This is a genomic window from Legionella quateirensis, from assembly GCF_001467955.1.
GTDB lineage: Bacteria > Pseudomonadota > Gammaproteobacteria > Legionellales > Legionellaceae > Legionella > Legionella quateirensis.
This window is the reverse complement of record NZ_LNYR01000001.1, coordinates 115,344-173,014: the sequence shown is the minus strand read 5'-3', so window position 1 is coordinate 173,014 and position 57,671 is coordinate 115,344. Positions and strand designations below refer to the sequence as shown.

Below are 57,671 nucleotides of genomic sequence, written 5' to 3'. Positions count from 1 at the left end.
TGCTCTTCAGTTTTTTATTCTTATCTCCACTTCATGCACAAGTTAATGATTATTTTACCAAGATTCAAACAGATCCAAATGCACTCTATGCCTTCTTTAAAAATATGCCCAAAGGTGGCGAGTTACACTATCATCTTGCTGGAGGCCCTTATCCAGAAACCATGCTATCAATCGCGTCAAATGGCAAATACTGTATTGATTTATCGACTTTTTCAATAAATAAAACACCTCTTCATTGTGATGGGATCCACATAAAGGACCTGGTTAATAAACCAGAACTCTACTCCTCTATTATCCGTGACTGGTCATTAAAAGACTTTATTCCTGGAAAGGAAACCGCGCATGATCATTTTTTCAATGGTTTCATGAAGTATATGCCCATTGTCTTTGATTACAGGCCGCAATTAATCGCTGATGTCATTCGAAGGGCTGCCCAACAACAGGAACAGTATCTGGAAATAATGGATATTACTGATAATGCCAATTCTTTGCGTTTTGGAGAATTAATCAAAAACACGGATGGTTTCGATCAAAAGAAAAAAATCCTGTTAGAAAATAAAGAATTTAAAAATAATATAGAACAAACCATTTTTGAAAGTGACCGAATGCTGAATGAAGCCTATAGTGAACTGGGTTGTAAAAGCAATCCGAATGCAGAAGTTTGTAATGTTAAAATCAAAGTCCTGTACTACGTACTTCGTGAACAACCTATAGAGAATGTATTTGCCCAGGCATTAAATGCCTTTGAAGCAGTCAGTCATTCTAAAGGAAATTTGGTAGGGGTTAATCTAGTGCAGCCAGAAGATGGCATTATTTCTTTGCGTGACTACAACAAACATATGCAAATCTTTAACTATCTGCATACCCAATACCCTAATGTCAACATTGCCTTGCATGCAGGGGAACTGGCTCCAGAAGCAGTTCCTCCTGAAGATTTAAGGTTCCATATTTATGATGCCCTGAATACTGGACGTGCTCAAAGGATTGGTCACGGCGTAGATATTGGATATGAAAATAATGCGGAAGAAACCGTAAAATACATGGCAGAACATCATGTACCTGTTGAAATTAATCTTATCAGCAATCAGAAATTACTTAATGTTTCAGGCCGTAATCATCCGCTTAATTATTATCTGAACCACCACGTTCCAGTGGTGTTATCAACTGATGATGAAGGAGTTTTAAGAACTGATTTAACACGACAATATGTAGAAGCGGTTCTTGGTCATGGCCTTGATTATCAAACTCTAAAACAAATTAATCGAAATACTCTGACTTACGCATTTCTTCCAGGAAAGAGCATCTGGATTAATGCGGATACATCTGAACCTGTAGCCGAATGCCAGGATTTAAACAGTCAGAGCTGCCACAATTTTATTGATCACAATGAAAAAGCAAAATTACAATGGAATTTGGAGCAAAAATTAATGGCATTTGAGAAGAGTTATTAATATTCCTACACGGTATGCTCAGCAAACCCGTATTGAAGACTGAATTTATACGGGTTTCAACTTCTCCAACTATCGAACAAGTTCCAATAATGATTCAAGTAGTAAGTTTCCAAGTTAACAGCATATGATATGCATTTCATCAAATCATTCACATAATAACGAATCATTGTTACTCTTACAGGAAGTATAAAGTTACTTCAGGATCCCAATTAACATGTTAATGAGTTCAATAGATAAGTTTTTACAATCCAGTGCTTTTGCAGTCATTGGGGCATCTTCAAATCGTGCCAAGTATGGTAATAAAGTGTTACGCTGTTATCTTCAACATGGGAAAACGGTATATCCGGTAAATCCGCATGAACAACAGATTGAAGGATTGACTGTACTACCTGATTTAAGTGATCTGCCTGATGATGTGATGAGTATTTCCATAATTACACCACCCAAGATTACAGAATTGATTGTTGATGAGGCCATTAAAAAAGGAATAAAAAATATTTGGATGCAACCGGGAGCTGAGAGTGAACTGGCTATTCGTGCCTGTGAAGTGAATAACATTAATGTTATCGCTAAAGGTCCCTGTATTTTAGTGTTGCTGGGATATAATGAATAACTTTGTCCACACGTCGGATATTAGTTAACAATTTAGCCTGAAATCAACAAGATCATCCAGGCTAGAAACACCTGCTAAACAGAAAATGGATCGCGTAAAGTGATGGTTGAATCTCTTTCGGGACCTGTAGATAGCATATCGATTGGAACCCCTAATAGCTCTTCTATTCTCTTTAAATAGGCTATGGCATTAGGAGGAAGGTCACTCATTACAGTAACATCAGCTGTTGTTTCCTGCCATCCGGGCATTTCCTCATACACCGGAACCAGCCCTTCAAAATCATCAGCAGCTTGTGGTGGACGAGATAATAAATTGCCTTTACTGTCTTTATAATTCACTGCAATTCGAAGAACTTCCAAACCATCGAGAACATCCAATTTCGTAATACACAATCCGGTAATGCTGTTTAATTCGATTGAACGTCTTAGTAACACCGCATCAAACCAGCCGCATCGTCTTGGTCTTCCGGTCACTGCTCCAAATTCCTGACCACGCTCAGCAATTCGCTTCCCTATGTCATCAACAAGCTCTGTTGGAAAAGGACCTCCACCCACACGAGTAGTGTACGCCTTGGTAATACCTAATACGTAATCGAGATATCTGGGGCCAAATCCGGCGCCATTAATGACCGAACCAACACAGGTATTTGAGGAAGTAACAAAAGGATAAGTCCCATGATCGATATCAAGATATACTCCCTGGGCTCCTTCGAATAAAATATTATCACCCTGTTCTCTATGTTCATGCAGACAGGCTGACACATCACAGACCATTGAACGCAGTTCTTCAGCCCATTGCATGGCGTCATCCAATATGGGCTTTAACTCAACTGCGGGTTGTTTAAAATATTCCGTTAAAACAAAATTATGATAGTCCAGCAAGTTCGTTAACTTTTGCGTCAATCGCTCGGGATGAAATAAATCACTGACTTTAATGGCGCGACGGGCTATTTTATCTTCATAAGCTGGGCCTATGCCGCGACCTGTAGTACCGATTGCTGAATTTCCCATGTGTATTTCACGGGCTTTATCCAAAGCAACATGGCAAGGAAGAATCAATGGACAGGCCATACTGATACGCAAGCGATCTCGTACCTTAACGCCTTTCTGTTCGAGTTCATTAATTTCCGTTAGTAAAGCCTGCGGAGAAAGCACTACCCCATTGGCAATATAACAGGTTACATGAGGCCTGAGCATGCCGGAAGGTATTAAACGGAGTACCGTTTTCACCCCATTAATTTTCAAAGTATGACCAGCATTGTGGCCGCCTTGATAACGGACAACCACTTGTGCATCCTGTGTCAACAAATCGACAATTTTACCTTTGCCTTCATCGCCCCACTGTGTACCTAAAACAACAACATTCTTACCCATGATCCACTCTTAGTCTGCAAAAGCTGATTGATCTTGAACCCGATTTCAGCAAAATCGGACATTATAATTAATTTTTGGCAGCTACACCATCATTTTTTGGCATGGCGTGCTTAAAGTAATCAAAAAACGAGCTACTTTGATCCAGAACCAAAATATCTTTTTTATTGTTAAAACTGCCTTCATAGGCAATTAAACTTCGATATAACGCAAAAAACTCTTTATTTTGGCCATAAGCCTTGGCATATATGGTTGCTGCTTCCGCTTGACCAATTGCTCGGGTCCGTTGAGCATTACTTTTGGTTTTAGCAAGTAAGACCATTACATTGGCATCTGCTTTAGCCTGTATTTCCTCGGCGGCAGCTTGCCCGTCGGCTCTATGTCTATTGGCAATTTTCTGCATGTCAGCACGCATACGTTGATAAATGGCATTGCTGGTGTTGGCAGGAAGCTCTATGCCTTTAATACGGACATCTACAACATTGATACCCAATTCACCCGCTTGTTTCTCAGCTGCGTTACGCAGTAATTCCATGACGTCGTCCCGACCACCAGAAACTGCATCAGAAATAGTGCGTTTACCAAATTGAGCCCGTAATAAGGTATTCAATTGTTGTTCCAACAACGTTTCGGCTTTAAATTCATTACCCCCTGTGGATTTAAAATATTGTGCTAAATCAGCGATCCGCCATTTAACATAATAATCAACCATCACATCCTTTTTTTCTTTAGTCACTATTCGAGTAGATTTGATGTCCATAGTTTGTATACGAGTATCAAAAATCCGAACGCTTTCGATAAAAGGGGTTTTAAAATGAAGACCCGGATTCAGGACTTTGACTTTATCTGTCTGATTATCCTTTACCAACCGGCCTAATCGCAGAATGATCCCCTGCTGACCCTGAGTCACAGTAAACACGCTGGTTAACAATAACACTAATATTAAAAAGATTAAGATACCAAAGGTTGTCTTGGTAGCATTCATGATTAATCCCTCCCTTGACTGTAAGTAGGTCTGGTGAGATCTCGTCCAGCGAGTATTAGACTGTCTTCATCACTACCACTGTTCGCAGAACTGATTTTGTTCTTCATAGTATTGGATTGGGCAATATTTTGATTGCCGATGATTTTATCTAAAGGCAAATAAAGTAAATTACCCGATTTACTGTCGACAATGATTTTAGTGCTTTTATTCAATACTTTTTGCATGGTCTCAAGATACATGCGCTCCGACATTATTTGAGGTGAAGTAACGTATTGAGGAAGTAAGGCTAAAAACTCAGCCACCTCACCCTGCGCACGTAGAACGACTTGTTTTGAATAGGCTTGAGCTTCCTGTTCAATACGACTGGCATTACCTTCTGCTATAGGAATTACTTTTGCAGCATAAGCATAAGCCTGTTCTTTAAATCGCTTTTCATCTTCTTGTGCTTTAATTGCATCATCAAAAGCATCCTGAACACTTTCTGGCGCGCGGGCTGGTTGAGGGGATACGTTAACAATTGAAATACCTGGCTTATATATATCCAGCGTTTTCACCAGAGTATCCTGCACGCTATTTCCCCAAATTTCACGACCTTCTGTGATAATCTGATCAAGAGTAGTTGTACCAACCACCTGTCTTAAAGCACTGGATGTGGCTTGTTGCAAACTTTCTTCAGGATTTGCAACATTAAACAAATACTGCTGTAAATCGCTAATGCGGTACTGTACAGCCAAAGATACTGCTACCAGATTTTCATCACTGGTCAACATCTGAGCTGAGTAAGAATAATCGAGGACTCGGTCAACATTCATGACAATTTTGGATGATATAATTCTTGGAATCCAATGAGGTCCTGGCCCAACAGTCTCAACATACTTACCAAATCGTAAAATGACCGCTTGTTCCGCTGGATCAACAATAAATATTCCAGAAAGAACCCATAGAATAAAAGCAATCAGAACGACTATCATCGCCAATAAACCACCACTTGACCCACCTGATGATTGATTTTCTGATTGACCATTACCCCCAAAAAAGGTTTTCTTCAATTTTTCGTGAATACGTTTTAAAGCCTCATCAAGATCAGGAGGCTGATTTTTACCCTTCCATGGATCCTTGCCCTTTTCTGGCTCATTCCACCCCATGTACTACTCCTAGCATTTTCAAAGAAAGCTAGAATTCTATGGGGTATATCAAGTTTAAGCAAGTAGATACTGTTTCAAGACTGATTATTTAAGTTCTACTGCAGGTTACGCCATGCAGGGAGCATGGCATGACGACACCAATCAAGTTAATTTAGGTGAGGACTGTTCCTGCGTGAAACTATCTATATCCTCATGCGCTTCAAATTTTGGAAACATTTCATTATAGATGATTCCAGTCCTGCTTTTAGGATAGGTTTTGGCATAACGTTCAACTGTTCCCCAATCACTACGTCCCTCAGCTATCATCCATCGCATAGTACTCCAACAGTTAGGTACAAGTTGATTTTCATAGGCTTGTTTATATCGTCTCACAAACTCGGCATATAATTTAAGCGGATCGTGTTCTAACGACAAATTGGCATTTGCCGCAGTTTGCAATGGTTCATGAGATCCTTGAGCGACTAAGGTGTTACTGTATTTTCTAATGACCAGATCTTCAACCAAAAAGGCTGCTGAACAAGGGCTACCCAAAAGATGACGAATCGAACTTCCCCAGGAATGATCAGCGTAAATAATATAATGTAAGGCACTTTCTGTAAGGTGACAGCGATTTACGAAAGGATCGACAAGGTCGGGTTTGTTCTCCAGATAACTGTGAACAGCCTTTAATAAGGTAACACGATTATTACGTAATAGCGTACGCATGGTTTCATTGCGAGGAGGTTCAGCACCGTGGCATAATAAAACGGCCACGCCCCGTATAGCATCTGCCCTCCCTTCATTGTTAGCAATACGTAGGCATAACTCTTCAATAGCAGTATGGCCTGTTTTTTTGTCTCCAAAATAATGATTATTTTCGGCGTTAAGATTAAGTTTCTCAACTGGAAACTCCATAAGAGCTTCCAATGCATTGATTTTACCCAAACGTGAAGCCAACAGGACTGGAGTGTCTTTCATCACGCCCATGGGGTTTGCAAGATTTGCTCCTTCCTGGGCTAATAAACGAACGCCATCGGCATAATCCAGAACGACGGCCTGGTGAAGTGGTTGAAATTTCACATGAGCATTTGACCTGTTTGTTACCGAATGAATATTAGGTTCCTTGATCAGAATATTCATAAGCAACTCGGGATTTTTGGTATCTATTGCCAATGAAAGCAAAGTACGTCCTTCACTATCCCGTTTATTGATATCAAAAAAGTATGATTTAAACTGAGAGGCAAATTCTTTTGTTTTTTCTCTCAGAGCATTTAGTGCACTGATTACATTAACAGTAATATAATCCACTAGTGAATAATTGATTTTATCGGCTTGTAATAAATGGAGTGCTAATTGAATTTTTCCCGATGCAATTGCCTGATGTAAAGGCTCACCAACATTCACATTGCTGGATAACTCCAAAACCACATCCATTTTATCCATCAGATTTGTTGAAGGCTCATCCAGTTCAGAGTCTTTTACAGTTTCCTGATGCTGTTCAATCAAATAATTTAAAACGGTCATTTGTGAACCATTGGGTAACCAAAAGAGTCGGTCTAGATAATCCTTATCATGTTGTAATTTACGATTGACAAAGGCTCTGAAATCATCCAGTTTCAAGCCGGCGGCTTTATTCATTTCGTCTATAAAATCCATATTGTACATCCCTCTCTAGATTGCTTCTTATGATTCACACTGCGGATACCAATATTACACAATGGACAAATGAAGTTCAAACAGGACTTGCGATAAAATCTCAATCATCTCGTTAAAAGAACTTTTTACCTCAAACCTGATGTATTTCTAAAGTCCTGCCACCAATATCAACTCGTTTTAATTTTGTCTAAAACATCCTGATTTAAATGCTCTGCGATTAATGTCATCAACTTCACCGCATTATCATAATCTCTTTTATCAAACACGCCAGCGTGTTGATGTGCGTAACGAATAGGAATTCCTATATTTACAGTAGGAACACCAGTACCCGAAGCCTGTATTTTTGCACCATCTTCGCCGTATCCAGGCTCTACTTCAAGCTGTAAGGGAATGTTATTCTTATTGGCAAGCTCAATAACCCATTCGAGCAATTCCTGATTAGGTATCATTGAATGATCGTAGACAAATACACTGGGGCCTTTTCCTAAAAATATACGACTTTTACGATCTGCAAGCAGAGCAGGATAATCATCAGCGATACCTACCTCAATGTTAATGGCCACATCAGGATGCGTTGCTTTATAAACAGTACTGGCACCACGAAGTCCAATTTCTTCCTGCACCGTTGCCGCAACATATAATTGGTTAGGCTGTTGCTTCTGTTTCATTAATTCCAGCACATCGCTGATTGAAGCAAGTCCGATGCGATCATCCAGCGCTTTAGCCAAAAATCGATTGCTGCTTAATTGACTGAACTCACTGACAGGAGTTACTTCAAGACCCGGACGTATTCCAAATTCTTTTTGCGCCTGCTCCTGGCTCTCCGCTCCTATATCCAAAAACAAAAAGTTCATATCGGGTGAACCAAGCATTTTCTTATCACCTAACAGATGAGGTGAGTCCATGCCTGAATAAGCTAAAACAGGACCTTTCGCAGTGGTTACTGTCCAGCGTTGTGCGTAAATAACTGAGTTGGCGATACCACCTAATGGAACCACCTTTAAAAATCCCTCTGGAGTAATGGATTCGATCATAAAGCCGGTTTCATCCAGGTGAGCCATAAATAATAATTTAGGCCCTTGTTGGTTGTTTTTACGCCCTATTAAATTACCCATCCCATCAACCTTTAAATCAGTTAATAAAGGTTGCCAGTTCTTTTGCATCACCTGTCGTATCGGTTTTTCAAAACCTGAAGCGCCAGCCATTTCAGTAAGACTGGCCAATAATGGCATTTCAGACGCGGCATTTACTGTCAATGAAGCAATCATTCCAGTGATTACTAATATTTTTCCAAGCATTTTTACATCCCTATAGTTTATTAAAGATCAAATCCCATACTCCATGCCCCAACCGCTCACCTCGTAATTCAAATTTCGTAAGTGGTCGAGACTCAGGTTTTGGTGAATATCCCCCTGTGACTTGCTGATTTATTAATGTGGGTTCCGCAGATAAAACTTCTAACATATGTTCGGCATACTCCATCCAGTCTGTGGCACAGTGTATGAACCCGCCTTTCCTGATTTTTTTGGCCAGTAACTGAATAAACTCCGGTTGAATCAAACGTCGTTTATGATGGCGTTTTTTATGCCAGGGATCTGGAAAAAAAATTTGTACTCCTGCTAAAGAATCATCATTTAACTGAGTCTGAAATACTTCTACGGCATCATGGGCCATAATCCGGACATTAGACAGTTGATGATCATGCAAATCAGCTACCAGACTGCCTACACCTGCTTTATGAACTTCGATACCCAGATAATTTATCTGAGGATTATTTTTTGCCATGGTTAATAAAGAAGTACCCATGCCAAAACCAATTTCGACAACTGTATCCGCAATTCGATGAAATTGTTGTGCTAAATCCAAAGTATCGTTGCCCATAGGTAACTCATAATCTTTAAGCCATAAATCCAATCCTTGCTGCTGGCGATTACTCACGCGTCCTGCACGCAGGACATAACTTTTAATCTTACGATGCATCTCTAAAACTCAATTTAAAAGCCCGAATTATACTGATTTTGTTTAAAACTTCTACCAAGCTTCCTCATTCAACGTTTTTTTGATAAATTAGAGCAAGCGATTGCTCCTTTCACTATAAAAGTTCGCTATGATCTTTTTTAGTAAAAATAAAAGAATCGTTTTTAAGAACCAGGCAAACCTTACTGATTGCCTTGAAGATCGAGTTTAATTAGCATAGTGAAGCAAAAATTATTGCAATATTGGAGTTTTTTTGTTATAAAACCGCTCTTGTATTTCACATCCGGCTATTTTGTTTAACGAAAGCCCCGAATTTTACAAAGACGATCACAATATAGAACCTATTTGGAGTAACAGAATGTCTAGAGTATGTCAGGTAACTGGCAAGCGACCCATGACTGGTAACAAAGTGTCGCACGCTAACAATAAAACTAAAAGACGCTTTCTGCCCAACATTCAGAACCACAAGTTCTGGGTTGAAGAAGAAAATCGATTTGTCTCATTAAGACTGAGTACTAAAGGTATGCGTATCATTGACAAATTAGGTATTAAAGCAGTTCTGGATAAAATCAGAGCTGAAGGCCAGAAAGTATAACTCAAGGGGATAAGCCATGGCAGCTGTTACTGTAAAAGTCAAAATGGAATCCACAGCAGGAACTGGATACTATAAAACAACAACTAAGAACCCACGTAACCATCCTGAAAAGATGGAACTTATGATGTACGATCCAAAAGTACGTAAGCACGTGCTCTTTAAAGAGAAAAAAGTAAAATAATTGCTTTAGCCCCATATTTTTTGGGGCATGCTTCCTTTGTAATCAATTAAAATAAATCCAATCTGTATCATTTAATAATTAACCTGTTCATTTAGTTAATAAAATTAAACCATTAATCTTCTTATCTTCAAATTAAGCCCGGCAAATACTGGATAATCCTTACGGATCGTTTAAACTGATAGTTAATAGCAGTGAAAACAAAGAGGATTTGCATGAAACCGTCATTGCAACTTAGTATCGGTCAACATCTCACGCTAACACCACAGCTACAGCAAGCAATAAGACTGTTACAACTATCAACAATAGACTTACAACAGGAAATTCAACTGGTTGTTGAATCAAATCCTATGTTGGAAGCAACCCCAGTTGAAGAAAAGGAAGAACCGCGCCAGGATGCTTCTGAACAACAAAATAGTGATGAATTTGCTGATTTTCAATGGTCCCAACTTTATAACAATTTAAATAAACGTAATAATTTTGATGACAACGATTATAATTTTGATAACTTGCATTGCACTACAACCAATTTACAGGATCATTTGCGCTGGCAACTCGATCTTTCTCCCATGAGTGATATCGACAGAGTCATAGCAACAACAATTATTGATGCGATTAATGACGATGGATTCCTCACTATGTCCATTAACGATATTTATGCCAGCTTGAATAGTGACGATTGCCCTCTTGATTTAGATGAAATTGAAGCTGTGAGGCACAGAATTAAACTGTTTGATCCTGTTGGTTGTGCTACAACCGGTTTATCAGAAACACTATTAGTTCAACTGGAACAATTGCCTTTAGATACAGGCTACTTAACTATAGCGAAAAAAATTCTGGTAGATGACATCGATTTGCTTGCACAGCATAATTACAGACAATTGATGAAGAAATATCAAATAAATGAAAAAATTGTAGATGAGATTCTGCAGATTATTCACCGATTGAATCCCAAACCCGGTAATTTGATTCATCAGGACATCACTGAATATATTATCCCCGACCTAATTGTTAAAAAAATTGACAATCAGTGGAAAGTCATTCTCAATCAAACGGTTTTGCCGCATTTAAGTATTAACAATCAATATGCCGCATTAATTCAAAGAGCGGATAACAGTGTTGATAACCAATATTTAAAAAATAATTTACAAGAAGCCCGCTGGTTTTTAAAAAGCATTCAAAGCCGTCAGGAAACGTTACTGAAAGTCGCTACCTGTATCGTGGAGTACCAAAAGGGTTTTCTTGAGTTTGGCGACGAAGCCATGAAACCATTAATTTTAAATGATGTGGCGGCTGCTCTGGATATGCATGAATCGACAATATCACGAGTTACAACTCAAAAATTCATGCACACCCCTCGAGGTGTGTTCGAACTCAAATACTTTTTCTCCAGTCATGTAAGCACAGATGCTGGAGGAGAATGTTCCTCAACAGCGATACGGGCCATTATTAAAAAATTAATTTTAGCAGAGAATAGGAAAAAGCCCTTAAGTGATAGTAAAATTGCTGAGTTAATTGCTGAGCAAGGTATTCAAGTCGCACGACGTACTGTTGCAAAATATCGCGAAGCCATGGGGATAGCCCCATCCAATGAACGAAAAGTTATTCGTAGTTAATTAATTATTCAACTGAAGGAGAGCCTTATGCAAATCAACATCACTGGACATCGATTGGATGTTACTCCTGCACTCAGAGCATTCACCGAAGAAAAATTCGAACGGCTTGAGCGTCATTTTGAGCACATCACGGCTATCAATGTGGTATTTGATGTCGAGAAGCTAAGACAAATTGCTGAAGCAACTATTTTAGTAACTAAAGGTGAAGTACATGCAAGTTCTGAATCTGAAGACATGTATGCTGCTATTGATACACTTGTTGATAAACTGAATCGACAACTTGTAAAACACAAAGAGAAAATACTGGGTCTAAGAGATCACAGAGAGTAAATGTTACCTTCCAACCTGGATATCATCGCTGTTTCGTGCGGCGATGATGTCCAAATGGCACTTCAATTACACCAATATCATCGTTTTAGTCCTGAGAAGCGTGATTTTAGCCCGTCTAATCTATACCTGACGCCTGAGTCATGATACATTGTACCCGCTATGATAAAGACTAAAATTACTATAATTAACAGATTAGGTTTACATGCCAGAGCTTCGGCGAAATTTGTCTCAACTGCGGCAAGATTCCAAAGCCATATCGATGTAACCAAAGATTCGCAGACCGTTAATGGAAAAAGCATTATGGGTGTGATGATGCTCGCCGCCAATAAAGGGAGCGAGTTGACGCTTGAAATAGATGGACCTGATGAGTCCGCCATGAATGATGCTTTAGTCCAGTTAATTAATAACTATTTTGGTGAAGGCGAATAACTGGACTACTGAAGACCAGTTATTTATTACCAGCGCGTCTTTGCTTCCTCATTTTTTGTACGTATATTAAAGTCAAAACAGGCCCTGATAAGGCATAAATACTAAATCCGGCAAACAATACAATAGACGGATTCAAGGCTATAGCTACAAAGAGTATGATCAAAACCAACACATATAAAAAGGGAACTTTACCCTTAAAATCCACCTCTTTAAAACTATAATAACGTAAGTTACTCACCATGAGTACTGAAGCAAATAGTGCGAAAACCGCAGTTAAAACCGATATAAATAAATTATGCCATTCATTTTGATAACAAATCCAGGCAAAAGAAGCCATCACCGCAGCAGCAGGAGGACAGGGAAGCCCCTGAAAATAGCGCTTATCTGCAGTTTCCAGCTGGGTATTAAAACGTGCCAGACGTAATGCAACAGCAGCAGTGTAAACAAAGGCTACAAGCCACCCAAACTTGCCAAGTTGACTTAAAGTTAAATTATAAAGCATCAATGAAGGCGCCACGCCAAAAGTCACCATATCGGATAAACTGTCATATTGAGCGCCGAACTCAGTTTGCGTATTGGTTAAACGAGCGATGCGTCCATCAAGTCCATCGGCTATCATTCCAATAAACATTGCAATAACCGCGGCTTCATATTGCCCCTTCATTGAGGAGACTAAGGAGTAAAATGCTGCAAATAAGCTGGCAGTGGTTAATATATTTGGCAACAAATAAATCCCAGAATGACTTTCTTTTTTCATTCGCACTCAAACCTCATTAATATCAAAATCATGGACATGCTATCATAAAAGGGACAAAAACTACTATTGAAAACCTTTTTTAAACCTTTAATGAAAATAAAATGCGACAAAATAGATAAATATCCACACGGCTACACCACGATGATGTTATACTTAACATACTGTATTTATAATGCATAGATTTATGACCGAGCGAAAAAAGAAAACAATCATTATCGAAGGAGTAACTCCCCAAGGCAAAACTTTTCGTCCTCGAGACTGGGCTGAACGTATGAGTGGGTCTCTGGCGAGCTTTAAAAACAGCCGAATCTATTATTCACCGCTGTTACAACCCAGTGTAAACAGTGAAGGGTACCACTGTGTATTGCTTGATCCCAAACTAAAGGAATCAAGTCCTCAGGTATATCAATCCATCATGGATTTTGCTAAAGCAAATAATCTTAAGATTTGTGGCGAAGAAGAGTAATCATCAAATTTCTGTACTTAGCGTTTAGTGAAGATGGGATGTATCGGGTTGTATGATGCACAGAAGTGACTTTGCTCTAAAATCCCTGACTGGCTTTCACGGCTAAAGTCCAGGTAAGAAATTTCCCCAAAATATAATTTATCATGGCAATCGTATTATCAAAATTCATCGCAAAAATTCCTGCAATAATAAAAACCAATCCTTTAGGTCCTTCCTGAGTTCCTGGTTCGCTTGCATGAGCTACCAGTACACATCCTCTTACAAACCATAACACCCCTGCGGTACGTATAATGACACCCATTGAACTATAGATGTTGGGAGTGGGAGGTGGGCTGTACGTTAATACATTACCTACTCCAAAAGCAGTATTAGCCATAGTCTGCATGACTGTAGGTATGTAGATTAAAGCGGCTCCAAAAGCCAGATACATCATGGGGGTATACATTTTTTCCTGCGACGAAGATTGAGCTCTGTGGTCGCCAATTTTTTTTAATTTTCCAATCGCCTTCATTATGAATAAAATGCCCAATAGATAAGAGCCTCCCGTGATTAATCGCTGCACGGGATAGAGAGATTGGCTTAAATTGCCTAATATTGTAACTAAATCTAATGTGCTCATATGTTAATTATATGTTCTTAGCTCTTGCAATGCATAATTTTTCCCCTATATTAAGCACTTTATATTAAAAGTTGATGCACGTCATGCAAGTAAATACATTTCCTATTACCCTGGAAGAATCTTTTATGATTTCTCCTAAAGTAAAACATTTTATTTTTAAATGCGAATTAACCCCACCCTTCACCTATTTACCAGGACAATTTATTACAATTCATTTTGAACGCGATGGTAAAAGCTTAAAGCGTAGTTACAGTATTGCAAACGCTCCAGGGCAGGATAATCGTATCGAATTTGCGGCCGGATATTTTGAAGGCGGCCCAGGTACTGAGTTATTATTCAATTTAAAAAATGGAGAAACTATAAATATTAATGGTCCATTTGGACGACTTATATTTAAAGACGAACTTCCTGGTCGATATATTTTAGTAGCAACCAGTACCGGGACTACTCCATACAGAGCCATGCTTAAAGAGTTAAGTCAGCGTTTGGAGAGGAACCCGAATCTGCAAGTCGTTATCCTTCAAGGGGTCCAGCGAAGAGAAGAAATCCTCTATGCCGATGAATTTAGAGATTTTGCCAAATCCTACCCTCAAGCAACTTTTAGACCTTATTTAAGTCGCGTAGAGCACCATGATTTACAAGAGAATGAATTTAAAGGTTATGTGCAACATGCATTTCCCGAACTTAATTTAAATCCAGCCCATGATGTTGTTTATTTATGTGGAAATCCAGGTATGATCGATGATGCTTTTAATTATTTAAAAGATCATGGTTTTGCAATGCAGCAAATTGTACGTGAGAAATACATCTCACGTTAAACCTAAATTGCTATGTCTTACTAACGTTGTCAATCAGACAAAATGGCAACTTTCCGTAATTGAGGAGAATTATACATTATGAATTATGAAGAACTATCAAATACGATGGAGCAAATGCTACAGGATGGTAAAGGTATCTTAGCTGCTGATGAGAGTAACAGCACCATCGGGAAACGATTTGCATCGATTAACACAGAGAATACAGAGCAAAACCGCAGAGATTATCGTTTGTTGTTGGCTACTACTCCTGATTTGGAGCAATACATCAATGGAGTAATCCTGTTTGAAGAAACCTTTCATCAAAAAGATGATAATGGTACTCCTATAGCAGAAATATTTGCTCAAAAAGGAATTATTCCTGGTATTAAAGTGGATAAAGGATTGGTTGATTTACCGAACACTGAAAATGAGAAAGTAACACAAGGTCTGGATGGTTTAACTGAGCGTTTAGTAGAATTCAAAGCTTTGGGAGCCAAATTTGCCAAGTGGCGAAATGTTTATTCCATTTCCGAATTTACACCCAGTTTAACCGCTATAAAATCCGGTGCTGAAAATCTGGCTCGTTATGCAGCTGCCTGTCAATCTGCAGGTATTGTTCCAATAGTTGAACCCGAAGTATTAATGGATGGAAATCACAGTATCGAACAATGTGCAGAAGTATGCGAGATGGTGTTACATGAATTATTCCATGCATTATTCATCCATCAGGTTGAATTGGAACTTATTATTTTAAAACCCAGTATGGTTACTTGTGGGAAAGAAATTAAGCCCTTCAGTGAACCCGATGAAGTAGCCGATTTTACAATTAATGTATTCCGTAATAATGTGCCCGCATCTGTACCTACCATTAATTTTCTATCCGGCGGTCAAACACCACAGCAGGCAACAGCTAACTTAAACGCAATGAATATTATTGGTCATCAACCCTGGTTGTTAAGCTTCTCTTTTGGTAGAGCCTTACAGGAAGATTGTTTGAAAGTTTGGGAAGGGAAAAAAGAAAATACTGCCAGTGCTCAGGAAGCATTACTTAAAAGAGCTCGCTTGAACAGTATGGCTTGTCTGGGTGAGTATCAGGGTACTATGGAGTAACTTCACGCCCTTACCCCTCAAGATAAAGAATTTCTGTATTTAAAGTAGCCCGGATGAAGTGCGAAGCACGTAATCCGGGAAGTCCCGCGAAGCGGGAACCAACTAACAAGGTACCATGCTGCGCATGGACTTCCCGGATTGCGCTTTGCTCCATCCAGGCTACATTTGATTACCTCTTTAGCTTCGCGGCTAGGGGTAAAACGCCCGACCAACATTTTAGTTCAAAACAAAAATCTTATTACGATTTCGAAAGCAATTCAAAACGCGCATATAGAGGAAGATGGTCAGACAACATCCGCCACGGCTTACCTTGCAGGCAGGCAACCTCTTTTACTCTCATGCCTCTAAAATACACGCGATCAACACATAAAGCAGGTTTAATTGCCGGAAATGAACGTGCATGTTGTCCTTCAACGGTAACAAAAGCCTCTTCTATGCCTAAATCTTCAGCCAGGGTTTTAGAAATAATCGTGCGCCAGTCATTAAAGTCGCCAGCCATCAATAGCGGCTCATCGTGTGGAACCATATCTTTAATACGTTGCATCAAGGCTTTACATTGCTCTGCACGCTCCGCTTTAAATAGCCCTAAATGGATACACAACAAATGTATTGTCGCATTTCCGATGTTCAATTGAGTATGCAGTATCCCTCGTGAGGCTCTATTGATGGTTGAAAGATTAATACTCTCAAAACGCTCAAATGGATATTTACTTAAAATGGCGTTTCCATGATGACCTGATTGATACACTGCATTTTTTGCATAAATATAATGTGGCCATATATTTTCAGCGATGTATTCAAATTGTGGTGTGTCAGGCCAAGAATTAATTCGTTTCTCGCGTTTTCTGTGTTTTCCCTGAACCTCTTGCAAAAAAACAAAGTCTGGATTTAAGCCGGTAATCGCTTCTCGCATTTCTGGAAGCAAAAAACGGACAGCACCTACTCCAAAACCCTTATGAATATTGTAAGTTATTAGCGAAATGTTGGTTTCACCTTGTTGCATTTTAGTTATACCCTTTCCAGGTTTATAATCCAAGCATACCATCAACATGACAATAAAAATAACAAGTTCCTATAATTATAGCTCTCAGTATGAAGTATTAGTAAAAAATACTATAAAGAAATCACTGGATTTACATCACTACCCATGAGGTAATATGCTATGAATAGGACAAAAATTTAAGATGACACATGAAAACACTTGAACTGAGTATCCCTGGCTTAACCATAGCCTGTAAAGCATGGGGAAACCCTGAAAATCCACCTCTACTCGCACTTCATGGTTGGTTGGATAACGCCAATAGCTTCGATAATCTGGCACAATATCTTTGTAATGATTATTATTTTATTGCAGTAGATCTCCCTGGTCATGGACACTCTTCACACCTTCCGTTAAGCAGCAATTATCATTTTATTGATGGAATATTCACTATAGTCCAGATCATAGACGCATTAAAATTCCAAAAAGTTCATTTGTTAGGTCACTCTATGGGGGCTTGCCTTGGAAGTCTCTTAGCAGGCGTAGCTCCTGACCGTTTTTTATCTTTAAGCTTGATCGAAGGATTAGGTCCTTTCTCTTCTCCAGAAGAATCAGCATGCAAACAATTATCTAAATATCTGGAATCGCTTACTCAAACTCCAACAAAAAAAGTAAAAGGGTATCCTAAATTTGATAGCGCAGCGCTTGCTCGTGCCCTAAAAGGCTACGTGTCTTTAGATATAGCCAAGTCTCTATGTGAACGCGGCGTAAAAGAAGATAATGGTGTGTATTATTGGCGGCATGACCGACGATTATTGGATCCATCTCCTTTGCGAATGACTGAAGAGCAAATTCTTTCCTGCCTCAAAAACATTAAGGTAAATACCTGCTTAATTTGGGCTAGCAAAGGATTTTCATTTGATTCGGAACAGATGCAGAAACGAATTAAGGTAATTAAGCATTTAAAAATTGAACATTTGGAAGGTGGACATCATATTCATATGGAGAAGCCAGAAGCTGTTGGAACGCTTCTGGCTAATTTTTATAGAATGCAGTAATTAATTAACTTCTGTAAAACAGGATTGATAGTTAATTGTAACTTCACTCAATGACTTTTTAACATCGTCTAAATTGTAACCAAGATCTTTGGCTGCGCTTAACATACCACAACCACCTTCATCAAATGTTGAGTAAGGTGTCCAATAATCCTGATTCGCTTTCACCATAACATCAAAGGCTTTACGAATATTCCACTCAGGTTGATTGGCCAGTATATAGAACAGATGATTAAACACACCACTGGAGTAATGTACATCCAAACCACCATAATAATCATCAGCAACATCAATAGACATACCATCACGGCTTGGTTTGTCCATATAACGTAATGCGTCATAACCACTATCTTCTTTCATGATTTCAGGGCCAATTTGCCAGCTGCTCTTGCCTGCAGAATAATATTCCGCTGCTTGAGCCGCCATATCAGAAAATGCTTCATTCATACCACCTGATTGACCGAAATACTCCAGTCCAGAATGTTGTTCAGTGAAACCATGGCTGATTTCATGCGCGCCTACGCCTAGTGAAACTAATGGATACATCATGGTATCACCATCACCAAACGTCATTTGTTTTCCATCCCAGTACGCATTTTCATAACCAAAACCATAATGAACTCGCATAACCAATTGCATTGGAGATCCATCAGACTTGGTTAATGCTTCAAGACCATACCAATCATGATACATATGCTTGATTACATATCCGGCATATAAAGCATCATTTGTTGGTGATGAAGCGCCATTATCTCTATCGTACCCATCTGCTGAATATCCAGTAAAATAGGTATTGGATTGGTTGGTTGGATCTGTTTTACAGGAAAACTGCATCGGTTTGTTGTTTGAATAATATTTATGACCCATATCAACTACTTTAACATTGGTATTTTCCATAAAACACATTTCAGTGGAGTTATCACGGCTCAACTCTAATAAAGGCAAATCTTTACCAAACTGATATTCGCCAATTTTACGATTGCCGCCAAAACCAATTCCGTTTGCAGCGGATAATCCAGTTTTCACATCATCCCATTGAACAAAAGGCTTATTCGTTTCTGCATCAAGAATTGCTGTTGGACGCTCAGGAATTCTATCGTCATGACTTACAAACACACTCACTTTATAAGCCCAGTGTGCATTATTTTTGTCATCAATATAAACCATAGGTGTAACTTGCTCTTCACTGACTCGCTTATTAGCGTATTTATTTTTAAATTGTTGTAATGCTATCGTAGCATTTTTAACAAAAGAAACCTTTGGTTGACCTAGTTCAGCTTGAAGGCCTTGATAAACTACACCATTCATCTGAACATCAGCTTTGGCATTAGCTAACAACTTGGCTGAATGCATACTGTGCATAATGGCATAACCACCAAAAACAGGGAAACCAGCATATTGTTGTTGCATGCGAACGTGAGTAACTTTATTGTTATCTGTATGTTGTCTGATAAATTGTAAACTATCAGTAGCAACTGCAGCGCCTTTTAAAGCACCGGGAGTGGATAATTGAAATTTTTGCTTTAGTTCAGCAATAGAAGACTTCTGCAGAGGCATAGGCTCCGCTGCTTTTACCGGTGAAGCAATACCTAAAGCTAAAGCAACAGCCAGAGGTGACAGATAATAATTTGGGTGCATTGATTCTAACTCCTTAAACTTAATTCGCATGTGACAACTCTTCCTGGAGCGCCCATGTTGTTATATAACCCTATAATTTTTTAGTCAGATCGCCAAAGTACCAATTAACTAAAATACCTTGGTAGCATGTGCTATTTTCAAACTTCAAAATCAAGGATGATCCAAACTTGGCTTATACTGAATGAATTATATGGCTCATTCAACACATAGCTGTTTCAATTAACTTATTGAAATAATGACCAATATTTTAATTACAACAGACAGTTAACCAACTTAGTTTTTTTCAAAATGTAAAAACATTTTTCCAAACTTTTCAAAGCTAGCATAGTTTTATCATTTTTGAAATTAATATTTATAGCGTGACAAAAATCTCCAAAATAAATACATGTATAACTATTTGTATACAATTCAGAGAAGAACGGTATAGATTTTACATGAAATATGCTGCATTAACAAAGATAGGTCAATTTCTATACATCAAGATATCCTGCATTATTTCATTCTTATAAGAACCTGATCAGGGGTCACTTTATCTCCTTTTTGACAAAACACATCCAAAATCACCCCATCCCGAGTGGCTTGTATTTCGGTTTCCATCTTCATTGCTTCAAGAACCAGAACTGGTTGACCGCGTTTCACCTGATCGCCGGCACGAACATGCACCGCTATAATAGTACCGGGGATGGCTACTGTGATGTCGCCGGGGCCTAATCGAGATTTAACAGATGGATTTGCTATATCCTCAAGCTCTGCGCGTTGCACCACTACTTCTTCTGGAACTCCATCAACCCATAAAAAGCACGATTGTTGCCCCTGTTCTGCCGTTCCAAACCCTGCAACCTTTACGTGGTAACTCTCACCATGGAAAGCGATATCAAACTCTGATAATGCTTTTTTGTCGGTAGAACCTGATTCTGGCAACAAAAGCTCCGGAACCAATTTATCATTGTTACGTTGCTCCAAAAATTGACGACCTATTTCCGGGAACATGGCATAGATCAGTACGTCTTCATCACACAGCGCCAGCTCATCAACTTCCTTTCGTAATTGATCTAATTCATTAGGTAACAAGTCAGCAGGTCTTACATCAATTACATCAGTATTCCCAATCGCTTTTTTGCATAAGGCGGAGCTGATTTTACCTGGAGCCATTCCGTATTTACCCTGACAATACAATTTCACTTCATTTGTGATCGTTTTATAGCGTTCCCCAGTAAGTACATTAATGACAGCCTGTGTTCCAACAACCTGCGAAGTTGGTGTAACCAAAGGCGGATAACCTAAATCCTTACGTACTTTTGGAATTTCCAAGTGAACAGCATCGATTTTATCCAAAGCGTTTTGTTCTTTAAGCTGACTGTATAGATTGGATATCATGCCACCTGGAACTTGGTACAGTTGAACGCGCGGATCAATGTCTCTCGCCTCACTTTCAAACTGGGCGTATTTTTTACGAACCTTTTTAAAATAATCATCAATTTCCAATAAAAGACCCAGATCGAGCCCAGTGTCGTAATCAGTGCCTGCAAATGCGGCGACCAATGCTTCTGTGGGTGGATGAGATGCTCCGCCGGAAAACGACGAAATTGCTGTATCAATATGCTGGCAACCTGCTAATACCGCTTCATAATGACATGTGGTCGCCAAACCAGAAGTTGCATGACTGTGCAGATGTACCGGCAAATGAGTCGCTTCAGATAATCCGCGAAAGAGTTCTACGGTAGCGAATGGAGTTAACAAACCAGCCATATCCTTTATGGCAATACTGTCGCATCCCATTTCTGCCAGCGACTTACCGAGATCTAAAAAATTATCGAGGGTATGAACGGGGCTGGTAGTGTAACAAATGGTGCCTTGAGCATGTTTTTTATGTAACTTAACTTCATCAATGGCAACCTTTAAATTACGTGGATCATTTAAAGCATCAAAAATACGAAATACATCAACGCCGTTATGTGCTGCAGATTTAATAAACGCCTTAACCACATCATCAGCATAATGCCGATAACCTAGTAAATTCTGTCCTCTCAATAACATGGATAATTGTGTATTGGGCAATGCTTGACGCAATAATCGCAACCGAACCCAAGGATCTTCCTTTAAAAAACGCAAACATGAATCAAAAGTTGCGCCGCCCCATACTTCCATGGCCCAATAGCCAACCTGATCCATTTTACTGCAAACAGGTAACATATCCTCAGTCCGCATACGGGTAGCGATCAAACATTGATGTGCATCACGCAGTGTAACGTCTGTTATATAAGTTTTAACCATGAAACAGTCTCTATATAAGTCTATGAAAAAACAATAACATAAACGAAACAGCAGAGCACCTCGTAAATGCCCGATAAATTCAAATCATATCAATGAGATGTTTCATTTTCGCTCCTTGCTCTACTTCAAATAATGAAGCTAACATGCGGAGATCTTGCCGATATCCTCGAAGATATATAGACAAATTCTCAAAGATAGGGCAAAATCTGCCAAAATCAGACTACACTTAAGTCTAATGAAAAAAATTCTTGTTCTACATGGCCCCAATCTGAACCTTTTAGGTACTCGAGAACCATCAGTTTATGGCGCTACTTCATTGAGTCAGATAAATGCTGACTTACTCAGTGAGGCGAAGAGTGCAGGCATACAGTTAACCTGCTACCAAAGCAATACTGAAGGAGCATTAATTGATGCCGTTCACCAGGCAAAAAGTGACAAAATTGATTACATTATTATCAATCCTGCGGCATTTACCCACACCAGCGTGGCCTTACGCGATGCGCTGAGTGCCGTTGCAATACCATTTATAGAAGTTCACATCAGCAATATTTATACCCGTGAAACCTTTCGTCATCATTCCTATTTTTCTGATATAGCTGTAGGTATTATCAGTGGTCTTGGTGCGCAAGGTTATTTATTAGCATTAAAAGCAATTATTGAAGAATTAAAGTAGAGAGATAAAATAATGGATATTCGTAAAATCAGAAAACTAATCGAATTGCTGGAAGAAACTGGCATTTCTGAAATTGAAATTAAAGAAGGTGAAGAATCGCTACGACTTAGTCGTCATAGCAGTGTTACCATGGAGTCCCCTCAGGTTCGCTATGTTGCTCCTCCAGCGCAGCAACAACATATACCTGGATCAGCTCCAACGGCCCCATCAACGCATCATCCTGAAAGCAAACCAGCCACAGCTGTTTCATCAGGACATAAAATTCGTTCACCGATGGTGGGAACCATGTATACTTCTCCGTCACCAGAAACTCCTCCTTTTGTAACTCTGGGCCAATCCGTCAAAGTCGGTGATACCTTATGCATTGTTGAAGCCATGAAAATGTTCAATGAAATTGAAGCGGATCGCGCCGGTAAAATCGTAGAAATATTAGTGAACAACGGGGAACCAGTTGAATACGATCAGGCATTGTTTATTATAGAATAGTGAGAAGTGTCTATGCTCAGTAAAATAGTTATTGCGAATAGAGGTGAAATTGCACTTCGTATATTACGTGCTTGTAAAGAGCTTGGCATTCAAACTGTTGCGGTACATTCAGATGTCGATAAAGATTTGTTGCATGTCCGCCTTGCTGATGAAACCGTTTGTATCGGGCCTGCTCCTGCACAAAAAAGTTATCTGAACATCCCTGCTATAATATCCGCAGCAGAAATTACTGATGCTGTAGCGATTCATCCGGGATATGGATTTTTATCAGAAAACGCTGATTTTGCCGATATAGTAGAACAAAGCGGTTTTCGATTTATTGGACCAAGAGGCGATACTATTCGCTTAATGGGCGATAAAGTATCCGCAATTGCTGCCATGAAAAAAGCTGGCGTACCCTGTGTTCCTGGTTCTGATGGTCCGTTAAGCGATGACGATAATCGCAATCTGGAAATTGGTCGTACCATTGGCTATCCAGTAATTATTAAAGCTGCTGGCGGTGGCGGTGGTCGCGGGATGCGTGTTGTGCACAGCGAATCTAATTTATTAAGTGCTATAGCCCTTACCCGAAGTGAAGCTAAAGCCGCTTTTAACAATCCCATCGTCTACATGGAAAAATTTCTTGAAAATCCAAGGCACGTAGAGTTTCAGGTTCTCGGAGACGGTAAGGGTCATGCCATTCACCTGGGTGAACGTGATTGCTCCATGCAAAGACGGCATCAAAAGGTTATTGAAGAGGCTCCTGCTCCAGGCATTACAGCAGAATTACGGAAAAAAGTAGGTGATTCGGTTATCAAGGCCTGTAAAGATCTTCAATACCGTGGCGCAGGCACTTTTGAGTTTTTATATCAGGACGGTTGTTTCTATTTTATAGAAATGAATACACGTATTCAGGTGGAACATCCTGTCACCGAAATGATTACCGGAATCGATTTAATCAAGGAACAAATCAAGATTGCCAGTGATATTCCTCTTTCCCTGACTCAGGAAGATATTAAATTCCGCGGACATGCTATTGAATGCAGAATTAACGCGGAAGACCCGAAAACCTTTATGCCATCACCTGGAACCATAAAGTTACTTCATCAGCCTGGTGGTCCAGGAATACGTTTTGACTCACACATCTACAGCAGTTATACCGTACCCCCTAATTATGACTCCATGATAGGTAAACTCATCAGTTATGGTGAATCGCGATCAGAGGCTATAGGCAGAATGCGGAATGCTCTGGATGAAATAATCATTGATGGGATTAAAACCAATATTGAATTACATCAGCGTATTCTACATGACAAATCTTTTATAGATGGTGGAACAAATATCCACTATTTGGAAAAAATGCTGAAGGATTAATATGGTGTGGTATCAATTAAAAATAGAACATTGTCCAAGTGAAGAAATCGAACAAATCAGCGAGGAGCTTGAAGAGTCAGGAGCGTTATCCATTATGCTCACTGATAAAAACGACAATCCCGTGTTAGAACCTGAACCAGGCACTACTCCATTATGGCCGGAAGTTATTATTCAAGCACTCTATGCTCAGGCAGAACATGCTCAGGAAGCTAAAAATACGCTAACCTTGAATCGACCTCCTCTGGAGTGCAGTATTGAAGTGCTGGCTGATAAAGACTGGGAAAGAGCCTGGATGGATGATTTTAAGCCACAACAATTTGGTACCCGCTTATGGATTTGCCCCACCTGGATGACTCCACCCGAACCAGAAGCAGTCAATTTAATGCTGGATCCCGGATTAGCCTTTGGAACAGGAACACATCCAACCACCGCGCTCTGTTTAACCTGGTTGGAGCAGGCTGATCTTAACAATAAAACACTAATCGATTATGGATGTGGTTCTGGAATCCTTTCATTGGCGGCGGTAAAGCTTGGGGCTCAACATGTGGTTGCTGTAGATATAGACAATCAAGCGTTGCAAGCCACCCAAAATAATGCCTTGACGAATGACATTACAGATCAGCAACTATCTATTAGCTTTCCTGAAGCGCTGCAGGATCCAGTAGATTTGATCATCGCGAATATACTATTAGCACCACTAATTTCCCTGAGCGATCGTTTTTATCAACTGCTGAATCATGGAGCAGAATTGGTAGTATCAGGAATTTTGACAGAGCAAGCCGACTCACTTATAGAAGCATATAGAGATGTGTTCACCCATGTCAAAACTCATCATCTGGATGGATGGTCTTTATTGGTTTTTACACGCAAGTAATTCAGGTTCAATAAGGGTAAATTATAATGACCAAACAACAGGTTCTTACACCATTTCAGCCCAAAAGAGCATTGATCAGTGTTTCTGATAAAAAAGGAATCATAGAACTTGCCCAAGTGTTACATCAGCAAAAGATCGAAATAATCGCTACAGGAAATACAGCAGCGGTGCTTCGAGAACATGGACTACCGATTACGGAAGTCAGTGAATGTACCGGTTTCCCTGAAATAATGGATGGCCGGGTAAAAACCCTGCACCCCGCTATTCATGCTGGCTTACTTGCCCGAGGTGAACAGGATAAAAAAGTTCTGGCACAACTCAATATTCAACCTATTGATTTGCTGATAGTCAACTTATATCCTTTTGAACAAATCATCAGTCGGCCGGACTGTGATTTTAATAAAGCAATTGAGCATATTGATATCGGTGGACCTACTATGGTTCGAGCTGCAGCTAAAAATCACGCTCATACCTATGTTATTGTTGCTCCTGATGATTACTCTGAACTGATCCACTACCTGGAAGCAAAAAAGGCACCCTCACATTGGGGATTCACTTTAGCGAAAAAAGCATTTGCCCATACAGCTGCATACGATGCTGCAATTACGAACTATTTAACTACTTTAGATGAACAATGTACACCAAGCGGATTTCCTGACGTCCTTACCTGTCAATTTAATAAAGTAAGTGAACTTCGTTATGGGGAAAATCCACATCAGCAGGCAATATTTTATGCTGATAGAAACGTTACATCAGGATCTTTAGGCTCTGCAACCCTGGTTCAGGGTAAGCAATTGTCCTATAACAATATTCTGGATGCCGATGCAGCCCTTGATTGTGTTAAATCCTTTCCAATGGACAAGCCGATTTGCGTTATAGTCAAACATGCAAATCCATGTGGGATTGCACTAAGTGATATCTCTCTAAATGCCTACCTGAGAGCATTTCAATGTGATCCTTTATCAGCTTATGGCGGCATTATCGCGTTTAATCGAATGCTGGATGCAGATACAGCCAAAGCCATTATTGAAAAACAGTTTGTAGAAGTGATCATCGCTCCTGAAGTGAGTAATGACGCAAAGAAAATACTCTCTACCAAGGAAAACATCCGCATTCTTGCGACGGGATCCTGGCGAGTTGACAATGAATTCAGACTGAATATGAAAAAAGTGGATGGGGGTTTGCTTGTTCAGGAACATGATTCTATATCAATGGTCCATTGTGAACTTAAAACAGTAACCGCCAATAAAACAACAGAACAACAAATGAACGATTTATTGTTTGCCTGGCTGGCAGCAAAACACGTCAAATCAAATGCCATAGTTTATGCTAAAGACGAAGCGACTATAGGCATAGGTGGAGGACAAACAAGCCGGGTAATGAGTGCGCGAATCGGAATATGGCAGGCAGAGCAAATGGGGTTTAGTACAAAAGGCAGTGTTATGGCTTCAGATGCATTTATACCCTTTACAGATACTGTTGAGATTGCTGCCCAAGCCGGAGTTTCCGCGATCATCCAACCCGGGGGATCCATCAGAGATGAGCAAATCATAGCGTGCGCAGAAGAACACGGTATCACCATGGTATTTACCGGTACTCGCCACTTTAAACACTAGATCTCCCTCATCACCCTGGATAAACAGTGTTCAACTGATTTATTAAGCCCGGCTGCAGCAATATCTGAAAAGTGGGCTTGACTAACTTGAACAAATAGCAGTATATAACGTATCATCTTATTTTTAACTGAAGCTTTTGCGATTGCAGCGATGAATTTCTTGTAAACGGTCTTCGAGGGTAGTTGGGAGATCTTAATGTCTGCAAAAAGAACGGTACGTGCTGTACCTAAAGCTTTTTCTGACATTGTTATGTGACTTCGTCCTTTAACAGACAGTTTCACAGGAAGTCAAATGCATGGTCAAAACTCTTTTGGAGCAAACTCATGACAGCTGAGCATTATCCGGCCTCACTTGTCAGTCGTCTTGCAATTTCGGGACCCGCACTTGTTCCGCAGGGATACTATCGTTCCAAACTTTTTATAGCGCCTTTTTCCAGCAATTCGTTGGTTGCTGCCGCAGGACCGTTATTGTCCTTACTCGAACGACTATGTTTAAGTCCCAGCCTACCACCAATTGAAAATATAAGAGACAATATAGAGCATGAATTACGTGCTTTTCACAGCAAACTGGACGCGTCCAAGTATCCACTGGATCTCATCAGCATCGCGCAATATCTAGTATCAGCTACTATTGATGAAATTTTGGGTAAGAGTTACTTGAGAATTTATAACCAGGCAGCTGAATTTAAATCATTTACTCCCTTAACAAGTGATGGAGCTCAGCCGCAGCAACGTTTTTTTGAAATACTGAATTACATCAAAGAAAGACCGAACCAATTTCTTGATTTAATAGAGCTGGTTTATTTTTGTCTGATTGCCGGATTTGAAGGTGAATATCATTTAAGAGCTGATGGCCGTCAAGTATTGGATAACACGATTGAAGATTTGTATCAAATCATTCAACAATACCGATTCAATAAACCCCATCGCCTGTTTAATGAAAATCCCCTACCAAAAACCATTAAGAAAAACTATAAAGCTTCAGTGATTACCGCTATTATCGCGGTAAGTTTTGTAGCGCTTGCATTCTTAACCAGCCACATAGTGTTAGAAAACAAAGCGAAAACCCTATTATTTGGACACACCCAACTTGCAATGCTGGATGACTAATGGATAATTCTTTACGCGCATTATGTGATGCTATAAAAAAAATACTTGCTCAATTAAAACCTCAAAGCAATCAACTTTCCTTCATTCTTATTACAGGAAACAACGAACAGGGAAAATCGGCGCTCTTAAAACAAAGTGCTATGGAAGTAATGCCTGTATTCAGCGAACAGAATGCAAAAATTTACTTTAATCAACAAGGAATTATTGTTGAACTTGGTGAAAGTTGGCTTACAAACAGCAAAACACTATTACAAAATACCCTAAAACAGTTAAATCGATGCAATCGTCACCTCAGAATTACAGGATTAATTTTATGTGTTGACGTCAATGATTTATTAATTGCTGAACCAACCGCTTTTACGGAAAAAAGAAAATCACATTTACATTTATTAGAACGGCTGGGCACTAATCTGGGCTATCAAGTTGAGCTCGCGTTAATATTCACAAAAATGGATACCCTGGCAGGATTCACTGAATTTTATCAAATGGATCATGCAACTGAATTATCAAAACCTTTAGGTTTTTCTCTGGATTGTATTAATCAGACACGTAAAAAAATTGAAATGTACTCACAACAATTCAATCATTTAATTGAACAGCTCAGTCATCAGGTCATTTCCAAGATGCACCCAGTACGTTCAACGATAAAACGAAGTTTAATTCGTGAGTTTCCACTTCAATTATCCAGCTTGGGTGCGCCAATACAAGCCTTGATTCAAGGAGTATCGCCCAAACTGTTCCATCTGCACTCTCTTTATTTCACGAGCGCGGAACAAGGTGGAGTCAGTATCGATCGATTAAATAAAAAAATTCAACATGAATATGCCCTGATTGTTCAGGATACCTTTCCACAAGCTACCAATTACAGAGCCTATTTTGTTGAGGGAGCATTGAAATCCATCCAGGAGCAATGCAGTCAGGTTCCCCAAATCAGAACAGTTTCTCAAAAACCAATAATTGCTATCGCTTCAAGTATCGCTGTTTTCAGTTTACTATTACTCAGTTACAACCATTACAAAACAGCTCATTTATTGGATGAAACCAGTAAAGAATTATTGGCTTATGATACATTAAAGAGTCAAGGACATAATGGGGCTCAGGCTTTATACCACCTGTCGAAAGCTGCGGACAGTATGGAGCATATCTCCGCGAACTCAGTATCGCTCCCTACTGTCCATCAATTAAAATTGAATTTACATAATAACGCAAAGCATAAACTTGAAGGTGAATTTCTTCCCTCATTAACTAATGAACTGGAACAAGTCATCACCAGCCCGAGCAATACTCCGATAACTCGCTATAAAGCATTAAAAATCTACTTGATGCTTGGACAATCAGAGCATTTTTCAGAAATTGAAGTTTATAATTGGTTTAAACAGCAATGGCAAAAAGCTCCGGATTCAAATAAAAATCAATTAATATTATTAAAAAATACGTTAAGCAAACCACTGAGTAATGTACAGATAAGGCCGCAGGTTATCAGTGACGCACGAAATTACCTGAATGCACTTCCTACAAGCTATTTATATTACTCCATCGCGAAAGAATCATTCCCTGTAGCAAAACAAAAAATCGCCGTTGAAGGATTTAATTTATCGACAAATGAGTTACCGGTATATTTCACTAAAACCGGTTTTGCGACAGTAATTAAAGATATTCCCAATATTAGTAGTAAACTTCAAGCGGAAAATTGGGTTCTAGCCCGACAGGATTTGGCACAACTCAATAATTTATTAATTCAGGCCTATTGTTTTGATTATGTGACCTGGTGGCAAATGTTTATAAAAAAATCGCAACCTTTGCATTATCAGGATTATCAACAAGGTCGCCAGATTGTAAAATCGCTACAACAATCAGATGCGATTGCCAAACTGATTGCTCTGGTTCAACAAGAAACAAAACCTGATTTGTCAGATAACGGCACGTCTAATTTCAATCAATTTGTAGCACATAAATTTACTGATTTAAATTTAACGAGCAGTACCAGCATTAAAGAGTTAGGTTTACGAATCAATGAACTGGAACATTTTATCTCCACATTATCGGTTGTAACAGATGGTGGTAAAACAGCATTTTCATTAACAAAATCCAGATTTATTAATGAAAACTCCACGGATCCTGTAAGCGCTCTCTTTATGCAATCCCGTCAGTTACCTGAGCCACTCAGTTCATGGGCAAAACAGTTGGCCGGTGACACTTGGGTTATTCTCATCAAAGACACCAGGCAATACATCAATCAACAATGGCAACAGACCGTTTATAGAGAATTTCAAAATACGATAGCCCAGCGTTATCCTTTTGATTCCCGACAAAATCAGGAAATTCAAATAAAAGATTTTAATCATTTCTTTTCAACTCATGGTGTATTAAACACATTTTCTGAGCAATATATTAAGCCCTTTCTGGATGTATCCAGCGCTGAATGGAAAACGAAATCAGTGAATGATTTTGTAATGCCTATTTCCAATGATGCAATAGATGAAATCATCCGCGCCAATATTATTACTAATATGTTTTTCCCTGCTCATAGCGACGAAAGTAAAATTGAATTCAGTTTACAGAAGATTAGTCTTGATCCTGTAGTTGCCAGTTTGAACCTTGAAATCGGCAGCATTAAATTAACAGATACTCAAAACAGCGAATCGTTTATTCAATTTACCTGGCCGCAAAATAATGCCAAATTAGCATTAGATTCTATTGAAGGAAATCACTATGAACTTGCTGAACAAGGTACTTGGGCGATATTTAAATTATTAGAAAAAGTTAATGTCCTGGTTGATGAACAGGACAGTTCAAGTCTACAAATTCTTTTTGAAGTGAACAGTAATTCAGGCCGGTATTTGCTAAAAACAAATAACCAGGTGAATCCTTTCACTCCAGGAATTTTAAACGGTTTTTCACTAAATGAAGCCATTGTCTAAATCATTTATTTGACTTATCTGTTAATAGCAATACATATTATGAAATTCATTTTCAGTTACTAAATTGAATATTCAAGGGAGCACAAGGATGCGTTTTCCGATAGTGGCGTCGTTATGTATTTTGGTCATTAACCTGGTTGGATGTGAACAGGTTGCATTAATGTCAACACCCCCCAAACAAGCTAAAGCATCAAAGGATAAACTGGCCATTCAGGCAAAGCACCTCTTCTGGAATTCATTACATCATGGTCGTTATCAGGATATTCCCAAAGTAAGCTATTTATTAACCGCAGCCTATCTTGAAAATCCTGATGATTCTCAATTAGCAGCCTATTTAGGCTTCACTCATATATGGAACATTACCGAACGCTCTCGAGTCAACGATCAATCGCCATTAATTACCAATGAAATTGTGTTATCGAAAAAGTATTTTCTTGATGCCTTGGAGCTTGATCCACACAACCCTATTTATCAAGGATTTTATGGTGATACCCAACTGATTGAAGGTCAAATTTATCAAGATAAACAAGAAGAAGTGAGAGGATATTTTACCCTAAAAAAAGCGATTCACGAATGGCCTCAATTTAATTATTTTACTGCAGGATATCCTATGAGTAGTCTTCCAGCAGATTCTGATCATTTTAAAGAAGGATTAACCTGGCAATGGAAGACACTGGATTTATGTACTGGAACCAAAATCAATAGAAAAAACCCCGACTATCATTCTTTTATGAATAAGGAAATTCATACCGGTCAACAAAGAGCCTGTTGGAACTCAAGTATTGCCCCACATAATTTTGAAGGCTTTTTCATGAATATGGGGGATATGCTCATTAAATCGGGGGATGTAGAAACCGGTATAATAATATACAAGAACGCGAAACTCTCTAAAACCTACAGTCTCTGGCCATATAAAAAGATGTTGGAACAACGCATTTTACATGCACGGGAAAATGCAGTTACTTTTAATAAGATATCACCCCCTCCCGGCAAAGATATCTTGTTTAAATCGGGTTATGGCTGCGTTATATGCCATCAAAAATAAGAACAATACAATTTCTACTGCATAAAAACAGGCTACTCTGAATACAACTTATAATCTGAATAAGAACGCATACTATGAATCAAAAAGAAAGATACAGTATTATTGCAGGTTTGTATGGTAATACCTTGGAGTGGTATGATTTCATCCTCTACGCCTGTTTTGCCCCGGTTTTTGCGGAACTTTTTTTTCCGTCTGAAATTCATTTTATTTCTCTACTCGCTACATTCAGTCTTTTTGCTATAGGATTTATTATGCGCCCAGTTGGCGGCGTACTTATAGGGCACTATGCCGATTACTTTGGAAGACGAAAAGCTCTGATTCTCTCTATGTCGATCATGACGCTGACAACCACTTTAATTGCTTTTGTGCCGGATTATAACTCCCTGGGACTGGCAGCCCCCATCATATTCTCTATGTTAAGGCTTATTCAAGGGCTGGCTGTAGGAGGCGAACTTCCAGGTTCTACTACCTATCTGATTGAACATATGTTTGAACACAAACGTGGGTTTGCAGGAAGTCTGGTTTTAAGCAGCGCTTTTTTAGGAATATTTCTAGGCGCATTGATTGCTTCAATAGTCAGTTCCTTTTACTCAGGTAACTCTCTAGTGCAGTCAGGATGGAGATATACTTATTTACTAGGTGGAATTCTAGGAATTATTGGTATTTTTTTACGATTGAAAAGCAGCGAATCACCTACTTTTCAACAAAAAGCCCATGCACAAGATATCCCAATAAAAATTATTTTCACTCAATATAAAAAACAGCTTTTTAAAGCGGTTATGATTACCAGCATCCTGGCCATGTCAAATTATCTACTGATAGCCTATGTCACCACCTATTTAGTGAAATATCAAGGGTTTCTATTACATGATGCCTTATTAATCAATCTATTGGCTCTTTTGGCATTAACGATATTTATTCCAATTATGGGTTATATATCCGATGTTGTTGGAAGAAAGCCGGTCTATTTATGCGGTTTAATCACACTATTACTGTTCATCTTTCCATTTTTCTTATTATTACTCAGTAAAAACTGGTGGCATGTGCTGTATTGTGAACTGTTATTGGCACTGATTCTGGCGCCTATAAACGCAACTGTTCCAACCATGTTGGCTGAGATGTTTCCAACCAGTATTCGAGCCAGTGGGATCTCAACTGGCTACAATATAGGTCAAGCCCTCTTTGGGGGTACTATGCCTCTGGTTGCTTTCTCATTAATTGAACTGTCTGATAACCAATTAGCACCGGCCTGGTATCTGTGCTTTTGGGCAATAATCGTCCTGGGCACAACCTGTTACGTTCGTGAAACCTATAAAAAGAATCTGAATTAGAAGTGTGCGTTGTCAACATACCCAATTCGTTCAAAGGAGAATAAACAGTACTAGTGCAACGTTGTACTAGGTTCCAAAACCATTCCGCTTATGTCGCTGGGTAAATTCATTGATTAATCCCATAATTATGGATTTCTTAACGGGCCAACCTTGCAGAACTGTTGCATTCATTTTTACACAATGTTCACTGAACCATGGACTTAGCTGAAATAGAATTATGGGCATTTTAGCCATTGTACACTGAGCAAACTCCTCTTGGACTTTTTTGGAGCACAAATTTCCTTGAGTGTAGCATTGCATCAAATCATCCAGCACCATTCGCCAGTTAGAGGGGGGCTCAACACCCAAAAATGATTTATTCATAATTTGCGGGAAAGCAGAATTCTTGATCCAATCCAAATGCTGACCATTAATTTCATGAGTACAGAAATCCTGATCTATGGAATGACTTAACTCCGTAGCTAAGGACATGAGTTTCTGAATATCAGGGCACTCGACAGCATATAAAATACTTGCTGATAACGAGGTTACAATAGATAAAAAGATAGTGTGCAGAAGCTTCATTTCACTATACTCTGCACCATTTCTTATCCAATTTTAACGGGTAGCGATTTAATATTGGGATCTTTTGCATACGCTTCCAATATATCGGTTACCAGTTGATCAATAGCTCCATCCCGCTCATCATCTTCAATTAAACCGACTTGTTCTTTCATTGTTGCCAATCGCGCTTCTAATTCCTTAGCAATAGAACCATTAGGAAACAGCGCAGCAAGCAATCTTCTGGCCTCAGAAGGCCCTAAATGACGGTATAAATGGTTTCTAACTGTCGCATCTTCAGCAGTCGTACTAAATGCCCATAGCTCTACAGGCCCGAGTGTTAAAGTCAGTAATTGGACATTCACTCCTGATTTGGTAGCAAATTGCGCAAGGAAGGTAGCCCCACCTAGGCGAGGCCCATGCACTCTATTTCGTAAAGCTACTTTTGCAGTTTCAGAAAGTCCAAAGATTTCAGTGGTTTTCTCAATTGCTTGCGATGGACCAGCGTCCATAATATATATAGCTGTCGCGAAATCAATCATTACCGGATCAAAGTCGTCTACAGATTGTGATAGTAAAGATATCTGGACTTTCCACTTTCGCCCTTCCCGCATGTCGATAATGACCTGTTCGCGGACTGCAGCGGATTTAGAGGTTCGATGGAACTCATCATAAACGATACGTTTATGATCCTCTCTTATCTCCAGAACTCGTTGTTTATGATACTCCTTATATTGTTCCGGTATATTATTCAAACTTTCCTCAGTTAAATAATAATGCCGCGCCAATACGTACCGCGCCAGCATATACATCACAGCGGTCTGTCGGTCTGCTGCGTCACCACCACTCTTCGCGACTTCATCAAGATCCAGAGATACTACACGAGCATCTCCAATATCAAAGCTGCTTACACGTGACAAGATTGGGTACTCACGTACTGCAGATGAGATCATTCTAGAAAATGCGTTAATTAGTGATTCACCAGTAGGCGCAGTTACTTTTTCATACAAGTCCTCAATCGAAGAGGATCTACAAATCGATGCAGCATCTGCTAACAAAGGCATAGCATAGCGTTGTGCCAACATCGCCTCATGAACAAATCCTGCTGAATACAGAGAGTCTGTAACTTCCCACCAGGTAGATTTCGAATCACGTACGAATCCGATTTCTTCTAATATACTGTCGATAAATTCCTCAACACCCGGTGCATAAGGTGTCGGATTAAATTCATCGGCCATACTTTTATAAAGTTCATCTACCACCATACCAGCCAAATCTGGCATACCGTCATAAGGTTTTATCGCACCTAATGGCGTGGTCAGCAAGGTAATAAAATTCACTAAAAAGGACCGTTCCAATGCTGTTGGATAACGACATCCCAATTGAGTATCAAATGGGTTTATAGAATATTCAGGGGTCATTCGCAAACGATGATAAGCGACCAAATGACGTTTGGATGCCGGTAACGCTTCCTTCAATAATGAAATCAATCCACTACTTGATGGCCCTATATCAATAATGGCAATTCGAGGTAAGCGGGTTAATCCACCAGATAAGCAAAGAGCCAAATTGAGGGCATTGGATAACACTGATTTTCCTGAACCAGGACGAGCATATACCAAATCAATCCATGTTGTCTGTTCTGTTGATCCTGGCTGGAAAGGCCAAGGTTTACCATCAGGCGATCTAAATAGTAAAGCACCAGTTTTCCAAGGTGATGCGGGGCGAGTAATAGGCAACATAGAGATCACGCTTGATAATGGCGCAACAGTAGGCACTGCTGCACTATTCATTGTTGTTGCGAGCATTGTTGAGACAAACCCAGCGAATGGATCGCCGCAAATTTCAGATACGTCCGTTGAACCCCAGCCTTGTATTGCTTTGACTAATTCTGAACTTCTTCGTCTGAGCAAAGGTTCGTTTCCTTCATATGCCCAGGTAGTTGCAACTACTCTTAAGCGAACTATAGCTTCGTCGGTATTGAGCTGTAGATATTTTAACAAGTTTACCGAATCACTGATTAGTCGATTTTGCGCTGAACTAAAACTCAATATGGCTGATAAAAGACCTTTGAGTTTAATTGTACTTAAACCCTCGCTTTCAATTAAGAACGCAATTCTCCAGGGAACATGGGATGGAAGTATCCGTGAAAATAGCGTGATAAAGGGCCTTACATCTTTTGGAAACAAATCAATATAGGTAGACGCATAGATTTTATCACCTACTCGAACTGTTCTTAAATCAATGACTTCTGCATCTCTGGGGATAACCTGTTTGGCTAAAGAGGGCCATAGCAAATCTGAAGGGTCTCCCTCAAAACTGTTCACTTCACGAACAGGTAACTTATCCCCCGGTAAAGTTGCGCGCCAGTTATCAGCAGTATAATCAGGATCAGCTGTCATACGAATAGCATGAATTGCTTCATGCACGTCTAAAAGTTTGGCAAAAACACGTAATGCATCCAGATCATTCATGATGGATCGTACATAAGCATCATGGGTATCTCGTAATTCAGGTACTGCAGCAAAAATGGTCTGAGAATTTTTGAATGGAGGTATTTTATTGTCTTTAATAAATTTCCCTTTAGCTTTAGCAGATATCTTCAATTGATCATTAGAAAGATTAAATGGGCGAGTAATTAACACAAAATACACTCGCTCTTCAGCGCAATATTGTGCTAAATAATCAACACGCTCATCAAACAAATCGCCTAAGTTAAGATCAAGCCGTTTTGCTGTGGCTTCTGCTGGGCTATAGATATCCTCGATAACTTTTTTAATATTTTGTTTGTCATGACTGAAATATACTTGCAGAGCATGGCCTGGTCTACCCATAGCAGCCTGAAACGCGTTATTTAACCCTCCAACCAAACGTTCGAATTCTTCTGTTCCTGCCAGTGCAGTAACCCCTTCAATTTTAATAATTGAAAGTAATGAACCATCATGGTTTACCAGTACAGTAGGACTGTCTGCAGTTTCCAAATCAACATACGACTCTGTCGTCTGTTTAAGAGAAGTGCTTAACCAGGCAAAGAAGGTATCTATACCCTCAAAAAACGATTCTGACCATTTCGCCATCCCTTATCCCCAATTTGTATTTATTTGACGACTGACGCAGTGCTTTTGCAACCAACATCAGCTGTCTGATTCAATAGTATTTATTCAGCAATTTCTTCTAATGCGCTGGCAGCCCATTTTTCTATTTGTTTTCTAAATTTAGCTCGTGATGGTAATAAGCACACGTTTTTCAAAAGCTGACTGCCAATCTCTTTATTAGTAACACCAGAGTCAATCATTAATTGCCCAAATATTGCAGGATCACTTGTTCCCTCACCAAATTTTTCTTCTACAATTTGGGAGCGAAATTTAAAACTTCTATAAATATTTTGTGCGCTTGATTTATAGCCAGTATCGTTAGTGATAGCGCAAAACAGAACATGGCATAAGCTATTTAATTCAGATTGACTCAATTCAGGAAGGTAAATAAGTGTACCGCCTCCATAGCCACCAACCCCGACTGATTCAATAAAAAAACATTGAGCGCAAAAACAACATGCGGTCACCAGATTCGATAATCTGTTGTTGGTGTAATCATTATCAAGGTTTACAATTTCTTGAAACAAACGGGCTTGAAATCCGCAAAACTGGCAGGTATAGCGATCTCTGGTAAAAATTTTTTGCTCATACGACTTAAATCGCTCATCAATTTTTCTGGCTGAATACAAGCGCCAGGAACCTGGTGTAGCAATTAATTTTAATTCGCAGCGTTGTTGATTACCCGCCATATTCTCGGCTCACATTAAGCTGAATTTAAGAACTCTAGTGTCTTTACCATCCATAAAGTATGAACAATATCAATTTACAAAATTTTAGACACCTATAGGTAAATATAAGTCACAAATCACTTAAAACCCATTTCATCTGGATAAATAAATTGGGTAAGGAGTACTCCTCTACCCAATTTAAATCGAAACATACAACAGGCATGTTCCTTACTTAAATACTGTACCAGTAGGACCTGCAGTTGTTCCAGCACTTCCAAACATAGTTTGTCCTGTCACTCCTAAAATGGAAGGAAGGAATAATAATGCAGCGGCGATAAATACCAGTGCTATAGGAGTTCCAATTGGGATTTGAGTAGGATTATCTTTATGCTGCTTAAATTTCATAATAGCACCAATAGAAAATCCCAAACCGGCCAAATAGGATCCGGCTGTTATAAGTTTTGCTAAACTGGTAAACGAACCAGCAATAGTAGAAGCCATATTACCTATAGTAATTGATCCTGCTGCTGCCTCTTGACTGACCAATGCGATTAGTCCCATGCAAGCAGCGCTCATCAACCAGTATTTATATCCTGTTCTATTGACCATTTTACTTTTCACTATTCTCTCCTAATTTTATATTAGTCTAACCTGAACCATATAAAGTATTATTAATCATATTAATAGTACCTACAATATTGATTGCTAAAATCCCACCAAATACATGCATTAAGCCTTTTCCAGTACCTCCTGGGGGTTGCCCTTGAGATGCAGAGCGAGCAACTAATACCCATCCTCTGACAAATGCAATCAAACCAATAACCTGTATTAACATAGCTAATGGTCTTCCTACAACACTGCCATTACCAAAAAGTGTATCAAGCGCCTGATTATTGCTATTTATTGGAGCATATTGGAGTACATTTTGATAACCGAAGGTTGATTGCATAAAAACTTGAAATGCTGTTGGAAAATAAATCAATATTGCTCCAACCATCAGATACATTATGGGCTCTTTTATGCTAGCGCTATTCGACATCATAGTTCTAGCCTCACCGTAAACCTTCAAACTATAGATTGCCTTAAATATAAAAGCACTACCAATAAGATAAGCACCGCCTGTGATTAATCGCTCTACAGGCGCTAGTGAATTTGCAATATTCGTTAAAATATCAGCCTGACTTGCAATCCAGCATGAAACTGTGCCGCCAGTACAAGTTGCCATATATGCCTCAACTATCGTCTTGACTAAACTTAATTACTTGCCCAGAGCTGGTTAACACTCGACCCTGTATTGAGTCAATTAACTTAACCAGTCCATACCCTGCAATTTTCGTCCCTTCTCTTACTGTAATTGTAGAACCATTTGAGCCAATTAGCCATGCACGACCAGGAATTACTGCTTGGATATTATAAATAATACGCTGCGGTACAAAACGAACAACTTGTTTCACTTTTTTTGGTTGTGAACGTGTGATTAACATACTAATAACTTCAGATTGTTTGGCTAACTGATTGGATAAAGTCCCCATCACTTGGTTCAGATTTGCAATTTGTGTATTTAAATTATTTATATTATTGTTAATAGTTCCAATCTGATCGCTAAGTGCGCTCACCTCTGCCCTAAGACTTTGTTGAGAAGCTTCAATAGCTGAAACTTTATTTGCTAACTCTTTCTCGGCCTGTGAATCAATTTGTTGAACCTGTTGAACTTGCTGAACAGGCACTGGTGTAATTGTTGTTGGTACCGGTTGAGTTGCTGTAACCTGAGTTATAGGAGGAACGGCAGCTTTATTTGCAACTGGTTCTGACGCACTGGAGAAGAACAAGTAACCGATAAATTTATACAACACCATAACAAGAATAACTAAAACAACCGCAATTAAAGCATTGCGTTTAATATTCTTTTTATCAGAAAACTGCCCCTGCCCGGAAGATAAGTTATTGCTTTGCCTCACATCTGAGTCACCCATAGGCTCATCGTTAAGTGAATCCAGCTCTGCAAATCTATATTCATCATTATCTTGATCATGTTCTGCCATTATTCTCTGCCATCAAGTTAAATAGTTGTTACATCCTGAGTAAATAAAATTCCCAAACCAGTTCCCGAAAATACTTCAACTGTAGTTGGGGTATTAAATAATTGCTGGGCCTGTTGTCCCCAACTTTTGCCTACTGTTGCCAAACCGATAACGGCATTCTCAAGGGAGGATCGGCCAATACCATTGGATACAGTAATATTATTTCCACCACCGGTTCCACCAATGCTTACGGTAGTATTTGCTGACTGAAATGCATTACCAAAACCTTCAATAAAGGAAGATGCGAATAAAGAACCATAACGCATTAAATAATGATGGTCTGTTCTACTAGACAACGCAGTTCTTGCTGTATTGGGATCAATTGCGAAAGCAGATATAGACGTAGTTTTGGCTGCTCCAGGCACTGACATCGTGTTAAATGTGATAACCATTTTATCTGCATTGGATGGTAGATTAAAGCTACCTATCAATTTAGCCCCTTTCAATTTTCCGGTTACTATAGTTGCTAAAATGGGGCCTGGTTCATCACTGTTTACTGATGTATCCATCACAGCAAATACAATATCACCCGTTTTAATAATAGCCTTTTGAGCAGGTGCATTGTTCTGTGCCTGTCCTCCCTGGGATCCAGCATTTGTCGCTGAGCCGGCCGGTGCTATTTCACTCGCTGCTGCAGGTTTTTCCTCGGTTCCTGCCGTGTATACCTGGGTACTGACAGTTTTCCAGACTTGAATTGATTGATTGGCTGCAGAAAGCATATCCGAAGTTCTTTGCTGAATTTTTTGTTGGTATTTTTGTTCCGCCATTTGTTGATTTTGTTTATTCAAAATTGCCTGCAGCTGATCACTACTGGAACCAACCTGCGAGTTAGATGTTTGCTGTCCGGGAAAACCGGGAACACTTAACATCGAGGAAGGATTTTGTTGTAAATTGGGATCTTGCAAACCCGCCATGCTTGACTCAGCAGCAGAGAATCCGGCAGCTTGCAATTGACCTGCAGTGAACCCTGCTTCTTTTAATTCAGCCGCGGTATAACCTGCATTTCGAAGTTCCGCCGCACTATATCCAGCACTTTTCAAATCTGAAGCTGAGAACCCTGCATCTTTTAAATCTTTGGCACTGAATCCTGCATTTTTTAAATCAGAAGCTGAAAAACCTGCGTCCTTAAGTTCTTTGGCGCTAAATCCTGCACTCTTTAATTCTGCAGCGGAAAATCCTGCATCCTTTAAGTCTTTTGCACTGAATCCAGCTGCTTTAAGTTGAGCTGCTGAAAAACCTGCAGCTTTCAATTCTGCCGCACTAAACCCGGCATCCTTAAGTTCTTTTGCACTAAAACCTGCAGCTTTCAATTCTTGTGCTGAAAATCCCGCATCGCGTAATTCCTTGGCACTAAAACCAGCATCTTTCAGATCCTTCGCGCTAAAACCAGCAGCTTTTAATTCAGCAGCAGTAAATCCTGCATCTTTCAACTCTTTTGCCGTATAACCAGCTGCTTTTAATGCCGCAGCAGAACAGCCCATAGTTTGCTTGATAGTCAGAGCACTTACTCCTGCAGCCCTGGCTTTTTTTAATGACTCAACACTGCAATCCGCTGCCCTGCCACTGGCTATTATATCTGCTGGACTTAAACCGGCATCTTGTAATTGCTTCTGGGTAAAACCTGCAGCGAGTAATTCAGCAGGCGTAAACCCGGCATCCATTAATGATTTAGCATCAAAGCCGGCATTTTTTAATGCTTGTGCGCTACAGCCATTTAATTCTTTGATGCGTTTAGCAGAAACTCCGGCATTAAACAGTTTCTTCAACTTATCGGGATCACAACCTGCTGCCTTAACATCTGCATCGGACAAGGCACCTGCGGCGCTAATCTCTTGCGGAGTAAATCCGGCATCTGCCAATTCTGCGTCACTAAAACCAGCAGCCTTTAATGCCTGCGCACTGCATCCAGCATATTGCTTTATTAATGCAGCACTGACTCCAGCAGCTCTTTGTTTTTTTAATACATCAACATCACATCCAGCGTTTTTCACATCGGTGGGTGTTATTCCAGGAGGTAGTTCCGCTCCAGCGGCTCTAATTTGCGCAGCAGTGAAACCAGCCTTGGCCAAATCTTCTGGTGTAAATCCTGCATTTAATAAATCGCGAGCAGTAAACCCGGCTGCTCTTAATTCATCAGCTGAAAAACCTGCTTTCTTTAAATCTGCCGCACTGAAACCGGCATCTTTCAACTCTTGAGCAGTGTATCCAGCTGCTTTTAACTGTTCTGCAGTACATCCCGTAATTTTTCTGATTGCAGAAGCAGATACACCCGCTTTACGCAATTTTGTTAAGGCAGCAACACCACATCCGGCTTTTCTTACGTCATCTGCAGTTATCCCATCAGGTAAACCGCTGGCCTTGGCGATTTCATTATCAGAATATCCAGCTCCCTTTAATTCACCATCAGAAAATCCACCATCTTTCATTTCCTGCGCGGTAAATCCCGCATTTCGTAACTCACACGCATCAAAACCGCAAGTCCTTAGTCGTCCCGCTGTGTAACCGGCTTCTTTGAGTTGTCTGGCGTTATAGCCTGCGGCTTTTAACTCTTTGCACTCACAAACTTGTTCCAGATCCTTTAGAACAAAGCCACTGTCCTTGAGCTGCACGCAACTGCATGCTTGCTTCAAATCATTTAATAGAGCACCCTGATTTACAACTTTTGTAATGACTGATTTACTGCAACTGCCATTTTGCAAATCCTGTATCCATAAACTTCTTTGTGCACCCTCATCATCTTCTCGGGCTAAAGCAGAAAAACCTACTCCACTCTGCCCATTTTGCGAACCAATAACACCTACCCCTTCACCCAAAGCCTGGGTACGAATAATGGTTGGTATAGCGCTACCGCCAGTTGTTTCAGCCTGTTTTGCCTGAGTAACATTCTGCTCTTCCTGCAATTTGGCATATTGTGCTGTTGGATCAAGCACACCAGGAATAGATTGAATTCCTGGTGTGACACTAACTGCAGCTTTTGACAAAGGGCCTTGAATAGAACTTCGAAGCTTCATGTATCCAATAACTACTGCAACAACCAACAGGATTAACGTAAAAATGATAATCACTCGAGTTCGAGTATTGGAAAACAGTGACTTAATATTTTCTTTTCTGCTTGCCATTTGCTTATAACCCTTCCACCTTAAGTTGCATGACTTTACCATGCCAGGACACTAATAACACCGGAGATTTTTGCATTTCATAAGCATGCGTTCCATCTGCACTGGTCATGCTTGCTAACCAGCCCGGTGACAATATAGTGAGATTGGTTCTAACATACATCTTATTATTGGATAACCATGCACGTGCATCACCACCACTAACTACTAATCGTGAACTTCCAGCAGGAGGTACACCATCCAGAACATGAAGTAATATATCGCTGGCTGAAGGGGGTATCCCCTCTTCCATAGGCATGGTTTTTGCGTTAGGACCATATCCTTGAACACGCAAATCAACTCGATAATCAACTGCTTTCTGTCCAGGAATTAAAGTTAACATTACAGGTGTATTCAAACCTCTTAACCGCACAGCCAGATTACCGTAATTATATAACTTCATTGCCTGAATCATTAACGTATTACTGGTCTTATCCCATTGAATATTAAATGCAGAAGGATCGCCCAAATCATAGGCTGATATCGGCCATGGAGCACCAGTAGAATCCAGAAAAACCAGGGAAGAAACAAACCCTTGAGATAATCTGATCACCGGCGGGGTAGACCCAGGTGACAAATTAACAAATTGCGATGTTGCGGTAGGCTTTGGAGGAGTCCCCGCGGTAGATGCCTGAGCATACTCTGTTGTCTGATACATTTGCTTTAAACGAACAATTTGTTCTGGATTTAAAGGATACAAATTACGAGTCATATCTTTAAATGCTTTATTATCAATGATTTCAGTTTCTGATTGAGAAATTGCCTGATTATCACCGCTTGCAGGATTCTGTGACTGCTTTGTCTGTGGAGTTGGAGTCTGAGCAGTACTTGGAGGTGATTGAGTTGTCACATTGGCTGCAGGCGGAGCAGAATTTCCACTTGAATCATTAGATCCTTGACCATCCTGACCAGGATTCTGAGATAATTTTTGCTGCAGCAAACGTAATTGTTGTAAAGCCTGCTGTGCGTCATCACCCTGATTCGCTGCGTAACTTCCCAAGGATATAGAGCAGAGTACTCCAACGATAATTTGTACTTTAAATTTCATTTTTGCTTTGTTCATCATTAACTCACCCCACCACTGGCAGGTCCGACTACAAATTGTGATATACCAATACCACGAGGAGAATTTAAAGTGGATACACGCGTAATCAACATGGTTACAACGTTATTTTGTTGAGTAAATTCGCTGGCACTCTGATAAGTAACGAGTATAGGCATCTGTACCCGCCACGAAAAGCTGCCATTTAATACCCCTTTTTGTAAAATAATGGGTGCACGGGTTGCTACAGCTGAAACAATCAATTTCTTAGCCTTTACTGCATCCAGATTATTTGAAGACTGGAGGGCATTAAGAAACTGATCCCAGCCATCAGCAGTAAAGAAACCTGACGATGCCTGCAACTCATCTCTATAGTTAACGAAGTTATAAGTAAATGCTGCTATTGCGGCCTGATTCGCCCATTGCAATACGGCTGAATCTGATTGGTTCGGTTCATTTAAAGGAAAAAGAGGCGTAATACGTCCATTAATTGTTGTTGCAAAATATCGAGGAGCCGGAGGATGCGTTATTATATAAATCAGCAACGATCCCAAAACAAAATTAACCACAATAGCAATCAGAAGCGCTAATATTACTTTACGCTGGCTATCTTTATAAAACTGATTTCTTAATGCTACAACTGTTAAGGCATCTTCAGCCATAATATCCTCTATTTATTGCGGTATAACCCTTGGTACATCATCTGTTGGCGGATCAGGCTCTAATAAAGGTACAGATGATTCGTTTGGTGTCGGCATCGACGTAAGCTTGATCGGAGGAGTTACCCCACTGGTTGCATAATAATCTCGCTCTGGTTGATGCAGGTAAACATAAAATATTAATACACCAATAATAGTACTCATTAAAAGTGATAAAATTAAAACTACCAGCCCGCTTCGGTAAATATTAACATTAAAGTTTTTATTTCTTTTTATTAATAACCAATTTTCCCGGCTCATAACTTCCTCAATTTACCACAGCACGTCTAAAAGTAATTTCAACTCGGGCATTCGGTGATGTATCGCCACCCTGATTAAAACTTACTATAGGTTTATCACTACCTAATCCTTGTGTAAAGATAAAACGGCTGTCAATTCCTTGAGACCATAAATATTCACCCACAACTCGAGATCTGGCTAAAGTTAATGCCCGTTCTCTTTGAACGGATACATATTTACTACTGTAACTGGTTACAGTAATTGCTACTTTTCGAAACTGTTTAAGAAACGTGGATATTTCATTCAATAAACCATATGAAGACCATTTTATATGGGGAGTTTGATCGTCAAACAATGCGCTTGCCGGGATACTGATCAAATAATCCTGACCTATAGTCACTACTTTTATACCGCTTCTGTTCAATTTGGTAAAATATTTCATGATCGTTGAGTCACAGGCACCTTCAACTTTACAAGGCAGCTTTGGATCATCTTCATCTGGAATATATTTGGAACGATGACAAGCACTTACCAAAAGCAAGCCAATCAACCCAATGACGCGGATCATTACAATGATGTAGTTAGTACGCACTGATCTCACCCGTTATCCCCATTTTTGAAAATAGACTTCATGTGTTATCTATGTCTAACTATCTTAACCAAACAACCGATAATAAAAACATACAAATCATTACGTTACAATGAAATTAATAAAATTGCTATTTTTTTAAAGAATTTATTTATGCTGCTCTATGGAGTAGTGTTATTTTGATTGATTATGGAGAAAATAAAGGCACAATGAATTGCGATAATACTTTTGGATTGTTGAATAAGAAAGCCTGTAAGCATCAAAGAGTACCGATGTATCAAAGTACCAATAGTTAAGCGTTCACTCGTCCTACTGACAAGGTCGTAACATCTCATTAACCTGGGAATTTAGTCCTCCAGAACGCAGTACCCTCCTTCAAAGTAGCACTGTACTGGTGTTCCAGCCACTTTCCGGAGAACCCTCGTTTCACTCGGGATGACTGTTGTTTTAAAAGTCATCCTGAACTCAGTGAAGGTTCTCCAAAGGCAGACTAATTAATGAGTTCGTCAGGATAACTCTTCCTCACTTTTTTTAATGGCTTTCTCACGTTCAAGAGCAATTCGGGAAGATAAACTTTTTACGACATCAGTCAGTTCCTGAGGATCAATTACATCGCGTTCTTCAGGAGGATAACTTGTTGCCAATTGGAAGTCCTTAATCAATTCATTCGCAACAGTCCCGGCATATTTATCTTTAGCTCCAGCCAGTCGCTCTATCATCATCATCTGATTTCTTGTTTCATTAATAGGCAGTAAAGACTCAGAAAATGCCGCTTTGTCGCTGGCTAAAATTGGAGGAGCATTACGGTTAATCCTAAGAGTACTAAATATAGTCAAAGCACCTTCAACTTCTTCTTCTATAATATCCTCAACGGGTTCTGGCTCATTATGACCGTGGAACGCGATTAATGCCGCAACTCCTCGTTCAATAGGCTCCTCAATATTCGATTCTCTTAAAGCTTTGGTAATTAACGTGATCTCTTCATTTTCAACGTCTTTATTTATGCTTAAATCACCACTGTCCAATATTTGTTGGAATGATGACAACTGTTTTTGTAACTTCATCAGATAATCATCAGGTGGTGGTTCCACTTTCAAAAATTGATTAATTTTCAATTGTTTAACTGGTTTTGGATTCGCATAAAACATCCGTGCCCGAACAATTTTGGATTTAAAGAATATATGAGCTTCACCCTCGGTCTGTTCTTTTAAGTCCAATAAATCCACACGAGATCGTTTTTCAAATGATGAACTTTTTGTATCCATATAACTATTGGCGATACTGGTATCTTTAGTTTGAAATGAATCCACTTTTGTAACGTAGGCTTCACCTGCTGTTTTAGTGAAGAAATCCCAGGTTTCGGTCGGATCTTCCAGTTTCATACATATTTTAATGTTCGTGTTAGCGCCAATTGATGCGGCTTCTTCTTTAGATGCTTTTTGGAATGCCGGTAAATCCTGTCCCGCAAATATGGCTGAGAATCCTAAAGAACGTGCCTGAGCGGGTACTACGGCGAAGCCTTGAACCGCATAATATCCGTACTCATCAAGAATACACATATAAGGTGTAGGTGCATTGGTAGGTTTTCTTAAAATAACGTCGCGATAATCCCCTTCTACTTCTTCACCAAGTCCTGCTGCCATCATGGCTTTTAATGAAGACACAATAATTTTGCCGAGGTTTGATAACTCATCTGGAGATTTTTCCAGGGCAGGTAATAGCACTACTAAAATTCGTCGATTCAAAACAACGTCTTTAAAATCCACTTCAGCCAAATTGGTTCGAATAATATGACCATAAGTATCCGCTAGTGATGAGAAGCTTCGTACTAACTGCATTGTAATAAAACCATGTTGCTCCAGCACCTGTGATACCTGTTTTCCTTTTTTTTCCTTATTGTAACCCGGTAGAGTATTCAAATAGTTTCGTAACGGATCGGTTACCAGCTTGGGAACCTGCTCGATATTAACGCTCTCCTGATCGTCGCGAGGAAATACCTTATCAATAACTATGGACTCCAGCCGTTGAAGGTCAAAATAATTTCGTATGGAGTTTGCATCCAGGAGAATAGCGCCATCATCACGCATATAAACCAATAAACGCATTAAAGCTTCAACGAACGCGATAGCACGGCCTTTCCACATATCACCATCAGAGGATTGCCCTGATCCTCCCATCAAACTCACCACCAACTGGGTTAACATACTGGAAGAACCCTGACAAAAAGGGTTTAACGTATTAGACAGCCTTTTTTCCTGTGGGCCAACAATATCCCGTGCGCCAGTCATAAAGTTAATTAACAGCAGGTCATCTTCACGCCCCATACTTCGAACCATAGAGAAGACCTTTGCATAAAGAGAGTTATCCCCTTTACCATCCACATAGATGAATCCACTACCCTGAACCAGTGCATTATAAGCAAGAGAGACCAGACATTCTGTTTTACCACTACCAGTAGAGCCAAAGATTAGAGCATGTGTTCTCATATCATCGTTTGCAAACCACAGCTCTTCACCCGTTTTTCTATCATTTCCGAAAAATGCAATTCCTCTTGCTATATTGGGTTTATTAATCCCCGGCTTCAAATCATTATAATCTTTTACGCGAGCAATTTGTGGCAAACGGAATGGTAATTTTTGCTTTCGGGTATAACTGTAGAGGAAACATAAAGATCCAATTATCATTAATAAGGTGGCTACTTCAGAAAAATAATATGCTGCCGCGGACAGGGCAAACAGTAAAATGGCAATATTCGTGGGATCTGCAAAAAAATCCGCTAATCTTTGGGTTAAAGTTCGAGTATCCCTTAGGAGAAGGGTTGGATCTAACTCATGTCTACTATCAATACCGCGCATCATGGCTCTAACTCTCCCATTTGACGAGGTGTTAATTTAATCTCTTTAATTGCTATTTCCAAAGCTCTTATCGCTTCATCAATCATAGGGACTAAAGAACGACGACCCATCTCTTTTTCAGCACGCCAATGAGCAAATGGACCACCGACCTCAGCGTAAGGTGTTTGTCTGCCTACACAATTAAGCATATACCATAATCGTCTATCCACGGGTTTTAACCAAAGAAACTCAGAACTTGGAACCACTCCATCATCTCGAGCGCCTTCAAGCAAGGAAGCAAGTACGGTCAGCATGTAGGCATGTTTTGATATAATTTCTTGTACATTTTCAGCATTTTGATACTTTTTAATCACTGGTTTTGCAACTGAAAAATCGGGTTTTCCGGAGACAAAAGTAGCATCCAAGACTTTTAATATATTATTTGCCGCATCCCTATCCCGGTTCATTCGCGCGATAAAAACCGCCGCCAAAGCATAAGCCTGAGGGGTTAAACGTTCAAAACCATCCCAATAAGGTCCCAGTTGTAAGGTAAAAACTCGCTTTGCATCACCACGCCGGATGCCTGCAGTCATTTCCTGACCCGGAATAGGATTATCCAATATGGCATCATCCTTTCTCAATAACTTATATTTTCGGGCAAATTCCATAGGAGTCATAGCCATAGCCCAAGGACCTGTATTGACATCCTGACTGACTAAATCTTCTTTAATAATTGGCATAATTGCTGGCCAATTGAACTGCTCCTGGGCTCTCAAACTTTTCATGTCATGAGCTCTACGGAACTTTAAGGTTATATTCGATTTATAAAGGACTATGGCTAGCACGATCAAAACAAGAACAACCGGATAACGCATAAAATCACCGACGTTCCCCGTCATCTGCACCAATTGCCCCCAATCTACAGTAGAGGGGTCAAGAGTTTGCATCAGGTATATCTGATTGGTTAAGGCCTGATTATTGATAAACAAATTAACTAATTTAGCCTGCCAGACATTTATTTGAAACACAACACTGACTATATATTCATGTCCGAATTTCCAAATAAGAAATCCAGTAATAAACAACAGTATGATAATCCATACTGGTGCCATACCATTGTCTGATCCTGATTGCTGTTGCTGCTGAGCCATTGTTACAAACTTTTAATTAGGTTGTTTAATTCAAGTATATACTGCTCTGAGATAAATTTGCGATATTTTCACTAGAGATAACGCAAATTATGAAAATTATCAATTATCTATTTGTTTTAAAATCGCATCAGTTTGCTGTTAATTCTGCTTGAAAAAAACTGTTTCTGATATTTTCAATTTTTAAAAATCAAGAGATTGAGTCAGGTCAAGAAATTTTAATCAATCGGTTTCGTTCATATTTATATACACCACTGATATGCACAAAACGACTGATGTTTTCCAAATTTAACGTTTTATCTTTCAGGGTCAATAACATTTTACCCAGTTTATCAACGGGAGCTTTATCCGAAGAAAGCTGTAAAATATCTGACTGATTAATATATATAGCGACATAAGCTTCATTTTGTTTATTTTCTTTTGTTTTTAACAAAGCTTTAACGTCAGCTTCATCGGCATATATAGGTCGAGAGATCATTTGTTTGGGGAGATTAGCAATAATTTTCTCCCATGATTGAATTGTAGTGCCATCAGCAGAATATAAAGAAATGAAGATTTCCTGTTGACCACTTCTTAACGCGATACGGTTTGCCAGATGGGATTCTGCTTTAAGTTGAGCGCGGCTGCTGGCACCCAATTGATTTATAAATCCATCACGAATTTCAATTAAATTTTTACCGACAACTTTTAAAAAATTGGATTTATCCCATGGCCCTTTTTCTATGGCATCATTTAAGGCTTTTAAAACTGCTTCATTTTGTTCATCTGAGAGTCGATCTTTCATAACATCAATACTTTGGTTTGAGGGTATAGCACCCTAAATTAATAAGCATATAAATGAAGTATAACAGCATTTACAAAAATCGATGAGAGGAATTCACCTATTATAAATTTATAACCCAGGTGATGTGTAAGATGTACTTAAATTTTCATCTTGATCATAATCTGCTGATTCAGATTGATTGACTATCTTGTTGTCCAATGCATTTTGGACACCTGTCGCACAGTTTTCTAATAACTTCACAGTAAATTGATAATCAGGATCATCAGGTCTTAAGCTAAGCGCCCTATCAGTTTTCTGATGTAACCCTTTAACACGGGCTAACACTTCTTGATGGACAAACTCCGAGGGTACTCCTGCCTTTTCAGACGATGTACTGATGTGAAAACCGTATCTGTTGTCTCCGTACTTTAGATTTCCATCGCTTGCATTTGACATTCGGTAACTCCAACATATATAGCTTTATAAGGTTAGTCTAGCAAACTAAATTATCGAAAATTTTTGCTTCCTGAATAACTTTCGAATTCTTTACAAAAATTTATAGTATGAGTTTAATCATACATTAATTCATCTAAAGGAGTGTAATCTCGACTTGGTCCTCCTTGTATTAACTCATTGACCACATCAGTCATACATAACAAACGTAACACATTTGGAGTGACTTCATCAAATACTACACGAATCCCTAATAACGCTCCTTCAGTCTCATCAAATGTTGCCCCTAAACCATACCCAAGACACAGTGAGCACAATTGATCAGCTCGCTTGGCTATAGCAGGCAATAAACCAGTATCTGAAAATACCTCATCGTAACTTACAAATCGATCATTCAAATAGAACTTGGCATTCAAGGCCGCAGCAATTATCCCCATACATTTACTGATATCTCGTTCCATTTATCTCCACCATGGTTGCGAAGATTTAATGGGTCCAGCCAGGATACTTCTAATCCATCGCAAGAAAACAGGTATGGTAAAACCATAATGTTCAACGATACCAAAGAATACAGCTGAGACTAATACCAAAATCCCGGTCCAAACCCTGATATGCATTAAAAATAAAAAAATTGGAAACGCTGCTCGAGCATCCACAATAAAAAAACGAGCACTTCGTGCTGAATCACGCCAGTGACTTGTTGCAGAAAAACCCCCAGCCATACTCTAACCTCAAGAACAATTCTCTTAAGAAAAGTATATACCTAAAAAAAAGCTTTCGCACCAGACTAAATTGAATATTTAAGTCTTTAACGCATTAATTAAAACTGAAATTTATTCCATTGGAGAAAATTCTTTTGACAGATTCGCTCTTAGACTGTTAGTAAGAACATCTTCCATTTTAGAAGATGGTTTTAATTGAGGAGCCGAGGTGAATTGATTTGTATTCGCATCAATAGGTTCTGAACTGTCCTCAGCATATACCGTATCAGTACCTGAGGATTTTCTTTGCCCATGCATTTTTGCCAACATTTTAGAAGTACTATTAATATCCATAAGAACTCCTCACGAAACATCTATTGGATTAAGATAGCACAAACAAATTAAGGAATTATTAAGAATTAACTATTTTTTTTAAAATCGCAGGAGCTGTTGATCTAAAAATCACATCAAAGCCCTAGTACTGCGTCTTAATCTAGTGATAATAAATCATTAGTCAATTTAAAATTAAGCTACTTTCCTACCTGCTTCATCGATAAGATCTTTTAATACCAACACCATAGAATCTGCTGTCTCGTTATCATAGGGGACAGAATTGTTCGATGTTTGCCAAATGCCTTGAGGCCATAGACTATCCGATACATTTCGTGCAATTACATGCACATGCAACTGCGATACTACATTGCCAAGAGCACCGATATTCAATTTATCTGGTTTAAAATAGGTGGCCACCAGAAGAGATAATTGATTCATTTCTTCCATGAGTATCTGACGATCCTGTTTATTCAACTGATATATTTCTTGAACGTTTTCAACTCTGGGAACCAATATAAACCAGGGAAATTGAGCTTCATTTTTTAAAAAAACTCGAGATAATGGCCAATCGCCAAGAAAGAAACCTGTAGATTGAATTCGCTCATCTATATCAAACAAAAGACTCTCACACTGAGTATTAATCACCTATTCTAACAAAACAGATTTCATAATTTAAATAAGTCATCGATAAATTTTAATAAACCTATTGAGAAATGATCCCATTTTAAGTTATGTTGAAATAACCTATTGAAAAATAGGCCGTTAACAATTGTCATTTATGGACGAATGCAATTGATCAGCTGACACCCAAACGTCAGTCGACGATTGATAAGCTTTAGCAAAAGGAGGATTCATGGCTAGAGGCGAAGTCAAATGGTTTAATAATGCCAAAGGTTGGGGTTTTATTATTCCGGAAGGTGGTGGTGAGGATATTTTTGTTCATTTCTCATCTATTCATGGTACTGGTTACAAAACACTGGTTCCAGGTCAGGCAGTCACCTACGATGTGGAAAATGGCGAAAGAGGCCTCCATGCTTCAAACGTTATTGCACTAAGTGAGACGGCTGAAGAAGAAATGGCTTGATTTGAGTAATCTTTTAAACTTTAGCGCAGCAGCATCTTTAATAATTGTGCTGCTGCGTCCATCATATTGATGTATTATGACCCTTATTTAATACATGGGTCAGTATATGCCGATGAAACAAGGTTTATTACTTATTAATCTGGGAACACCAACCAGTGCTGACGTTTCAGCAGTCAGAGCCTATTTACGTGAATTTCTAACAGATAAACGCGTTATTGATTTACCCGTATTCTTGCGTTATTTACTTGTTTACCTTGTTATTCTACCCTTCAGAGCAAAAAAGTCTGCCCATGCCTACCAGCTAATTTGGTCGGATGAGGGATCGCCTTTATTGTTTCACAGTCAAAAAGTAATCAATCAAATACAATTAAAATTGGGATCTGATTTCAAAGTCGTCCTGGGTATGCGCTACGCCACTCCCTCTATTTTAAATGCCCTGGATCAATTAAAGGAATGTGACTCCATTACCATTCTGCCTTTATATCCACAATATTCGTCTGCAGCAACCGGATCATCAATTGAAGAGGTGATGCGTATTCTGTCACAAAAAGAAGTCATACCATCATTAACCGTTATTAGAGAGTTCTATCAACATCCCTCGTATATTAATGCTCAAGCCCAAATGATACGTAATCACATCAATGAGAATGACTTTCTTCTTTTCAGTTATCATGGAATACCTGAACGACAAATTCAAAAGAGTGGGTGTAAGACTGTATGTCAAGAGAGTTGCCCGATTGTGTCAATAAATAATCAAGGCTGTTATAAAGCACAGTGCCATCAGACCAGTCGACTATTAGCAAACGCATTAAACTTAAATGAAAACCAATACAAAACCTCCTTCCAATCCAGACTGGGTAAAACACCCTGGATTAAACCCTACACCGATGAAGTCTTATCAGAATTAGCGGAACAAGGAGTTAAAAATCTTGCGATAGTTTGTCCTTCCTTTGTTACTGATTGCCTTGAAACATTGGAGGAAATTGGAATCAGAACAAAAGAACAATGGCTACAACTGGGTGGCAATAAATTTACCTTGATACCGTGCATGAATGATGATTCAGATTGGATTGACGCGATTATAGATCTCTTAAAAAGTACATAGTCAAATAATGAATTCGTGTTGCTACTGATAAACAACAAAAAATTATCATAAAAAATAAATAATTATTGATAAACGATAATTATTTATTATAATGCTAATGTATTTAACTCGGTTGAGGATATTTATCATGCAAAAAATTAAACGAACCAGTCACATTTTATCTCTTCTTTTTCGCACACTCTGTTGGGCACTACCCCTTGGTACGGCTTATCTGATCCTGTTTCATTTGGAAGTGATGTTACATTGGGGGGCATGGCACTCTATCTTTTCTGGAGCCCTTGTTGAGAACCCCTCTCAGTTTTCATTAACTCACCGTTTGATTATTCTCACTATAGAATTAGTTCCAATATCCATTACCGTTCTTATCTGTCGTCTCCTCGCCAAACTCTTTCGCTTGTATGAACAAGGCGCGTTATTTGAAGAAGAAAATATTAAATTAATTAAAAATATTAGTATCTACATGATCCTTGGAGAATTAATTCAATTAATTTACCAACCCCTGATTACCGCAGCATTGACCTTTAATAATCCTGTAGGTAAACGCATGGCGAGCATTACCCTCGGATCAACCAATGCTACTACATTGATTACTGCGTTTATTATTCTGCTTGCTTCCTGGATTGTTAAAGAAGCTCATCAGTTAAAATCAGACGCCCAATTAACAATTTAAGGATAAAACATGGCTATAATTGTTAATTTGGATGTCATAATGGCTAAAAGAAAATGCCGATTAAAAGATCTCGCTGAAGCAATTGGAATTACCGAAGCCAATTTATCCATATTAAAAAATGGTAAAGCCAAGGCAATTCGTTTTGCAACTCTTGAAGCGATTTGTAACTATTTGCAATGCCAGCCGGGCGATCTCATAGAATATCAAACAGACCTTAAACAGGACACGTATTAAAAACAATCAATTTCCAGGTTCTAACGAAACTTCTCAACACGTCCGAGATGTCGTTTATTGACGGTGTTGAGAAGTTACAATCAAGCCTATGGCCGGACGTTTTCATTTCCTGTACTATGTCGACCTTGTTTTTATAACTTGTTCTTCAGGAGATAATATTGAAACGGATCTTTTTTTTAATGACTTTATTTGCTTCTCAAGCCATAGGCTCTGTATTCAGTCATGAAGAGGTGCAGCATTTAAAAAAACATTTTTTCGCCAACTTTCACCCCAATGGATCTATTGTAGCCTCCCCTTCACAACATGAACCAAATTACTATTATGACTGGGTACGAGATTCCGCCATAGCGATGGGTCTGGTTGAAACCTGGTATGAATCCACTGATGCAGCAAAATATAAAAATAGAATGTTAGATTATGTTTCCTGGACACAAAACATTCAACATCAACACGATCCTCTTCCTGAACACGATATTTTGGGTGAGCCCAAATTTTATATTGATGGTTATCCCTTTGATGGACCTTGGGGTAGGCCACAAAATGATGGTCCAGCGCTGCGTGCCTCAGTTCTCATTCGTTTTGCTCAAAAATTGCTGGATAAAAACGAAGTAAATTACGTACAAACCCATTTATATAACAAAAGCCTGGATCCCCAAACTATGGGCGTAATCAAAATGGATTTGGAATATACGGCTCACCATTGGCAGGATGCTAATTTTGACCTCTGGGAAGAAGTCCTCGGAGATCACTTTTTTACGGCCATGGCACAAAAGAAAGCCATGATTGACGGAGCAGAACTGGCGCATAGACTGAATGATGAAGAGGCTGCAGTTTATTATGAAATTCAAGCCAACTTGATTGATAATCGCTTGAAACAACATATTGATCATAAAAATAAATTGATTCAGGCAACCCTCTTACCTCATTCAGGCCCACAGAAAAACTTGGAAATAGATACCTCAATTATTTTGGGAATCCTCCTTAATCCACAAAGTACTGGTGTGTTTTCACCCCATCATCATTTTGTTAAAAATACCGTGAAGGCATTACATCAACAATTTAATTTAATGTTTCCAATTAATAAAAACAGTTCTGGAGCAATATTGTTTGGACGATATCCAGGAGATACCTACGATGGGTACCATACAGACAGCATGGGAAATCCCTGGTTTATACTTACTGCGACAATGGCGGAGTATTACTATACATTGGCAGATAACTTAGCCTTCACACCCACTAATAAACCATTAATTATCAAATATGTAAAAACAGGGGATGACTATTTAAAGCTCATTAAGAAATATGCCCCTGAAATGAAGTTAAGTGAACAGATAAATTTAGTTACAGGTGAACAGCAAGGCGCTGTTTCACTTACATGGAGTTATGTTTCAGTGCTCCGTGCTCTCAATTTAAGAGAGCGGATGGATCAGAAAATTAAAGTATAAGTTAACTCAGTAACCTTAATTTCATAATCTTTTGTATTTTGAAACAAGAGCATCATCCTCAACAGGATGATGCTTCTATCTATTATACATCGCACCAGTGAACACCAGATTGAACACTAAAAAGCTTCAACAACATATGTTCTCTTTAATTTTAAAATCTAATACACCCAGTGGACCCTAGTTGTTTACAAAATGAACTATAATTTTAAAATCGTATAATAAATTATAAATGAATTGATTTTAAAACAACTCATAAAACTATGGAGAATCATAAATGAGCGATTTACGACCCATTCAAACCGGTCATTCATTCGCCAAAGATCCACTAATAGCTGCAAAGGAATTACATGCAGCTGTCTATCAACCAAACATGGAACTCATTATATTTTTTTGTTCAAGTCATTATGACCTTGATAAACTAGCAGACGCATTAAATTCACTGTTTCCAAATGAGCAGGTTATAGGATGTACAACTGCAGGTGAAATTGGACCCGGTGGTTATTCAGAATATACTCTCTCAGGAGTGAGTTTCTCCAGCAATGGTTTTAAAGTAGCGACAGGATATGTAAATGATTTGAAGAATCTGAATAATGAGAAAAGCCATGAGTTCGTTAATACATTGCTTCAACAACTTGAAGTGAAAGCACCTGATACGACACCTTTTAACAGTTTTGCATTTTTGATGATTGATGGTATGTCTCTTCGAGAAGAACCAACCGCACGTAAGTTCCAAAATGCACTAGGAGAAGTGACTCTTTTTGGAGTGGGGAGCTTCTTTATAGTCGAAAAGATGGGAGTGTTTTCTGGCAATCCTGGAATGTTGCTCCTGTGTTTAATGAGCATGGGGTAATTCTACATTTCGTAGGCGTAGGAGAAGATATTACTGAAAAGAAGAAATTACAATCTTTACTTCAGGACATGTCCTATATGGATGGATTGACCGGGATTGCAAATCGTCGTAGATTCGATGACTTTCTTAATCATGAATGGAATCGTGCATGTCGTAATTCCAAATCTTTAGCAATCATTATGACGGATATCGATTTCTTTAAACGTTATAATGATAGCCTAGGTCACCTGGCAGGCGACGATGCTCTAAAGCGTGTTGCACAGCCTTAAAAAGTAAAATACGGCGTACCACTGACTTGATAGCACGATATGGCGGCGAAGAATTTGCATGTATTCTGCCTGATACTGATTTAGAGGGTGCCAAGTTAATGGCTGAGCAGCTCCAAAAAGTTGTTTGTGCAATAAAACTACCTCATCCCGATTCAAACATTTCGCAATTTGTAACAATTAGTATTGGAGTTGCTTGCTGTATTCCGCATCACGGTGAGCCAATCAAGTTGTTAGATCTTGCTGATAA

At 39.2% G+C, this 57,671-nt stretch carries 57 protein-coding genes and 1 pseudogene (2 of these 58 cut by a window edge); 27 read left to right on the top strand and 31 right to left on the bottom strand.

Annotation, left to right across the window (positions count from 1 at the left end; translation table 11 throughout):
- Both Lqua_RS00900 and Lqua_RS00895 read left to right on the top strand, forming a co-directional pair.
- Positions 1-1,451, top strand: the 3' portion of a protein-coding gene (locus Lqua_RS00900) for an adenosine deaminase family protein (RefSeq protein WP_058472429.1). The gene continues 25 nt to the left of window position 1, outside the view; the window shows 1,451 of its 1,476 coding nt (coding positions 26-1,476); its start codon lies beyond the left edge, outside the window; it ends in the stop codon at positions 1,449-1,451.
- 214 nt (positions 1,452-1,665) lie between these two features.
- Positions 1,666-2,064: a CoA-binding protein gene (locus Lqua_RS00895; RefSeq protein ID WP_058472428.1), complete on the top strand. Its 399-nt coding sequence runs from the start codon at positions 1,666-1,668 to the stop codon at positions 2,062-2,064.
- Positions 2,065-2,138: 74 nt separating this feature from the next.
- On the opposite strand, the gene Lqua_RS00890 is transcribed toward Lqua_RS00895, so the two are convergent.
- The 6 genes from Lqua_RS00890 to trmB form a co-directional block, all read right to left on the bottom strand.
- Complete coding sequence (locus Lqua_RS00890; RefSeq protein WP_058472427.1) at positions 2,139-3,437, bottom strand: adenylosuccinate synthase; 1,299 nt, start codon at positions 3,435-3,437, stop codon at positions 2,139-2,141.
- A gap of 67 nt (positions 3,438-3,504) precedes the next feature.
- Entirely contained in the window at positions 3,505-4,419 is a 915-nt protein-coding gene (hflC, locus tag Lqua_RS00885; RefSeq protein ID WP_058472426.1) for a protease modulator HflC, read from the bottom strand.
- Between the two features lie 2 nt (positions 4,420-4,421).
- Positions 4,422-5,564: an FtsH protease activity modulator HflK gene (gene hflK, locus Lqua_RS00880; RefSeq protein WP_058472425.1), complete on the bottom strand. Its 1,143-nt coding sequence runs from the start codon at positions 5,562-5,564 to the stop codon at positions 4,422-4,424.
- 141 nt (positions 5,565-5,705) lie between these two features.
- Positions 5,706-7,199 (bottom strand): Dot/Icm T4SS effector AnkC/LegA12, encoded by a 1,494-nt coding sequence (gene ankC / locus Lqua_RS00875; protein ID WP_058472424.1) that lies wholly within the window; start codon positions 7,197-7,199, stop codon positions 5,706-5,708.
- 167 nt (positions 7,200-7,366) lie between these two features.
- Positions 7,367-8,467 carry a M42 family metallopeptidase gene (locus tag Lqua_RS00870; protein WP_420798045.1) on the bottom strand — a complete coding sequence of 367 codons (1,101 nt, stop codon included), beginning with the start codon at positions 8,465-8,467 and terminating at the stop codon, positions 7,367-7,369.
- Positions 8,468-8,507: 40 nt separating this feature from the next.
- Positions 8,508-9,179, bottom strand: a complete 672-nt coding sequence (trmB, locus tag Lqua_RS00865) for a tRNA (guanosine(46)-N7)-methyltransferase TrmB (RefSeq protein WP_058472422.1) — start codon at positions 9,177-9,179, stop codon at positions 8,508-8,510.
- Positions 9,180-9,534: 355 nt separating this feature from the next.
- Between trmB and rpmB the strand changes: the two genes are divergently transcribed.
- The 5 genes from rpmB (at position 9,535) to Lqua_RS00840 (ending at position 12,324) form a co-directional block, all read left to right on the top strand.
- On the top strand, positions 9,535-9,771 hold the full coding sequence (gene rpmB, locus Lqua_RS00860) for a 50S ribosomal protein L28 (RefSeq protein WP_058472421.1): 237 nt from the start codon (positions 9,535-9,537) through the stop codon (positions 9,769-9,771).
- Between the two features lie 16 nt (positions 9,772-9,787).
- Entirely contained in the window at positions 9,788-9,952 is a 165-nt protein-coding gene (gene rpmG, locus Lqua_RS00855; RefSeq protein WP_006872450.1) for a 50S ribosomal protein L33, read from the top strand.
- Between the two features lie 212 nt (positions 9,953-10,164).
- On the top strand, positions 10,165-11,565 hold the full coding sequence (locus Lqua_RS00850; RefSeq protein WP_058472420.1) for an RNA polymerase factor sigma-54: 1,401 nt from the start codon (positions 10,165-10,167) through the stop codon (positions 11,563-11,565).
- Positions 11,566-11,592: 27 nt separating this feature from the next.
- Positions 11,593-11,895: a ribosome hibernation-promoting factor, HPF/YfiA family gene (gene hpf / locus Lqua_RS00845; protein ID WP_028383680.1), complete on the top strand. Its 303-nt coding sequence runs from the start codon at positions 11,593-11,595 to the stop codon at positions 11,893-11,895.
- Positions 11,896-12,054: 159 nt separating this feature from the next.
- The gene (locus tag Lqua_RS00840) at positions 12,055-12,324 is read left to right on the top strand and encodes an HPr family phosphocarrier protein (protein WP_058472419.1); all 270 of its coding nucleotides are present in this window, start codon (positions 12,055-12,057) and stop codon (positions 12,322-12,324) included.
- 19 nt (positions 12,325-12,343) lie between these two features.
- Here the strand turns inward: Lqua_RS00840 and pssA are convergent, their stop codons facing one another.
- On the bottom strand, positions 12,344-13,081 hold the full coding sequence (gene pssA / locus Lqua_RS00835; RefSeq protein ID WP_058472452.1) for a CDP-diacylglycerol--serine O-phosphatidyltransferase: 738 nt from the start codon (positions 13,079-13,081) through the stop codon (positions 12,344-12,346).
- A 184-nt stretch (positions 13,082-13,265) separates the two neighbouring features.
- Here pssA and Lqua_RS00830 point away from each other — a divergent pair, with 184 nt between their 5' ends.
- Positions 13,266-13,547, top strand: coding sequence for a DUF3579 domain-containing protein (locus Lqua_RS00830; RefSeq protein ID WP_058472418.1), 282 nt, complete (start codon positions 13,266-13,268; stop codon positions 13,545-13,547).
- Positions 13,548-13,623: 76 nt separating this feature from the next.
- Here the strand turns inward: Lqua_RS00830 and Lqua_RS00825 are convergent, their stop codons facing one another.
- Positions 13,624-14,166, bottom strand: coding sequence for a hypothetical protein (locus Lqua_RS00825; RefSeq protein ID WP_058472417.1), 543 nt, complete (start codon positions 14,164-14,166; stop codon positions 13,624-13,626).
- 83 nt (positions 14,167-14,249) lie between these two features.
- On the opposite strand from Lqua_RS00825, the gene Lqua_RS00820 reads away from it, so the two are divergent.
- Together Lqua_RS00820 and Lqua_RS00815 are read left to right on the top strand one after the other, a co-directional pair.
- Entirely contained in the window at positions 14,250-14,984 is a 735-nt protein-coding gene (locus tag Lqua_RS00820; RefSeq protein WP_058472416.1) for a ferredoxin--NADP reductase, read from the top strand.
- A 78-nt stretch (positions 14,985-15,062) separates the two neighbouring features.
- Positions 15,063-16,073 (top strand): class I fructose-bisphosphate aldolase, encoded by a 1,011-nt coding sequence (locus tag Lqua_RS00815; protein ID WP_058472415.1) that lies wholly within the window; start codon positions 15,063-15,065, stop codon positions 16,071-16,073.
- A 238-nt stretch (positions 16,074-16,311) separates the two neighbouring features.
- Here the strand turns inward: Lqua_RS00815 and Lqua_RS00810 are convergent, their stop codons facing one another.
- Entirely contained in the window at positions 16,312-17,076 is a 765-nt protein-coding gene (locus tag Lqua_RS00810) for an endonuclease/exonuclease/phosphatase family protein (protein ID WP_058472451.1), read from the bottom strand.
- 188 nt (positions 17,077-17,264) lie between these two features.
- Here Lqua_RS00810 and Lqua_RS00805 point away from each other — a divergent pair, with 188 nt between their 5' ends.
- Complete coding sequence (locus Lqua_RS00805; RefSeq protein ID WP_058472414.1) at positions 17,265-18,110, top strand: alpha/beta fold hydrolase; 846 nt, start codon at positions 17,265-17,267, stop codon at positions 18,108-18,110.
- Here Lqua_RS00805 and proA read toward each other — a convergent pair whose 3' ends face one another.
- Both proA and oadA read right to left on the bottom strand, forming a co-directional pair.
- On the bottom strand, positions 18,111-19,745 hold the full coding sequence (gene proA, locus Lqua_RS00800; RefSeq protein WP_058472413.1) for a zinc metalloprotease ProA: 1,635 nt from the start codon (positions 19,743-19,745) through the stop codon (positions 18,111-18,113).
- A 492-nt stretch (positions 19,746-20,237) separates the two neighbouring features.
- Complete coding sequence (oadA, locus tag Lqua_RS00795; RefSeq protein ID WP_058472412.1) at positions 20,238-22,019, bottom strand: sodium-extruding oxaloacetate decarboxylase subunit alpha; 1,782 nt, start codon at positions 22,017-22,019, stop codon at positions 20,238-20,240.
- Between the two features lie 235 nt (positions 22,020-22,254).
- On the opposite strand from oadA, the gene aroQ reads away from it, so the two are divergent.
- Genes aroQ through purH form a run of 5 tightly spaced genes read left to right on the top strand, consistent with a single transcriptional unit; the run spans position 22,255 to position 27,021 of the window.
- Entirely contained in the window at positions 22,255-22,692 is a 438-nt protein-coding gene (gene aroQ / locus Lqua_RS00790; RefSeq protein WP_058472411.1) for a type II 3-dehydroquinate dehydratase, read from the top strand.
- Between the two features lie 12 nt (positions 22,693-22,704).
- Entirely contained in the window at positions 22,705-23,178 is a 474-nt protein-coding gene (gene accB / locus Lqua_RS00785) for an acetyl-CoA carboxylase biotin carboxyl carrier protein (RefSeq protein ID WP_058472410.1), read from the top strand.
- Between the two features lie 12 nt (positions 23,179-23,190).
- On the top strand, positions 23,191-24,531 hold the full coding sequence (gene accC, locus Lqua_RS00780; protein ID WP_058472409.1) for an acetyl-CoA carboxylase biotin carboxylase subunit: 1,341 nt from the start codon (positions 23,191-23,193) through the stop codon (positions 24,529-24,531).
- A 4-nt stretch (positions 24,532-24,535) separates the two neighbouring features.
- Positions 24,536-25,405: a 50S ribosomal protein L11 methyltransferase gene (prmA, locus tag Lqua_RS00775; RefSeq protein ID WP_058472450.1), complete on the top strand. Its 870-nt coding sequence runs from the start codon at positions 24,536-24,538 to the stop codon at positions 25,403-25,405.
- Positions 25,406-25,431: 26 nt separating this feature from the next.
- Positions 25,432-27,021: a bifunctional phosphoribosylaminoimidazolecarboxamide formyltransferase/IMP cyclohydrolase gene (gene purH, locus Lqua_RS00770; protein ID WP_058472408.1), complete on the top strand. Its 1,590-nt coding sequence runs from the start codon at positions 25,432-25,434 to the stop codon at positions 27,019-27,021.
- On the opposite strand, the gene Lqua_RS00765 is transcribed toward purH, so the two are convergent.
- Positions 27,018-27,266: a hypothetical protein gene (locus tag Lqua_RS00765; RefSeq protein ID WP_058472407.1), complete on the bottom strand. Its 249-nt coding sequence runs from the start codon at positions 27,264-27,266 to the stop codon at positions 27,018-27,020. The two genes, purH and Lqua_RS00765, sit on opposite strands and share 4 nt — an antisense overlap.
- Before the next feature lie 78 nt (positions 27,267-27,344).
- Here Lqua_RS00765 and icmH point away from each other — a divergent pair, with 78 nt between their 5' ends.
- The 4 genes from icmH (at position 27,345) to Lqua_RS00745 (ending at position 33,427) form a co-directional block, all read left to right on the top strand.
- Entirely contained in the window at positions 27,345-28,130 is a 786-nt protein-coding gene (icmH, locus tag Lqua_RS00760; protein ID WP_058472406.1) for a type IVB secretion system protein IcmH/DotU, read from the top strand.
- Positions 28,130-31,051, top strand: coding sequence for a type IVB secretion system protein IcmF (icmF, locus tag Lqua_RS00755; protein ID WP_058472405.1), 2,922 nt, complete (start codon positions 28,130-28,132; stop codon positions 31,049-31,051). Before icmH ends, icmF begins: the two co-directional genes overlap by 1 nt.
- Positions 31,052-31,139: 88 nt before the next feature.
- Positions 31,140-32,096, top strand: a complete 957-nt coding sequence (locus Lqua_RS00750; RefSeq protein WP_058472404.1) for a hypothetical protein — start codon at positions 31,140-31,142, stop codon at positions 32,094-32,096.
- A 74-nt stretch (positions 32,097-32,170) separates the two neighbouring features.
- A complete protein-coding gene (locus Lqua_RS00745; RefSeq protein ID WP_058472403.1) occupies positions 32,171-33,427 on the top strand; it encodes an MFS transporter in 1,257 nt (418 codons plus the stop codon).
- Between the two features lie 66 nt (positions 33,428-33,493).
- On the opposite strand, the gene Lqua_RS00740 is transcribed toward Lqua_RS00745, so the two are convergent.
- From Lqua_RS00740 to Lqua_RS00650, 19 genes are all read right to left on the bottom strand, one after another.
- Complete coding sequence (locus Lqua_RS00740; RefSeq protein ID WP_058472402.1) at positions 33,494-33,991, bottom strand: hypothetical protein; 498 nt, start codon at positions 33,989-33,991, stop codon at positions 33,494-33,496.
- Positions 33,992-34,014: 23 nt separating this feature from the next.
- Positions 34,015-37,044, bottom strand: a complete 3,030-nt coding sequence (locus Lqua_RS00735; protein WP_058472401.1) for a type IV secretion protein IcmB — start codon at positions 37,042-37,044, stop codon at positions 34,015-34,017.
- Between the two features lie 80 nt (positions 37,045-37,124).
- Positions 37,125-37,751 carry a type IVB secretion system protein IcmJDotN gene (gene icmJ, locus Lqua_RS00730; protein WP_058472400.1) on the bottom strand — a complete coding sequence of 209 codons (627 nt, stop codon included), beginning with the start codon at positions 37,749-37,751 and terminating at the stop codon, positions 37,125-37,127.
- A 207-nt stretch (positions 37,752-37,958) separates the two neighbouring features.
- Entirely contained in the window at positions 37,959-38,339 is a 381-nt protein-coding gene (locus Lqua_RS00725) for a hypothetical protein (protein ID WP_058472449.1), read from the bottom strand.
- 37 nt (positions 38,340-38,376) lie between these two features.
- Entirely contained in the window at positions 38,377-38,955 is a 579-nt protein-coding gene (locus Lqua_RS00720) for a hypothetical protein (RefSeq protein ID WP_058472399.1), read from the bottom strand.
- A gap of 7 nt (positions 38,956-38,962) precedes the next feature.
- A complete protein-coding gene (icmG, locus tag Lqua_RS00715) occupies positions 38,963-39,775 on the bottom strand; it encodes a type IVB secretion system protein IcmG/DotF (protein ID WP_172459545.1) in 813 nt (270 codons plus the stop codon).
- A 14-nt stretch (positions 39,776-39,789) separates the two neighbouring features.
- Positions 39,790-42,930: a type IVB secretion system protein DotG/IcmE gene (gene dotG, locus Lqua_RS00710; protein WP_058472397.1), complete on the bottom strand. Its 3,141-nt coding sequence runs from the start codon at positions 42,928-42,930 to the stop codon at positions 39,790-39,792.
- Between the two features lie 4 nt (positions 42,931-42,934).
- Positions 42,935-44,029: a DotH/IcmK family type IV secretion protein gene (locus tag Lqua_RS00705; RefSeq protein ID WP_058472448.1), complete on the bottom strand. Its 1,095-nt coding sequence runs from the start codon at positions 44,027-44,029 to the stop codon at positions 42,935-42,937.
- Positions 44,030-44,031: 2 nt separating this feature from the next.
- Entirely contained in the window at positions 44,032-44,670 is a 639-nt protein-coding gene (locus Lqua_RS00700) for a type IVB secretion system apparatus protein IcmL/DotI (RefSeq protein WP_058472396.1), read from the bottom strand.
- 12 nt (positions 44,671-44,682) lie between these two features.
- A complete protein-coding gene (icmM, locus tag Lqua_RS00695) occupies positions 44,683-44,967 on the bottom strand; it encodes a type IVB secretion system protein IcmM/DotJ (RefSeq protein ID WP_058472395.1) in 285 nt (94 codons plus the stop codon).
- A 7-nt stretch (positions 44,968-44,974) separates the two neighbouring features.
- On the bottom strand, positions 44,975-45,547 hold the full coding sequence (gene icmN, locus Lqua_RS00690; protein ID WP_058472394.1) for a type IVB secretion system protein IcmN/DotK: 573 nt from the start codon (positions 45,545-45,547) through the stop codon (positions 44,975-44,977).
- A 494-nt stretch (positions 45,548-46,041) separates the two neighbouring features.
- A complete protein-coding gene (locus tag Lqua_RS00685) occupies positions 46,042-48,393 on the bottom strand; it encodes a TraM recognition domain-containing protein (RefSeq protein ID WP_058472393.1) in 2,352 nt (783 codons plus the stop codon).
- Entirely contained in the window at positions 48,390-49,520 is a 1,131-nt protein-coding gene (gene icmP / locus Lqua_RS00680) for a type IVB secretion system coupling complex protein DotM/IcmP (RefSeq protein WP_058472392.1), read from the bottom strand. The genes Lqua_RS00685 and icmP overlap by 4 nt, the downstream gene beginning before the upstream one ends.
- A 205-nt stretch (positions 49,521-49,725) precedes the next feature.
- On the bottom strand, positions 49,726-50,301 hold the full coding sequence (icmQ, locus tag Lqua_RS00675) for a Dot/Icm secretion system protein IcmQ (protein WP_058472391.1): 576 nt from the start codon (positions 50,299-50,301) through the stop codon (positions 49,726-49,728).
- 108 nt (positions 50,302-50,409) lie between these two features.
- Positions 50,410-50,736 (bottom strand): hypothetical protein, encoded by a 327-nt coding sequence (locus Lqua_RS00670; RefSeq protein WP_058472390.1) that lies wholly within the window; start codon positions 50,734-50,736, stop codon positions 50,410-50,412.
- Between the two features lie 113 nt (positions 50,737-50,849).
- Positions 50,850-51,194, bottom strand: coding sequence for a type IV secretion IcmS family protein (locus tag Lqua_RS00665; protein ID WP_058472389.1), 345 nt, complete (start codon positions 51,192-51,194; stop codon positions 50,850-50,852).
- Complete coding sequence (gene icmT / locus Lqua_RS00660; protein ID WP_058472388.1) at positions 51,195-51,455, bottom strand: IcmT/TraK family protein; 261 nt, start codon at positions 51,453-51,455, stop codon at positions 51,195-51,197. It lies immediately after the preceding gene.
- Between the two features lie 111 nt (positions 51,456-51,566).
- Positions 51,567-51,788, bottom strand: coding sequence for a hypothetical protein (locus tag Lqua_RS00655; protein ID WP_058472387.1), 222 nt, complete (start codon positions 51,786-51,788; stop codon positions 51,567-51,569).
- Positions 51,789-51,959: 171 nt separating this feature from the next.
- Positions 51,960-52,385 carry an HIT domain-containing protein gene (locus Lqua_RS00650; protein WP_058472386.1) on the bottom strand — a complete coding sequence of 142 codons (426 nt, stop codon included), beginning with the start codon at positions 52,383-52,385 and terminating at the stop codon, positions 51,960-51,962.
- Between the two features lie 235 nt (positions 52,386-52,620).
- On the opposite strand from Lqua_RS00650, the gene Lqua_RS00645 reads away from it, so the two are divergent.
- The 7 genes and pseudogenes from Lqua_RS00645 to Lqua_RS18970 all read left to right on the top strand — a co-directional run.
- Positions 52,621-52,851: a cold-shock protein gene (locus tag Lqua_RS00645; protein ID WP_058472385.1), complete on the top strand. Its 231-nt coding sequence runs from the start codon at positions 52,621-52,623 to the stop codon at positions 52,849-52,851.
- A gap of 112 nt (positions 52,852-52,963) precedes the next feature.
- Positions 52,964-53,956, top strand: a complete 993-nt coding sequence (hemH, locus tag Lqua_RS00640) for a ferrochelatase (protein WP_058472447.1) — start codon at positions 52,964-52,966, stop codon at positions 53,954-53,956.
- 127 nt (positions 53,957-54,083) lie between these two features.
- Complete coding sequence (locus Lqua_RS00635; protein WP_058472384.1) at positions 54,084-54,626, top strand: DUF2975 domain-containing protein; 543 nt, start codon at positions 54,084-54,086, stop codon at positions 54,624-54,626.
- A 9-nt stretch (positions 54,627-54,635) separates the two neighbouring features.
- A complete protein-coding gene (locus Lqua_RS00630; protein WP_058472383.1) occupies positions 54,636-54,860 on the top strand; it encodes a helix-turn-helix domain-containing protein in 225 nt (74 codons plus the stop codon).
- A 179-nt stretch (positions 54,861-55,039) separates the two neighbouring features.
- Positions 55,040-56,305, top strand: coding sequence for a glycoside hydrolase family 15 protein (locus tag Lqua_RS00625; protein WP_058472382.1), 1,266 nt, complete (start codon positions 55,040-55,042; stop codon positions 56,303-56,305).
- Positions 56,306-56,579: 274 nt separating this feature from the next.
- The gene (locus tag Lqua_RS00620) at positions 56,580-57,155 is read left to right on the top strand and encodes an FIST N-terminal domain-containing protein (RefSeq protein ID WP_083501216.1); all 576 of its coding nucleotides are present in this window, start codon (positions 56,580-56,582) and stop codon (positions 57,153-57,155) included.
- Positions 57,113-57,671, top strand: a pseudogene (locus Lqua_RS18970) (GGDEF domain-containing protein) (its annotated part continues 70 nt past the right edge of the window); the annotation flags it as partial. The gene Lqua_RS00620 and the pseudogene Lqua_RS18970, both read left to right, overlap by 43 nt.

Bases quoted from the DNA above. Each gene is read 5' to 3' on its own strand.
- Lqua_RS00735 (WP_058472401.1), bottom strand. From the start codon at position 37,044: ATGGCGAAATGGTCAGAATCGTTTTTTGAGGGTATAGATACCTTCTTT.
- accB (WP_058472410.1), top strand. From the start codon at position 22,705: ATGGATATTCGTAAAATCAGAAAACTAATCGAATTGCTGGAAGAAACT.
- hpf (WP_028383680.1), top strand. From the start codon at position 11,593: ATGCAAATCAACATCACTGGACATCGATTGGATGTTACTCCTGCACTC.
- icmT (WP_058472388.1), bottom strand. From the start codon at position 51,455: ATGGCTGGGGGTTTTTCTGCAACAAGTCACTGGCGTGATTCAGCACGA.
- accC (WP_058472409.1), top strand. From the start codon at position 23,191: ATGCTCAGTAAAATAGTTATTGCGAATAGAGGTGAAATTGCACTTCGT.
- Lqua_RS00840 (WP_058472419.1), top strand. From the start codon at position 12,055: ATGATAAAGACTAAAATTACTATAATTAACAGATTAGGTTTACATGCC.
- icmJ (WP_058472400.1), bottom strand. From the start codon at position 37,751: ATGGCGGGTAATCAACAACGCTGCGAATTAAAATTAATTGCTACACCA.
- proA (WP_058472413.1), bottom strand. From the start codon at position 19,745: ATGCACCCAAATTATTATCTGTCACCTCTGGCTGTTGCTTTAGCTTTA.
- Lqua_RS00625 (WP_058472382.1), top strand. From the start codon at position 55,040: ATGACTTTATTTGCTTCTCAAGCCATAGGCTCTGTATTCAGTCATGAA.
- Lqua_RS00815 (WP_058472415.1), top strand. From the start codon at position 15,063: ATGAATTATGAAGAACTATCAAATACGATGGAGCAAATGCTACAGGAT.
- ankC (WP_058472424.1), bottom strand. From the start codon at position 7,199: ATGGATTTTATAGACGAAATGAATAAAGCCGCCGGCTTGAAACTGGAT.
- Lqua_RS00740 (WP_058472402.1), bottom strand. From the start codon at position 33,991: ATGAAGCTTCTGCACACTATCTTTTTATCTATTGTAACCTCGTTATCA.
- Lqua_RS00745 (WP_058472403.1), top strand. From the start codon at position 32,171: ATGAATCAAAAAGAAAGATACAGTATTATTGCAGGTTTGTATGGTAAT.
- hflC (WP_058472426.1), bottom strand. From the start codon at position 4,419: ATGAATGCTACCAAGACAACCTTTGGTATCTTAATCTTTTTAATATTA.
- Lqua_RS00765 (WP_058472407.1), bottom strand. From the start codon at position 27,266: ATGTCAGAAAAAGCTTTAGGTACAGCACGTACCGTTCTTTTTGCAGAC.
- Lqua_RS00635 (WP_058472384.1), top strand. From the start codon at position 54,084: ATGCAAAAAATTAAACGAACCAGTCACATTTTATCTCTTCTTTTTCGC.
- dotG (WP_058472397.1), bottom strand. From the start codon at position 42,930: ATGGCAAGCAGAAAAGAAAATATTAAGTCACTGTTTTCCAATACTCGA.
- Lqua_RS00620 (WP_083501216.1), top strand. From the start codon at position 56,580: ATGAGCGATTTACGACCCATTCAAACCGGTCATTCATTCGCCAAAGAT.
- Lqua_RS00700 (WP_058472396.1), bottom strand. From the start codon at position 44,670: ATGGCTGAAGATGCCTTAACAGTTGTAGCATTAAGAAATCAGTTTTAT.
- icmP (WP_058472392.1), bottom strand. From the start codon at position 49,520: ATGGCTCAGCAGCAACAGCAATCAGGATCAGACAATGGTATGGCACCA.
- Lqua_RS00825 (WP_058472417.1), bottom strand. From the start codon at position 14,166: ATGAGCACATTAGATTTAGTTACAATATTAGGCAATTTAAGCCAATCT.
- icmF (WP_058472405.1), top strand. From the start codon at position 28,130: ATGGATAATTCTTTACGCGCATTATGTGATGCTATAAAAAAAATACTT.
- pssA (WP_058472452.1), bottom strand. From the start codon at position 13,081: ATGAAAAAAGAAAGTCATTCTGGGATTTATTTGTTGCCAAATATATTA.
- Lqua_RS00820 (WP_058472416.1), top strand. From the start codon at position 14,250: ATGCAAGTAAATACATTTCCTATTACCCTGGAAGAATCTTTTATGATT.
- Lqua_RS00810 (WP_058472451.1), bottom strand. From the start codon at position 17,076: ATGCAACAAGGTGAAACCAACATTTCGCTAATAACTTACAATATTCAT.
- rpmB (WP_058472421.1), top strand. From the start codon at position 9,535: ATGTCTAGAGTATGTCAGGTAACTGGCAAGCGACCCATGACTGGTAAC.
- purH (WP_058472408.1), top strand. From the start codon at position 25,432: ATGACCAAACAACAGGTTCTTACACCATTTCAGCCCAAAAGAGCATTG.
- Lqua_RS00830 (WP_058472418.1), top strand. From the start codon at position 13,266: ATGACCGAGCGAAAAAAGAAAACAATCATTATCGAAGGAGTAACTCCC.
- Lqua_RS00890 (WP_058472427.1), bottom strand. From the start codon at position 3,437: ATGGGTAAGAATGTTGTTGTTTTAGGTACACAGTGGGGCGATGAAGGC.
- hflK (WP_058472425.1), bottom strand. From the start codon at position 5,564: ATGGGGTGGAATGAGCCAGAAAAGGGCAAGGATCCATGGAAGGGTAAA.
- Lqua_RS00665 (WP_058472389.1), bottom strand. From the start codon at position 51,194: ATGGAACGAGATATCAGTAAATGTATGGGGATAATTGCTGCGGCCTTG.
- icmH (WP_058472406.1), top strand. From the start codon at position 27,345: ATGACAGCTGAGCATTATCCGGCCTCACTTGTCAGTCGTCTTGCAATT.
- icmQ (WP_058472391.1), bottom strand. From the start codon at position 50,301: ATGAAAGATCGACTCTCAGATGAACAAAATGAAGCAGTTTTAAAAGCC.
- Lqua_RS00725 (WP_058472449.1), bottom strand. From the start codon at position 38,339: ATGGTCAATAGAACAGGATATAAATACTGGTTGATGAGCGCTGCTTGC.
- hemH (WP_058472447.1), top strand. From the start codon at position 52,964: ATGAAACAAGGTTTATTACTTATTAATCTGGGAACACCAACCAGTGCT.
- icmM (WP_058472395.1), bottom strand. From the start codon at position 44,967: ATGAGCCGGGAAAATTGGTTATTAATAAAAAGAAATAAAAACTTTAAT.
- Lqua_RS00895 (WP_058472428.1), top strand. From the start codon at position 1,666: ATGTTAATGAGTTCAATAGATAAGTTTTTACAATCCAGTGCTTTTGCA.
- Lqua_RS00685 (WP_058472393.1), bottom strand. From the start codon at position 48,393: ATGATGCGCGGTATTGATAGTAGACATGAGTTAGATCCAACCCTTCTC.
- Lqua_RS00705 (WP_058472448.1), bottom strand. From the start codon at position 44,029: ATGAACAAAGCAAAAATGAAATTTAAAGTACAAATTATCGTTGGAGTA.
- Lqua_RS00645 (WP_058472385.1), top strand. From the start codon at position 52,621: ATGGCTAGAGGCGAAGTCAAATGGTTTAATAATGCCAAAGGTTGGGGT.
- Lqua_RS00805 (WP_058472414.1), top strand. From the start codon at position 17,265: ATGAAAACACTTGAACTGAGTATCCCTGGCTTAACCATAGCCTGTAAA.
- Lqua_RS00630 (WP_058472383.1), top strand. From the start codon at position 54,636: ATGGCTATAATTGTTAATTTGGATGTCATAATGGCTAAAAGAAAATGC.
- oadA (WP_058472412.1), bottom strand. From the start codon at position 22,019: ATGGTTAAAACTTATATAACAGACGTTACACTGCGTGATGCACATCAA.
- trmB (WP_058472422.1), bottom strand. From the start codon at position 9,179: ATGCATCGTAAGATTAAAAGTTATGTCCTGCGTGCAGGACGCGTGAGT.
- Lqua_RS00750 (WP_058472404.1), top strand. From the start codon at position 31,140: ATGCGTTTTCCGATAGTGGCGTCGTTATGTATTTTGGTCATTAACCTG.
- Lqua_RS00850 (WP_058472420.1), top strand. From the start codon at position 10,165: ATGAAACCGTCATTGCAACTTAGTATCGGTCAACATCTCACGCTAACA.
- aroQ (WP_058472411.1), top strand. From the start codon at position 22,255: ATGAAAAAAATTCTTGTTCTACATGGCCCCAATCTGAACCTTTTAGGT.
- Lqua_RS00720 (WP_058472399.1), bottom strand. From the start codon at position 38,955: ATGGCAACTTGTACTGGCGGCACAGTTTCATGCTGGATTGCAAGTCAG.
- Lqua_RS00870 (WP_420798045.1), bottom strand. From the start codon at position 8,467: ATGATTGCTTCATTGACAGTAAATGCCGCGTCTGAAATGCCATTATTG.
- rpmG (WP_006872450.1), top strand. From the start codon at position 9,788: ATGGCAGCTGTTACTGTAAAAGTCAAAATGGAATCCACAGCAGGAACT.
- Lqua_RS00655 (WP_058472387.1), bottom strand. From the start codon at position 51,788: ATGGATATTAATAGTACTTCTAAAATGTTGGCAAAAATGCATGGGCAA.
- Lqua_RS00670 (WP_058472390.1), bottom strand. From the start codon at position 50,736: ATGTCAAATGCAAGCGATGGAAATCTAAAGTACGGAGACAACAGATAC.